56 protein-coding genes (1 of these 56 running past the window's edge) are annotated in these 56,060 nt (G+C 59.1%); 28 read left to right on the forward strand and 28 right to left on the reverse strand.

From position 1 onward, the window contains the following. On the forward strand, window positions 1-148 hold a 148-nt coding region (locus tag Q4Q11_RS02940; RefSeq protein ID WP_498568624.1), incomplete at its 5' end, for a MucR family transcriptional regulator. Window positions 149-371: 223 nt separating this feature from the next. Here Q4Q11_RS02940 and Q4Q11_RS02945 read toward each other — a convergent pair. From Q4Q11_RS02945 to Q4Q11_RS02955, 3 genes are all read right to left on the reverse strand, one after another. Beyond that, a complete protein-coding gene (locus Q4Q11_RS02945) occupies window positions 372-695 on the reverse strand; it encodes a cytochrome C (RefSeq protein WP_112512927.1) in 324 nt (107 codons plus the stop codon). A gap of 331 nt (window positions 696-1,026) precedes the next feature. Further along, complete coding sequence (locus Q4Q11_RS02950; RefSeq protein ID WP_498568553.1) at window positions 1,027-2,922, reverse strand: heavy metal translocating P-type ATPase; 1,896 nt, start codon at window positions 2,920-2,922, stop codon at window positions 1,027-1,029. Beyond that, entirely contained in the window at window positions 2,906-3,268 is a 363-nt protein-coding gene (locus Q4Q11_RS02955) for a hypothetical protein (protein ID WP_498568554.1), read from the reverse strand. Before Q4Q11_RS02955 ends, Q4Q11_RS02950 begins: the two co-directional genes overlap by 17 nt. Window positions 3,269-3,325: 57 nt before the next feature. Here Q4Q11_RS02955 and Q4Q11_RS02960 point away from each other — a divergent pair, with 57 nt between their 5' ends. Both Q4Q11_RS02960 and Q4Q11_RS02965 read left to right on the forward strand, forming a co-directional pair. Next, complete coding sequence (locus tag Q4Q11_RS02960) at window positions 3,326-3,715, forward strand: DUF302 domain-containing protein (RefSeq protein WP_112512929.1); 390 nt, start codon at window positions 3,326-3,328, stop codon at window positions 3,713-3,715. A 103-nt stretch (window positions 3,716-3,818) separates the two neighbouring features. Continuing rightward, window positions 3,819-5,132 (forward strand): MgtC/SapB family protein, encoded by a 1,314-nt coding sequence (locus tag Q4Q11_RS02965; protein ID WP_498568555.1) that lies wholly within the window; start codon window positions 3,819-3,821, stop codon window positions 5,130-5,132. A 181-nt stretch (window positions 5,133-5,313) separates the two neighbouring features. Here Q4Q11_RS02965 and Q4Q11_RS02970 read toward each other — a convergent pair whose 3' ends face one another. Beyond that, window positions 5,314-6,039, reverse strand: coding sequence for a response regulator (locus Q4Q11_RS02970; RefSeq protein ID WP_112512999.1), 726 nt, complete (start codon window positions 6,037-6,039; stop codon window positions 5,314-5,316). 77 nt (window positions 6,040-6,116) lie between these two features. Further along, window positions 6,117-6,413, reverse strand: coding sequence for a hypothetical protein (locus Q4Q11_RS02975; protein ID WP_498568627.1), 297 nt, complete (start codon window positions 6,411-6,413; stop codon window positions 6,117-6,119). Between Q4Q11_RS02975 and Q4Q11_RS02980 the strand changes: the two genes are divergently transcribed. Together Q4Q11_RS02980 and Q4Q11_RS02985 are read left to right on the forward strand one after the other, a co-directional pair. Then, the gene (locus tag Q4Q11_RS02980) at window positions 6,303-6,923 is read left to right on the forward strand and encodes a helix-turn-helix domain-containing protein (RefSeq protein ID WP_498568625.1); all 621 of its coding nucleotides are present in this window, start codon (window positions 6,303-6,305) and stop codon (window positions 6,921-6,923) included. The two genes, Q4Q11_RS02975 and Q4Q11_RS02980, sit on opposite strands and share 111 nt — an antisense overlap. Before the next feature lie 19 nt (window positions 6,924-6,942). Continuing rightward, complete coding sequence (locus Q4Q11_RS02985; RefSeq protein ID WP_498568556.1) at window positions 6,943-8,865, forward strand: hybrid sensor histidine kinase/response regulator; 1,923 nt, start codon at window positions 6,943-6,945, stop codon at window positions 8,863-8,865. A 129-nt stretch (window positions 8,866-8,994) separates the two neighbouring features. Here Q4Q11_RS02985 and Q4Q11_RS02990 read toward each other — a convergent pair whose 3' ends face one another. After that, window positions 8,995-10,581, reverse strand: coding sequence for an ATP-binding cassette domain-containing protein (locus Q4Q11_RS02990; RefSeq protein ID WP_498568557.1), 1,587 nt, complete (start codon window positions 10,579-10,581; stop codon window positions 8,995-8,997). Then, window positions 10,581-12,185 (reverse strand): ATP-binding cassette domain-containing protein, encoded by a 1,605-nt coding sequence (locus Q4Q11_RS02995; RefSeq protein ID WP_498568558.1) that lies wholly within the window; start codon window positions 12,183-12,185, stop codon window positions 10,581-10,583. The genes Q4Q11_RS02990 and Q4Q11_RS02995 overlap by 1 nt, the downstream gene beginning before the upstream one ends. Before the next feature lie 101 nt (window positions 12,186-12,286). On the opposite strand from Q4Q11_RS02995, the gene Q4Q11_RS03000 reads away from it, so the two are divergent. Genes Q4Q11_RS03000 through cydX form a run of 3 tightly spaced genes read left to right on the forward strand, consistent with a single transcriptional unit; the run spans window position 12,287 to window position 15,201 of the window. Beyond that, window positions 12,287-13,870, forward strand: a complete 1,584-nt coding sequence (locus Q4Q11_RS03000) for a cytochrome ubiquinol oxidase subunit I (RefSeq protein WP_498568559.1) — start codon at window positions 12,287-12,289, stop codon at window positions 13,868-13,870. A gap of 24 nt (window positions 13,871-13,894) precedes the next feature. Then, window positions 13,895-15,049, forward strand: a complete 1,155-nt coding sequence (gene cydB / locus Q4Q11_RS03005; protein WP_498568560.1) for a cytochrome d ubiquinol oxidase subunit II — start codon at window positions 13,895-13,897, stop codon at window positions 15,047-15,049. A gap of 20 nt (window positions 15,050-15,069) precedes the next feature. Next, window positions 15,070-15,201, forward strand: coding sequence for a cytochrome bd-I oxidase subunit CydX (cydX, locus tag Q4Q11_RS03010; RefSeq protein WP_498568561.1), 132 nt, complete (start codon window positions 15,070-15,072; stop codon window positions 15,199-15,201). A gap of 75 nt (window positions 15,202-15,276) precedes the next feature. On the opposite strand, the gene serA is transcribed toward cydX, so the two are convergent. Both serA and tkt read right to left on the reverse strand, forming a co-directional pair. Further along, window positions 15,277-16,518 carry a phosphoglycerate dehydrogenase gene (gene serA, locus Q4Q11_RS03015; RefSeq protein WP_498568562.1) on the reverse strand — a complete coding sequence of 414 codons (1,242 nt, stop codon included), beginning with the start codon at window positions 16,516-16,518 and terminating at the stop codon, window positions 15,277-15,279. 179 nt (window positions 16,519-16,697) lie between these two features. Beyond that, complete coding sequence (gene tkt / locus Q4Q11_RS03020) at window positions 16,698-18,704, reverse strand: transketolase (RefSeq protein ID WP_498568563.1); 2,007 nt, start codon at window positions 18,702-18,704, stop codon at window positions 16,698-16,700. 661 nt (window positions 18,705-19,365) lie between these two features. Here tkt and Q4Q11_RS03025 point away from each other — a divergent pair. Next, the gene (locus tag Q4Q11_RS03025) at window positions 19,366-19,848 is read left to right on the forward strand and encodes a pyridoxamine 5'-phosphate oxidase family protein (RefSeq protein WP_498568564.1); all 483 of its coding nucleotides are present in this window, start codon (window positions 19,366-19,368) and stop codon (window positions 19,846-19,848) included. 128 nt (window positions 19,849-19,976) lie between these two features. On the opposite strand, the gene Q4Q11_RS03030 is transcribed toward Q4Q11_RS03025, so the two are convergent. Continuing rightward, entirely contained in the window at window positions 19,977-20,546 is a 570-nt protein-coding gene (locus tag Q4Q11_RS03030) for a type 1 glutamine amidotransferase domain-containing protein (RefSeq protein ID WP_113217001.1), read from the reverse strand. A 270-nt stretch (window positions 20,547-20,816) separates the two neighbouring features. Here Q4Q11_RS03030 and Q4Q11_RS03035 point away from each other — a divergent pair, with 270 nt between their 5' ends. Then, window positions 20,817-21,965, forward strand: a complete 1,149-nt coding sequence (locus Q4Q11_RS03035) for a polysaccharide pyruvyl transferase family protein (protein WP_498568565.1) — start codon at window positions 20,817-20,819, stop codon at window positions 21,963-21,965. A 106-nt stretch (window positions 21,966-22,071) separates the two neighbouring features. Then, the gene (locus Q4Q11_RS03040) at window positions 22,072-23,376 is read left to right on the forward strand and encodes a Coenzyme F420 hydrogenase/dehydrogenase, beta subunit C-terminal domain (protein ID WP_498568566.1); all 1,305 of its coding nucleotides are present in this window, start codon (window positions 22,072-22,074) and stop codon (window positions 23,374-23,376) included. Here the strand turns inward: Q4Q11_RS03040 and Q4Q11_RS03045 are convergent. The 4 genes from Q4Q11_RS03045 to Q4Q11_RS03060 form a co-directional block, all read right to left on the reverse strand. Next, window positions 23,307-24,281 carry a glycoside hydrolase 5 family protein gene (locus Q4Q11_RS03045; RefSeq protein WP_498568567.1) on the reverse strand — a complete coding sequence of 325 codons (975 nt, stop codon included), beginning with the start codon at window positions 24,279-24,281 and terminating at the stop codon, window positions 23,307-23,309. The genes Q4Q11_RS03040 and Q4Q11_RS03045 overlap by 70 nt on opposite strands. A gap of 20 nt (window positions 24,282-24,301) precedes the next feature. Continuing rightward, the gene (locus Q4Q11_RS03050) at window positions 24,302-24,901 is read right to left on the reverse strand and encodes a histidine phosphatase family protein (protein ID WP_498568568.1); all 600 of its coding nucleotides are present in this window, start codon (window positions 24,899-24,901) and stop codon (window positions 24,302-24,304) included. Continuing rightward, complete coding sequence (locus Q4Q11_RS03055; protein WP_498568569.1) at window positions 24,898-26,001, reverse strand: inositol-3-phosphate synthase; 1,104 nt, start codon at window positions 25,999-26,001, stop codon at window positions 24,898-24,900. Before Q4Q11_RS03055 ends, Q4Q11_RS03050 begins: the two co-directional genes overlap by 4 nt. 85 nt (window positions 26,002-26,086) lie before the next feature. Continuing rightward, entirely contained in the window at window positions 26,087-26,446 is a 360-nt protein-coding gene (locus tag Q4Q11_RS03060) for a hypothetical protein (protein WP_498568570.1), read from the reverse strand. Window positions 26,447-26,491: 45 nt separating this feature from the next. On the opposite strand from Q4Q11_RS03060, the gene Q4Q11_RS03065 reads away from it, so the two are divergent. Next, window positions 26,492-27,898, forward strand: a complete 1,407-nt coding sequence (locus Q4Q11_RS03065; protein WP_498568571.1) for a hypothetical protein — start codon at window positions 26,492-26,494, stop codon at window positions 27,896-27,898. Window positions 27,899-27,978: 80 nt separating this feature from the next. Here Q4Q11_RS03065 and Q4Q11_RS03070 read toward each other — a convergent pair whose 3' ends face one another. From Q4Q11_RS03070 to Q4Q11_RS03085, 4 genes are read right to left on the reverse strand one after another with little or no spacing between them, the layout of a single operon-like run. Continuing rightward, window positions 27,979-28,293, reverse strand: coding sequence for a PRC-barrel domain containing protein (locus Q4Q11_RS03070; RefSeq protein WP_498568572.1), 315 nt, complete (start codon window positions 28,291-28,293; stop codon window positions 27,979-27,981). Further along, on the reverse strand, window positions 28,290-28,655 hold the full coding sequence (locus Q4Q11_RS03075; RefSeq protein WP_498568573.1) for a hypothetical protein: 366 nt from the start codon (window positions 28,653-28,655) through the stop codon (window positions 28,290-28,292). The genes Q4Q11_RS03070 and Q4Q11_RS03075 overlap by 4 nt, the downstream gene beginning before the upstream one ends. A gap of 1 nt (window position 28,656) precedes the next feature. Further along, window positions 28,657-29,874 (reverse strand): Nramp family divalent metal transporter, encoded by a 1,218-nt coding sequence (locus Q4Q11_RS03080; RefSeq protein ID WP_498568574.1) that lies wholly within the window; start codon window positions 29,872-29,874, stop codon window positions 28,657-28,659. Next, on the reverse strand, window positions 29,871-30,359 hold the full coding sequence (locus tag Q4Q11_RS03085; protein ID WP_498568575.1) for a hypothetical protein: 489 nt from the start codon (window positions 30,357-30,359) through the stop codon (window positions 29,871-29,873). Before Q4Q11_RS03085 ends, Q4Q11_RS03080 begins: the two co-directional genes overlap by 4 nt. Before the next feature lie 361 nt (window positions 30,360-30,720). Here Q4Q11_RS03085 and Q4Q11_RS03090 point away from each other — a divergent pair, with 361 nt between their 5' ends. From Q4Q11_RS03090 to Q4Q11_RS03120, 7 genes are read left to right on the forward strand one after another with little or no spacing between them, the layout of a single operon-like run. Beyond that, window positions 30,721-31,326 carry a c-type cytochrome gene (locus Q4Q11_RS03090; RefSeq protein WP_498568576.1) on the forward strand — a complete coding sequence of 202 codons (606 nt, stop codon included), beginning with the start codon at window positions 30,721-30,723 and terminating at the stop codon, window positions 31,324-31,326. After that, window positions 31,323-32,321, forward strand: coding sequence for a cytochrome c oxidase subunit II (coxB, locus tag Q4Q11_RS03095; protein WP_498568577.1), 999 nt, complete (start codon window positions 31,323-31,325; stop codon window positions 32,319-32,321). Before Q4Q11_RS03090 ends, coxB begins: the two co-directional genes overlap by 4 nt. Further along, window positions 32,318-34,231 (forward strand): cytochrome c oxidase subunit I, encoded by a 1,914-nt coding sequence (gene ctaD, locus Q4Q11_RS03100; protein ID WP_498568578.1) that lies wholly within the window; start codon window positions 32,318-32,320, stop codon window positions 34,229-34,231. Before coxB ends, ctaD begins: the two co-directional genes overlap by 4 nt. Then, window positions 34,228-34,830, forward strand: a complete 603-nt coding sequence (locus Q4Q11_RS03105) for a cytochrome c oxidase subunit 3 (RefSeq protein WP_498568579.1) — start codon at window positions 34,228-34,230, stop codon at window positions 34,828-34,830. The genes ctaD and Q4Q11_RS03105 overlap by 4 nt, the downstream gene beginning before the upstream one ends. Then, window positions 34,827-35,138 (forward strand): hypothetical protein, encoded by a 312-nt coding sequence (locus Q4Q11_RS03110; protein WP_498568580.1) that lies wholly within the window; start codon window positions 34,827-34,829, stop codon window positions 35,136-35,138. The genes Q4Q11_RS03105 and Q4Q11_RS03110 overlap by 4 nt, the downstream gene beginning before the upstream one ends. Continuing rightward, complete coding sequence (locus Q4Q11_RS03115) at window positions 35,126-36,022, forward strand: cytochrome c oxidase assembly protein (protein ID WP_498568581.1); 897 nt, start codon at window positions 35,126-35,128, stop codon at window positions 36,020-36,022. The genes Q4Q11_RS03110 and Q4Q11_RS03115 overlap by 13 nt, the downstream gene beginning before the upstream one ends. Beyond that, complete coding sequence (locus Q4Q11_RS03120; RefSeq protein WP_498568582.1) at window positions 35,997-36,416, forward strand: c-type cytochrome; 420 nt, start codon at window positions 35,997-35,999, stop codon at window positions 36,414-36,416. The genes Q4Q11_RS03115 and Q4Q11_RS03120 overlap by 26 nt, the downstream gene beginning before the upstream one ends. A 6-nt stretch (window positions 36,417-36,422) precedes the next feature. Here the strand turns inward: Q4Q11_RS03120 and Q4Q11_RS03125 are convergent, their stop codons facing one another. The 3 genes from Q4Q11_RS03125 to Q4Q11_RS03135 form a co-directional block, all read right to left on the reverse strand. Further along, window positions 36,423-37,328: a c-type cytochrome gene (locus tag Q4Q11_RS03125; protein WP_498568583.1), complete on the reverse strand. Its 906-nt coding sequence runs from the start codon at window positions 37,326-37,328 to the stop codon at window positions 36,423-36,425. 96 nt (window positions 37,329-37,424) lie between these two features. Beyond that, the gene (locus tag Q4Q11_RS03130; RefSeq protein WP_498568584.1) at window positions 37,425-38,450 is read right to left on the reverse strand and encodes a Gfo/Idh/MocA family protein; all 1,026 of its coding nucleotides are present in this window, start codon (window positions 38,448-38,450) and stop codon (window positions 37,425-37,427) included. Then, the gene (locus Q4Q11_RS03135; protein WP_498568585.1) at window positions 38,447-39,436 is read right to left on the reverse strand and encodes an MDR/zinc-dependent alcohol dehydrogenase-like family protein; all 990 of its coding nucleotides are present in this window, start codon (window positions 39,434-39,436) and stop codon (window positions 38,447-38,449) included. The genes Q4Q11_RS03130 and Q4Q11_RS03135 overlap by 4 nt, the downstream gene beginning before the upstream one ends. A 275-nt stretch (window positions 39,437-39,711) precedes the next feature. On the opposite strand from Q4Q11_RS03135, the gene Q4Q11_RS03140 reads away from it, so the two are divergent. The 8 genes from Q4Q11_RS03140 to Q4Q11_RS03175 are packed head-to-tail and all read left to right on the forward strand — an operon-like array spanning window position 39,712 to window position 48,136. Further along, a complete protein-coding gene (locus Q4Q11_RS03140; protein WP_498568586.1) occupies window positions 39,712-40,821 on the forward strand; it encodes an NAD-dependent epimerase/dehydratase family protein in 1,110 nt (369 codons plus the stop codon). Next, entirely contained in the window at window positions 40,818-41,888 is a 1,071-nt protein-coding gene (locus tag Q4Q11_RS03145) for an NAD-dependent epimerase/dehydratase family protein (RefSeq protein ID WP_498568587.1), read from the forward strand. The genes Q4Q11_RS03140 and Q4Q11_RS03145 overlap by 4 nt, the downstream gene beginning before the upstream one ends. Then, window positions 41,885-43,036 carry a glycosyltransferase family 4 protein gene (locus Q4Q11_RS03150; RefSeq protein ID WP_498568588.1) on the forward strand — a complete coding sequence of 384 codons (1,152 nt, stop codon included), beginning with the start codon at window positions 41,885-41,887 and terminating at the stop codon, window positions 43,034-43,036. The genes Q4Q11_RS03145 and Q4Q11_RS03150 overlap by 4 nt, the downstream gene beginning before the upstream one ends. Before the next feature lie 10 nt (window positions 43,037-43,046). Further along, window positions 43,047-44,165, forward strand: a complete 1,119-nt coding sequence (locus Q4Q11_RS03155; RefSeq protein ID WP_498568589.1) for a CgeB family protein — start codon at window positions 43,047-43,049, stop codon at window positions 44,163-44,165. Continuing rightward, window positions 44,162-45,250 (forward strand): CgeB family protein, encoded by a 1,089-nt coding sequence (locus Q4Q11_RS03160; protein ID WP_498568590.1) that lies wholly within the window; start codon window positions 44,162-44,164, stop codon window positions 45,248-45,250. The genes Q4Q11_RS03155 and Q4Q11_RS03160 overlap by 4 nt, the downstream gene beginning before the upstream one ends. Continuing rightward, complete coding sequence (locus Q4Q11_RS03165) at window positions 45,247-46,353, forward strand: CgeB family protein (protein WP_498568591.1); 1,107 nt, start codon at window positions 45,247-45,249, stop codon at window positions 46,351-46,353. The genes Q4Q11_RS03160 and Q4Q11_RS03165 overlap by 4 nt, the downstream gene beginning before the upstream one ends. Window positions 46,354-46,361: 8 nt before the next feature. Beyond that, complete coding sequence (locus tag Q4Q11_RS03170) at window positions 46,362-47,411, forward strand: UDP-glucuronic acid decarboxylase family protein (protein WP_498568626.1); 1,050 nt, start codon at window positions 46,362-46,364, stop codon at window positions 47,409-47,411. Window positions 47,412-47,413: 2 nt separating this feature from the next. Next, complete coding sequence (locus tag Q4Q11_RS03175; protein ID WP_498568592.1) at window positions 47,414-48,136, forward strand: TIGR04290 family methyltransferase; 723 nt, start codon at window positions 47,414-47,416, stop codon at window positions 48,134-48,136. A gap of 714 nt (window positions 48,137-48,850) precedes the next feature. Here Q4Q11_RS03175 and cyoD read toward each other — a convergent pair. From cyoD to cyoA, 4 genes are read right to left on the reverse strand one after another with little or no spacing between them, the layout of a single operon-like run. Next, window positions 48,851-49,264, reverse strand: coding sequence for a cytochrome o ubiquinol oxidase subunit IV (cyoD, locus tag Q4Q11_RS03180; protein ID WP_498568593.1), 414 nt, complete (start codon window positions 49,262-49,264; stop codon window positions 48,851-48,853). Then, the gene (locus tag Q4Q11_RS03185; RefSeq protein ID WP_498568594.1) at window positions 49,261-49,956 is read right to left on the reverse strand and encodes a cytochrome c oxidase subunit 3; all 696 of its coding nucleotides are present in this window, start codon (window positions 49,954-49,956) and stop codon (window positions 49,261-49,263) included. Before Q4Q11_RS03185 ends, cyoD begins: the two co-directional genes overlap by 4 nt. After that, complete coding sequence (locus Q4Q11_RS03190; protein WP_498568595.1) at window positions 49,953-51,965, reverse strand: cbb3-type cytochrome c oxidase subunit I; 2,013 nt, start codon at window positions 51,963-51,965, stop codon at window positions 49,953-49,955. The genes Q4Q11_RS03185 and Q4Q11_RS03190 overlap by 4 nt, the downstream gene beginning before the upstream one ends. Window positions 51,966-51,967: 2 nt before the next feature. Beyond that, window positions 51,968-52,894 carry a ubiquinol oxidase subunit II gene (gene cyoA / locus Q4Q11_RS03195; RefSeq protein ID WP_498568596.1) on the reverse strand — a complete coding sequence of 309 codons (927 nt, stop codon included), beginning with the start codon at window positions 52,892-52,894 and terminating at the stop codon, window positions 51,968-51,970. A 474-nt stretch (window positions 52,895-53,368) separates the two neighbouring features. Between cyoA and Q4Q11_RS03200 the strand changes: the two genes are divergently transcribed. Then, a complete protein-coding gene (locus Q4Q11_RS03200) occupies window positions 53,369-53,785 on the forward strand; it encodes an HD domain-containing protein (protein WP_498568597.1) in 417 nt (138 codons plus the stop codon). 199 nt (window positions 53,786-53,984) lie between these two features. Here the strand turns inward: Q4Q11_RS03200 and Q4Q11_RS03205 are convergent, their stop codons facing one another. The 3 genes from Q4Q11_RS03205 to Q4Q11_RS03215 form a co-directional block, all read right to left on the reverse strand. Beyond that, window positions 53,985-54,596 carry a response regulator gene (locus tag Q4Q11_RS03205; RefSeq protein ID WP_498568598.1) on the reverse strand — a complete coding sequence of 204 codons (612 nt, stop codon included), beginning with the start codon at window positions 54,594-54,596 and terminating at the stop codon, window positions 53,985-53,987. Between the two features lie 410 nt (window positions 54,597-55,006). Next, window positions 55,007-55,330 (reverse strand): DUF1236 domain-containing protein, encoded by a 324-nt coding sequence (locus tag Q4Q11_RS03210; RefSeq protein WP_498568599.1) that lies wholly within the window; start codon window positions 55,328-55,330, stop codon window positions 55,007-55,009. Window positions 55,331-55,643: 313 nt separating this feature from the next. Then, on the reverse strand, window positions 55,644-56,060 hold the final stretch of the coding sequence (locus Q4Q11_RS03215; protein ID WP_498568600.1) for a DUF1236 domain-containing protein. Its footprint extends 429 nt past the window's final position; the window shows 417 of its 846 coding nt (coding positions 430-846); its start codon lies off the right edge, out of view; its stop codon occupies window positions 55,644-55,646.

The raw sequence follows: 56,060 nt of genomic DNA on the forward strand, positions 1-56,060 counted from the left end.
CGGCATGACGCCCGAGGAGTACCGGCAGAAATGGGGGCTGGCTTCCAATTATCCGATGGTTGCGCAGAATTATGCCAGCCAGCGGTCTGAACTGGCGAGGATTTCCGGCCTCGGTGCCAATGGCAACAGGAAGGAAAGCGTCCGCTAGCGCAGCAGTTTCTCCTCGGAATTGCCCATAGAAACAAGAGGATAGTGCGGATTCGCGCTTCGAAGAAAAGCGGATACTCTGGACGACGGCCCGTTACCGCATTCAGGGCAGGCGACGACAATTCAAGCTGAAGATCTGGATTGTCGTTCTCGGCAGCCATGGCTTGCAAATCAACCGAGAGCAAGTGTTCGGTGACTGCTCTGCCCAAGTAACTGGCGGCCGGCTAATGATGCTGAGCCTTGATATAGGCCGTGAGATCGGCGATTTCCGAGCGCGTCAGCGAGAGGTTCGGCATTCGTGAGTGCTGGGGATCTGCCAGGAACTCCGCTAACCGCGCTGCATTGAAGTGCTTGGATTCGCCGATCTGCGCAAATGTCGGCACCGAATCCGAGCCGGACGTCTGTCCGGGAGCAACGACGTGGCATTGGCTGCACCAACGGTGAGCGATATTGCCTCCTTGCGCGATATCGGCTGCAGCGCCTTCATCGAAGGGTAACAGAACGATGGCAGCAATGACCGCACCTTGCAGACTGTCCATTCGGATCATTGATCGTTTCCTTCTCAGCGTTCGGTTGCTTGCTTATCCTTATTTTCAGCGGGAAGCTTCATCGTCTCGATGAGGACGCTTTGCCAATTTCGTCGCAAGTCGTGGTGATATCTCCGGCATTCACTCGCTCTCCTCGAAACCATATCTCGTGTCTTTCGGCTATCTCCGAATACAATTGCGAGTGCCGACAGTGATTGATCGAGTAACGCAAGTCTCGATTACAGGGGAACGATGTTGTCATCCTTGATTTTGATCAATTCGTCGGGCTTTGATTGCGCAGCCAGCGCCGAGCGATTGCTGGCGCGTCGTGAATGCCGTGACGGACAAGGGCTCACGCGGCTGACGGCTCTATCAAGCCGTCAGAAGAATTCGGCTCGCGAACGGTGGACGTATGAGGCACGATGCGCAGTGCCCGCAGAGCGTTCAAAATGACGGCGACGTCGATCGCCTCCTGGAAGAAGGCGCCCTGCACCGGTGTCAGATGACCGAAGGCGGCTGCCAGCATGCCAAGAACGGAAAGACCGATACCCGCCGCAACGCTTTCGAGCGCGATCCGCCGGGAGCGTTGGGCGATCTCGATTCCCGCTCCCAATTGATCGATGCTGTCAACGAGCAAGACGACATCGGCGGCCTCGGCGGCGGCCGCCGCTCCCCTTGCCCCCATTGCCACACCGACATCAGCAGCAGCAAGCGCCGGCGCATCATTCACGCCGTCTCCCACCATCATCACCGCACCGTTCTTCCTTTCGGTCAGGACCGTCAGAACCTTTTGATCGGGTGTCAGTCCGGCGTAAAGTCCGTCGAAGTCGAGACCTTCCGTGACACGTTCCGCAACCTCGCTTCGGTCGCCGGTCGCCAGAAGAATGCGTTCGACGCCCTCCTTCCGCAATTTGCCGAGCATGGCTTTGGCCCCTTGGCGCAAAGGATCTGCCATGATCAGACGAGCTGCCAGATGGCCATCCACAGCGACAGCCACAAGGACCGAACCGGCGGCGAGGTGCGTAGGGTCGCCCGCCTCTCGTCCTGTGCGCCGGACCACAAAATCTTCGCTGCCTACGATGACCTTCTGATCACCGACACTTCCGACGACGCCTTCGCCCGGGATCTCGATTACCCCGGACGGTGCCGGCAATGTCAGCCCGCGCTCCCTGGCGGCCGTAACGATAGCTTGTGCGACGGGATGCTTGGATGCCTGGTCGAGTGCTGCGGCAAGACGAAGGACATCGTCGTTGGGCATGCCGATACAGCTGTCGATTTCGACGATCCGCGGGCAACCGTCCGTCAGAGTTCCTGTTTTGTCGAGAATGAGCGTCCGGATGCGCGCCATGATTTCGAGAGGCTTTGCCCCCTTGATCAGTACGCCAAAATGCGCGGCTCGCGACAAACCGGCCACCAGCGCTATCGGTACTGCAAGAATCAGCGGACAGGGCGTGGCGACGACCAAAACTCCGACGGCCCGGATCGGATCCTGCGTCAGCCACCAAGCTGTAGCGGCGATTGCCACGGTGACGACGAGAAATCCCAACGACCAGCGGTCTGCGAGCCTTGACATCGGTGCCTTGGACCGTTGTGCCTGATCTACAAGACGGACGATCCCCGCATATGTGCTCTCTTTGGCAAGCCTTGTCGCGATCAGGTCGAAGGCCTCTCCGGCGTTGGTGGAGCCGCTCATGGCCTCGGAGCCCATTGTCAGCCGGATCGGCAGGGATTCTCCGGTCAAGGCGGCGGTGTCGAGAAAGGCAAGCGCAGACGCTATCGTCCCATCTACCGGGACGATATCGCCCTGTCGAACCATCAGCCTGTCGCCTGGCTCGATTTGGTCCAGCGGCACGTCCTCGAGTTCGCCGTTCCGGTGTCGTGTCGCAGTTCGTGGAACGCGTGAAAGGAGGTCGTGCATCTCGCGCCGCGCCCTGCCTTCGGCGAAGCCCTCGAGGAAGGTGCCGCCGGAGTACATTACGGCCACGACCGCAGCCGCGAGCGGCTCGCCGAAGATCACTGCGGCGGACATGGATAGCGCAGCAACGATGTCGAGCCCGACTTCCCCGCGCCATAGAGCGCGAAGGATTTCCAGCAGAAGTGCCGCGAGGACGGGAAGAACGCCGATTGTCCATGCTGTCCTGCCGGCATCGATCCAGCCCGAAAGATGAAAGGCAAGCCCCGACAGCAGGCCCATGAGCGCCACGAGCAGAAGAGTTGTCTTTATTCGATCTCTAGTCGCAAATTCCATGCAGCTGATCCTTGTGGAGCAGGCGCGCTATCCCAGAATGCCGTGGATTAAGTAGGGTCGCTTCAACATGCTTCGCCTTGACCTGCGTCAAAGGGATGGATTGCGTGAGCGTGTTTTCGTAAGTCATCCGCTGAATTGCCGGAGTTTGATCTGGCGGTTCCACCGATAGAAGCTGCAGAGCAAGTGCGCGGATATTTTGGGTTGTTGCTGCGACGCGCGCTGAGAGGTGCGCAATCAGCATCCCTGGCGGGTGCGTCCTGCTTTTCTCGCTGTTGATCCTGTCGGACCCATATGGCAGCCATGCCCATGAATTGTCGTGATATCCCCTGCCGTTGATCTGAATCATCGATACAATTGGTTATCCCTTTATGATCGATGACGTGGCAAAGAAGGGAGATTAAAGATGAGTTACACGCTTGACCGTATTCTCAAGGAAGTCCGTTTCGAGGATGCCATCGCCCGTACCAAGGCTGCGCTTTCCAAGCACGGTTTCGGCGTTTTGACCGAGATCGATGTCAAGGCGACGATGAAAACCAAGATCGATGCCGATATCGATGACTACGTGATTCTTGGAGCCTGCAACCCCCGCATGGCGTTTGAAGCATTGAAACTCGAGCCCAGGATCGGAGCCATGCTGCCTTGCAATGTAATCCTGCGATCAATCGATAGCGGCGATGTCATGGTGAGTGCGGTCGATCCTGGAGCTACCATGCAGGCAATCGACAACGAATCGCTGCGGACACTGGCGCAAACTGTCCGTTTGATGCTCTCCAAGGTGGTCGCGGATGTCTAGAGCAGGATGCCGGAAAGTGTCAGGGGATTTCGGGCGATATCCGTCTCCAACTTTTTGATAGTGTGAGCGTTCAAGACGCAACGGCTTCGAATGAGGGATCGGGATGGAGAGCATTGAACCTTTCGAACGTCTCGGTTTGGCGCTTGCCATCGGGGCTGTCGTCGGCGTGGAGCGTCACTGGCGGGAACGTGACGAGGGTGCCGGCAAGCGTACTGCAGGAATACGCACTTTCATGATCGCAGGCATGCTGGGTGGGCTTTCGGGCCTGATCGAGCAAGCGCTTGCCGCCCCACTTGCACGGTACGGCCTGGTGGTCATCGCCATGTTTGCGATCTTCAGCGCGATCTTTGCTCTCTACCAGTACCGGGAATCGAATTCTGAGGGCAATTACAGCGTCACCACGGTCGTCACTGCCATGTCGACCTTTGCGCTGGGAGCTTTGGCCGTGCTCGGCAACGTACAGTTGGCAGCCGCCGGTGCTGTGGCGCTCGTGGCGGTCCTTGCCAGTCGCGAGATATTGCATAGGTTCGTCCGGGCACTGAGCTGGAACGAGCTGCGATCGGCCATCGTTTTCCTTGCAATGGCCGTCATCGTCTTGCCGATACTGCCAAGCGCACCGCTTGGGCCGTTCGGCGGTATTTCTCCGTCCGGCACATGGCTGTTGGTTGTCCTTCTTGCGGGGGTCTCCTTCCTGGGATACATGGCCGTCAGGGCGTTCGGACGGGTTCGCGGCGAACTCGTCGCCGGAGCCGTCAACGGACTGGTATCGTCAACCGCAATTGCCGTCGAAAATGCCCGTCTTAGCGTTACCGGACAGTCCGCCGCGCTGCTGGCTGCCGGAGCTTCGGCGGCAAATGCAACCTCCTATCTCAAGGTACTGCTCTATACCGCCATCCTTGCCCCGCCAATCGCGGGGCGCCTCGGGGTTTCACTGGTCGTGGCCTGTCTTGTAATGGCCGGTTTTTCACTGCTTTTCACGCAGAACGACACGGCCAAACATACCGGAAGCCGCACGCAAAATCCGTTCGAATTGTTATCCGTGCTGAAAACTGCGCTCCTTCTTGTTGCGGTGGGTTTTCTGGCGCGCGCGGCTGCAAGCTGGTTCGGAGATTCAGGTCTGCTCGTTGTCTCGACGCTTTCCGGGCTCGCGGATATTGACGCCATCACCGTGACGATTGCCGGCATGCGCGACACCATCGGCGTCGAATTCGCGGCAACGGCTCTCGGGGCTGCCGTTATTGCCAACACGGTCGCCAAGATGGCATATGCCTCAGTTCTGGGCAGTCGCGCCTATAGCATGCGCCTCATCCTGGCCAGCATGGCCACGCTCGTCGCCGGCATCTTCGTGTTCGAGACCATGCCTATGATGATATCGCTTGTGATGGAATATTTGCCCGACGGCGTTCAAGGACTTTAAGCTCTGGGCCGTCCATCTCACCATCTCGCTCCCAGATATCTTAAAAGTGCCGAAGAGGCTGATCCGTCCCGGGTTGCACGCGGACACCGTTCCGAGCATGAACCAGGCCCATCCAAAGAGACGGAGCGGTTCGGACAATCCATAAGGAGCTGAATCGCTTCAGTAATGCGGGAATGTCTTCTTAATCCAGCCTTGCGGTGAAGACATAGCCTACTCCTCGCACTGCCTTGATAAACTGTGGTTTCTTGGCATCCTTTTCGATCTTGCGACGCAGCCTTACGATTTGGGCATCGATCGCGCGGTCGAAAGCTTCCAGGTTGCGTCCTTTGGTAAGGTCCATCAGCACCTCGCGAGTAAGCACACGTCCTGCGTTTCGCACGAAAGCCGCCAACATGTCGAACTCGCCGGTCGTCAGCTCGACATCTCGTCCTTCCGGATCGAGAACCTGGCGCCGGCTGATATTCAGCTTCCATCCTTCGAACCCGGTTATCTCCTCGGCGCCGGATTCGGAAATCCGGACAGGAGCCTGACGGCGGCGAAGGATTGATTTGAGACGGGCGTGGACCTCGCGAAGATGAAAAGGCTTGGCGATGTAGTCGTCGGCGCCGACTTCCAACCCGACGATGCGATCGACGACATCGTCACGGCCTGTGAGCATGATGATCGGCACGTCCGATTGGATGCGAATTTCACGGACGAGATCAAGCCCGTCCATGCCGCCCGGAAGAACAAGGTCGAGCAGAATGGCGTCGAAACTTTGCTGGCGCAGGCGCAAGCGCATTTCGTTACCATCTGACGCCGAAGAAATTGTGTAGCCCTCGTCCTCGAAATAGCGAGTCAACATTTGGCGAATACGAGGATCGTCATCAACAACGAGAAGGTGCGCTTCATTCTGGCGTGCCGCCATCATCGATCCGATCAATGTCCCAAGCCACCGATGTTACAGACTGTTACCAAACAACACGGTCTTTAACACGGGCAGCATCATGGTGTCACCTGCGACAGATCATCTATACCCATCGACGATAAAGAGGACAGGTTATGCTGCAGACGAAGAATGTTCATCATCTCAAGGAGGTTACGAATGCAGCGCTTTTCGATGGCGAGCCGGACTGCCTGCAGGCGCTCTTCAAAAGGCAGCCCGTCGAACACCTGGCCGCCGGCCAGTCCTTGTTCTTTGAAGGTGATATCGCAAAGCATCTCTTCGAAGTGGTCGAGGGGAGCCTGCGCATATTCAAGATCATTTCCGACGGGCGCCGCGTCATCACCGGATTCCTGCATGCCGGTGATATCGTCGGAGTCTCCTTGAAAAACCACTATCTTTACAGTGCCGAAGCGATTGTCGATGTCCGCGTTCGTCGCCTTGTGCGCAAAACGTTTGAGGCTGAAATTGCCAGATGTCCCGATTTGCGGCCCGAAGTGTTTTCCCATCTCTGCGACGAGATGGCCGCGGCCCAAGACCAAATGGTTCTGCTGTCGTGCAAGAATGCCGAGGAGCGCGTATGCACGTTCTTGCGCAAGCAGATCAAGCGCGGTTCAGGCCTCCAGGGAAATGGTGTTCTTGTCGACCTGCCGATGACAAGGCTGGATATCGCGGATTACCTCGGCCTTACGATCGAAACCGTTTCCAGAACGATGACCAAGCTGACACAGCGGGGAATCCTCTGTTCGGTCGGCCGCCACGCGGTGCAGGTCATGAAATATGGAGTGCTGGCCCAACTTTCAGGGGACGATGAATATTATAGCGACGAACGTGCGCAAATCTCTTACGCTGGAGCCAATCACCACTAGATGCAGATGAAGAAAGTCAATGAGCAGCAAGATCGTCAGCAACGCTTTGGGCACGGACAAGGTGGACGAAATCACCCGCCTGCTCGATGGGGTCAATTTGATCGTTCATGGACTTGACGGGATCATCAGCCATTGGACGGGAGGCTGCCAAGCCCTCTATGGGTGGTCGCAGGAGGAAGCCATTGGACAAGTCATTCACGAACTGCTGTCGACCCGTTTTCCGAGGCCGCTCGAGGAAATCCGCGGCATCGTCCGGCGTGACGGCGCATGGGAAGGCGAGGTCGTGCATCGCACGAAGGATGGTCGCTCCCTTTTTGTTGCGACACGTTGGGCGCTCGTCACACCGGATGCCAACGGCAAGGCACTGATCATTCAGAACAACAATGATGTGAGCGAAATGAAGAGAGCTCGGGACGATCTTGCGGAGAGGGAAGCGCATCTGCGCTCGATTCTCGATACCGTGCCGGAATCCATGATCGTCATCGATGACGCCGGGACGATTTCGTCCTTCAGCGCCGCAGCGGAAAAATTGTTCGGTTATACGGCTGCGGAAGTGTGCGGCAAAAACGTGAAGATGTTGATGCCGCAGCCCGATCGCGATGCGCATGACGGCTATATCTCGCGTTACCTGACGACCGGCGAGCGCCGCATCATCGGCTATGGGCGGGTCGTCACCGGGCAACGCAAGGATGGTTCACAGTTTCCCATGGAGCTCGCCGTCGGTGAGGCGCTCACCAGGGGCGGGCGCATCTTTACCGGTTTCATCCGCGACCTGACGAGCCGGCACAAGATCGAGGAAGAACTGCGGCAGGCGCAAAAGATGGAAGCCATCGGCCAGCTGACCGGCGGCCTGGCGCACGACTTCAACAACCTGCTCACGGTCATCAGCGGCAATCTCGAAATGATCGAGAACAAGCTACATGACGCAAAGCTCCGTCCGCTGCTGCGCGAGGCGCAGGACGCCGCGGAAGACGGCGCCAAGCTGACGGGACAGTTGCTCGCCTTCGGGCGCCGTCAGCCCCTCAATCCGAAACTCGTCGATGTCGGCCAGCTCGTTTCCGGCTTTTCCGATCTCCTGCGGCGGACCCTGGGCGAGGCAATCGAGTTTCGCACGATCGTCTCCGGATCGGCAAACAACGCGCTGGTCGATACGTCGCAATTGCAGAATGCGCTATTGAACCTCGTTCTCAATGCGCGCGATGCCATGGAGCGTGGCGGTAAGCTTTCGATCGAGATTTCGCGTGTTCATCTCGATGTCGATTATGCGCAGATGTATCCGCAGGTCCGCACGGGCGAATTCGTCCTGATTGCGGTGACGGACACCGGTCACGGCATGTCGGTTGACACGAAGCAGCGTGCCTTCGAACCCTTCTTTACCACCAAAGGCCTTGGTGCCGGCACCGGCCTTGGCCTCTCCATGGTCTATGGCTTTGCCAGGCAATCCGGAGGCCATGTCCAGCTCTACAGCGAGATAGGGCAGGGGACGAGCGTGCGCATTTTTCTTCCCGCCGTACACCGGGAAAATGCCGAGGCGAGCGATCGCCACCAGGGTGACCCGGTTCAGCAGACCATTCCCCGCGGTTCGGAGAAAATTCTCGTCGTCGAAGATGATCCGCGCGTGCGTCGAGTCGCGGTTTCCAGGCTGCTTGATGCCGGCTATCAGGTCGTCGAGGCAGTCAATGGCCAAGACGCACTCGACCGGCTGGACGAGAACCCGGATGTCGCATTGCTGTTTACCGATATCGTCATGCCAGGTGGCATGACCGGTGACGAACTTGCCAATACCGTCCGTGCGATGAGACCGGGAATCAAGATCCTCTTTACCTCCGGCTACGCGGAGCCGACGATTGCCGGCCGGGAACTCGCGCAGTCCGGAACCTGGCTGAAGAAGCCCTATACGGCTCGCGAGCTGGCGCAGCGGCTTCGGGATCTTCTCGACTAAAGCAATTCCAGGAAAAGTGTATAGCAGTTTTCCATTCGAAATTGCGCAAAAACAAAAGGATAGAGCCTTTCCGCGATCCAAAGAAAAGCGGGAGGGCTTTAGGCGCGTCGCGATCCTTCTTCGCCGTGTTCACAATTCCAGGATAGAGCTGTCCGGCAGCCGGATCGGGCGATGGGTCGAAATCACCAGAATGCGGTCGCTTAATCGATCAGCAAGGCGGGCAAGAATCCGCTGACCCTGTGGCGTGTCGAGATGCTCGGTCGGCTCATCGAGCAAAACGACCGGAGTGCGAACAAGGAAGGCGCGCGCCAGATTGAGCCGCTGCGCCTCGCCGAGCGATAGCATGTCCTGTCTTATCCATGCATCGAGGCCGCCGGCACTTCGGATGCGCTCATCGAGCTCGACTGCGCCAAGCGCCTGCCACGTCATTTGATCGCTGGCTTCGGGAGCAAAAAGGTTGCCTCTGACGGTGTCATCGAGAACGGCCGCATCATGGAGGACGAGGCTTGTCGATGCCTGCCGCTGCTGGGCTGTGAGACTTGCCCCGCTTGCCTCGAACAGGTCTTCGCCGATCCAGCCCGCAATCTGTTTCAGCAGGCTCGATTTGCCGCTGCCGCTCGTACCGACCACCAGCAATGGAGACCCAGATCTCAAACGCAGCGCAATCGGCTGAGTGCCGATCGGAGCAGCCGACGGAGAGATTCGTTGCAGATGCCGATGCCGGATTTCGAGCGGCGTTTCGTGCCTTGAGCAGCCTGACGGGATTTCTGCCGCTCTTTTCCATCGACTGATTTCCGCCCAGGCGGCGTCGCGGCGCAGATCGGCGATCAGAATCCGCGAAGCGCCATTCACGGTTTCGCCCAATGCCAGCCATGCAAAGCCAAGCGCTATGGGGAGCAGCATCGCCTCGCCGCGAACGCCCGCAAGCCAAGCGGCGGTCGCGACGCTGATGCCCGCAATCGGGCCGGCGACGGAAGCAAGGGCGTCAAATCCCGATTGGAGGCGGCGCAGGGTAAGCATGACGCGATCGGCCTCGCAAAACGCGTCCAAAGCCGATCGACACTCGTCATCCCAAAGGCGTTCGGCCTTCAAGGCGACGGTGGACGCCATGGCGGCTCCCAGTCGCTCGGCGCCGTCTCGTCTCATTTCTCTCGTCTTTGCCAAGGCGACCTTTCCGACCCTTGCAAGTTTGCGCCCAACCGCGGCGCCGGCCGATAGCAGCGCCGTAATAGGCAACAGCGACAAGGGTGCGATGATGGCGGAACAGACGAGGAGTGCCGCAAGACCCGCAATCATCGTGACGAGCGGAAGACGGACGCGCAGACGCGCATAATCGACATCGTCGACGTCGTCCAGATAATCGGCAAGGCGGGCTTCGTCGCCAAGCTGCCAGCCGGCGCTGCGCACGGCGGGCGCCGCCGCCATGGAGGCAAACAGATCCACCCGGCGATCTATCTGATCGGCAAGGGCCGCCTTGTGACCGATGAGGCGCTCGCCATAGCGTGCAGCCGTGCGCCCAATCGCGAATAGGCGGATGAACGCCGAGGGGACATGGAAGTTGAAGGTGGCAGCCGCAGCCGTAAGGCCTGCGGTCGCAACCGCGCCCAGGAACCACGCCGAGACGCCACCGAGGAGGATACCGCAGGAAAGCGCGCAACAGCTCAGCAGTGTGGCCCGTCGCCAGTGCTTGCCATTTGCAGAAAGGGGTTCGCTCATCAGGCCGTCACCTCGATAGTCTCGCGCTTTGAAAGGTCGATCGCCAGTCTCGAGGCTCCCGCCAGTTCCCTGTCGTGCGTGGCCACGACGACGAGTCGCGAGCGTGCGATGCCGACAAGTGTCTGCCGAACGCGCGCAGAGGTCATTGCGTCGAGCTTGGCCGTCGGTTCGTCCGCGAGAATCGTCTTTCCCGACAGAATGGCCCGGGCGACGGAGACGCGCAGTCTCTGGCCGCCTGAAAGATTGCCGCCGCCGCGGTCAAGCGGTGCATCGAGACCACCGGGCAGAAGCGCATCGTCAAGGAGGCCAACCGCGTTTGCCGCATCGAACAATCCCGTCGGAGATACCGGCGGCAGCTTCCAGCAGATCGCCTCGCGAAGCGTGCCCCCGCCCACGAAACTGTCGGTCGAAACCCATGCGATATCATCGGAAATTGGTGGTGCGGCGCTTTCCTCCCGTTCCAATCGGGCAAGCCTGCGCAACAGGGTCGTCTTGCCGCAGCCGCTGGGTCCGGTGATGGCAACAAGGCCATGTTCGGGAAATGGCGGGATCGGCCGGTTAAGGGCCGCAACGGCGACCGTCTCCGCAGCATCGGCATTGAGCAGCCGGTCAAGTGCATTTGCCGCGGCCAAGCCTTCCGCCTTGGCGTGGTATTGTTCGGAGAAGCGCCTGAAAGGCGCGAAATATTCCGGCGCGATCATCAGAATGAACAGGCTTTGCCAAAGGGCGAGGTCGGAAAAACCCGGGATCATCATCAATTTGAGATGCCCAAGACCCAGAAAGACCGCAAGCAATGCAATCGATAGCGAAGCGAAGAAGTCGATGATGCCGGCATTGATGAAGGCGATGCCGAGAACGCCCATGGTCTCGTGCGCATAGGTCTCCAGGCGTACGGCGAGCTTTTTCTCCTCCACGGCAAGGGCGTGATTGGCGAGAATGGTCGGCAAAGTGCGGATGCGATCGGCAAATTGCCCGGCAAGACGGCCGAAGGCCTGTTCCTGAACGGCCGCGCGGCTGCGGATTGCGCCGCCCACCAGTGCAAAGAACAGGATCATGACCGGTGTCAGACAGACGATGAGGACGGCCGCCTGCCAGGAGACGAGCAAGAGCACGGCTGCGGCCATCATCGGGCCGGCCCCCATCATCATGGAGGCGATGCGATGGCTGATGACAAGCGATGCCACCGATTCGGGATGGCGTTGCATGGCGACGGCCAGCGTCCCGACCGGCAGCCGGTTCAGCTGTCGCGGCGACATATTGTTCAGCCTTCGTCTTGCAATATCGCGTAGTCCGGTCGCGACGGCGGTTTCGGCGCTCGCTTGCATCCGGTCGCCGAAAAGTCCGATGAGGGCGGAGCCTGCGAGAAGGCCGATCGCCAGGATCGGCAGCCACGGATTCACCCCTTGGTTCATCACCAGCCGGCCGGCGACCACGGCGGCGCCTGCCGAAAAGCCCAGCCGCAAAACCATGCGCACGACCTGAGCCAAGAATGCGGTCCGCAAGTCGGCTTTCGCGCCGTCCCGCGCCATCGCCAGCGCGTTGATCTTGCCGGCGCTGACGCGCATGGGTTCCGGCTTTGCCGTCGATGCCTTGTCCTTGTTCATGCTGTCCTTTTGGCATCGATCGGCCGCCTTGCGATTGATCTAGATCAACTCGCCGAACGATCTCTCGCGCTAACAGATATCGTCAAAGAAAGGATTTTCCCATGTTCGACCCGCTTCTCGTCGATCTATCCCGGCTCCAGTTCGCGCTGACGGCGCTCTATCACTTCCTCTTCGTGCCGCTGACGCTCGGCCTCTCCATCATGATCGCGATGATGGAGACCGTTTATGTCATGACGCGCCGAGGCATCTGGCGCGACATGACGAAATTCTGGGGCATGCTCTTCGGCATTAACTTCGCGCTCGGCGTCGCAACGGGTATCACCATGGAGTTCCAGTTCGGCATGAACTGGGCCTATTATTCCCACTATGTCGGCGACGTTTTCGGTGCGCCGCTTGCGATCGAGGGCTTGATGGCCTTCTTTCTGGAGGCGACCTTCGTCGGTCTGTTCTTCTTCGGCTGGGATCGCCTTTCGCCTCGCGCCCATATGGCCGTGACCTGGCTGATGGCGCTCGGCACGAATTTCTCGGCGCTCTGGATCCTGATTGCCAACGGATGGATGCAGAACCCGGTGGGTTCGGCCTTCAATCCCGATACGATGCGCATGGAAGTGACCGACTTCATGGCCGTCCTGTTCAACCCTGTCGCCCAGGCGAAGTTCGTCCATACCGTCTCGGCGGGCTACGTCTGCGGCGCGGTTTTCGTCCTTGGCGTTTCGGCATGGTACATGCTGCGCAACCGGCATGTCGCGCTCGCAAAGCGCTCCTTCGTGATTGCCGCAGCCTTCGGCGTCGCCTCGTCCCTTTCGGTGATCGTGCTGGGTGACGAAAGCGGCTACGCCTTGACCGATAACCAGAAGATGAAGCTTGCGGCCATCGAAGCCATGTGGGAGACGGAGCCCGCGCCGGCATCCTTCACGGCCTTTGGAATTCCAAGCCTTGCGGACCACAAGACCCATTATGCCGTCCATATCCCCTGGGTCATGGGCCTGATCGGCACCCGCTCGATCGACAAGGAAATTCCCGGCATCGACCAGCTGGTCGCGAAGGCCGAGGACCGTGTACGCAACGGCTTGGGCGCCTATGACGCGCTGGAAAAGCTGAAGGTCAATCCGGGCGACGCGGCAGCACGGACGACATTCCAGGCTAAGTCGCAGGATCTCGGCTACGCGCTTCTTTTGAAGCAATATGTCGAAGATCCGCGCACCGCCACCGATCAGCAGATCAAGGATGCCGCCTGGTCTTCGGTGCCGCAAGTTCCCTGGCTCTTCTTCTCCTTCCGTATCATGGTGGCCTGCGGCTTTGCTCTTCTCGTCCTCTTTGTCACCTCTCTCTGGTACACGATGCGGGAGAGGGGCGCTCCACGCTGGCTGTTCAGCCTGGCGGTGCTTGCCATGCCGTTGCCGTGGATCGCGATCGAGCTTGGATGGTTCGTTGCCGAATTCGGGCGCCAGCCGTGGATCATCGATGGCGTGCTGCCGACCTTCCTCGCAACCTCGGAGCTCGGCGTCTACAACCTCATCCTCAGTATTGCTGGCTTCACCCTGGTCTACGGCGTGCTCGCCGTCATCGAAGTGCGGCTGATGCTGGCGGCCATCAGCAAGGGTCCTGATATCGCCGACATGATCACAGACAAGCCTTCGGCTCCGCGCGTGGGCGCGAAGCCCGCAATGCAGCCGGGCGAATAGCCATTCCCGAAAAGGACCAAGTCAATGATCGAATTTCTTTTCAGTTATGAAACGCTCCGCGTTACCTGGTGGATCCTGCTCGGCGTACTGCTCATCGGGTTCGCCGCCATGGACGGTTTCGACATGGGCGTGGGGACGCTATTGCCCTTCGTTGCGAAGACCGACCTCGAGCGCCGGGTTGCCATCAACACCGTCGGCCCGGTCTGGGAGGGCAATCAGGTCTGGTTCATCCTCGGCGGCGGCGCCATTTTTGCAGCCTGGCCAGCGCTCTACGCATTGAGCTTTTCAGGTTTTTATCTGGCGATGTTCCTGGTGCTGCTTGCCCTGATCCTGCGGCCGGTCGCCTTCAAATACCGCTCGAAGAGACCGGAAAAGGCCTGGCGCGCCCGCTGGGACTGCGCACTGTTCATCGGTGGCGCCGTTCCCTCGCTGATCTTCGGCGTTGCCGTCGGCAACGCCCTGCAAGGCGTGCCGTTCCATTTGACCTCGGATCTGCGACCGATCTACGAAGGCACTCTTTTCGGACTGCTCAACCCACTGGCACTTTATTGCGGTCTGGTTTCCCTGTCGATGCTCGTCATGCATGGCGCAGCCTGGCTTGCCTTCAAGGCCGAAGGCATCGTTGCCGAGCGTGCAAAGGCGATCGGATCCAAGATCGCAATGGTCGCCGGCCTGCTTTTTGCCGGGGGCGGCGTGCTGGTCTGGCTCGGGCTGCTTGGGGGTTATCATGTCACCTCGGCGATCAAATGGGATGGGCCGTCAAATCCGCTTTTGAAAAGCGTTGCGCGTGACGGCGGCGCCTGGCTTGCCAATTTCGAGGCTCACCCGGCTCTGTGGCTGGTGCCCACCATCGGTATCATCGGCCCCTTCTTCGTGGCCTTGGGCTTCCGCACACGCCGCGAGGGCCTGACCTTCATCGCGTCGAAACTCTCGGTCGCCATGATCATCGCGACGGTCGGTCTGGCAATGTTCCCGGTCATACTGCCGTCGAGCACCAATCCCGGCCACTCCTTGACCGTCTTCGATGCGTCGTCCAGCCGCGCGACGCTGCGCAACATGCTTCTGGCGACCGCCATCTTCATGCCGCTCGTCCTTCTCTACACCGCCTGGGTCTATCGGGTTCTATGGGGCAAGGTGAGTGAAAAGGGCATCGAGAAGGCAGGGCATTCAGCCTACTGACCGGAATAGGAGATCGAATTATGTGGTATTTTGCCTGGGTCCTCGGATTAGGTCTGGCTGCCGCCGTGGGTATCCTCAATGCGCTCTGGTACGAGCTCCGCGTCCTGCGCGAGGAGGCGGCCGGCGACACCATACAATTGCCCACGCCATGATGACGAGGAGGCCGAACCGAGGCAGGTTCGGCCTCCTCTTCCGTTGCCGGAGGGGCATGGAACGCGGCACCCGCGTCAGTAAAGCAATCGTGTGCGTATGGTTCCCGGAATCTGGCGAAGTGCGTCAAGTATGTCGTCCGCCGTCTGGTCGACAACGCCCTCGGCTTCGATGACCACGTAACCCGTATCGCCATGCGTCTGCAGGAACTCGCCGACGATATTCAGCCCGCGCGACGAGAAAATCGTATTCAGGCTGTTCAGGATACCCGGGCGGTTTTCATGGACATGGATGAAGCGCGTGCCATTTGGCCGCGGCGGCAGTTGAACCTGCGGAAAGTTGACTGCGCCGAGCGTCGAGCCGACGTCGGAATATTCGACAAGCTTCCTGGAAACTTCCCTTCCGATGCGCTCCTGCGCCTCTTCGGTCGATCCGCCGATATGCGGGGTGAGGATGACATTGTCCAAACCCTGCAGCGGCGTTTCGAAGCGTTCCCTGTTCGATGCCGGCTCCTTCGGAAACACGTCGACGGCCGCGCCTGCGAGGTGTCCTTCTTTCAAAACCTTTGCAAGCGCTTCAAGATCGACGACGGTGCCGCGGGAATTATTGATGAAAAAGGCGCCCTTTTTCATTCTGCGCAGCTCGGCCTCGGTGATCATGTTTTGCGTCGAGCTGGTTTCAGGAACGTGCAGCGTCACGAAGTCGGAGATTTCGAGAAGCTCGCCGAGCGTTGCCATCGATTCTGAATTACCGTGGCGAAGCTTGTCCGAAGGATCGAAATAGCGGACGTTCATACCCATGCTTTCGGCAAGAACGCTGAGCTGCGAACCGATATTGCCGTAGCCGACGATACCCAGCGTTTTCCCGCGCATCTCTCGGCTGCCTTCGGCCGATTTGTCCCATCCGCCCAGATGAGCGGAAGCCGAACGCGGAAAAATCCGCCTTGTCAGCATGATGATTTCACCAATCACGAGCTCTGCGACCGAGCGCGTATTCGAATAGGGAGCGTTAAAGACGGGAATCCCGCGTCTGCGGGCCGCATCCAGATCGACCTGATTTGTTCCGACTGAAAAACAGCCGACGGCCATCAGCTTCTTGGCGGCGCTGAAAATCTCCTCCGTCAGCTGCGTGCGTGAACGAATTCCGACAATATGCGCTTCGGCTATATGACTTTTGAGATCCTTGTCGTCCAGCGCCTTCGGCAGATGGGTGAGATTGACGTAGCCGGATGACGAAAAATAATCCACGGCGCTCTGGCTGATGCCCTCCAGCAGGAGTACGGAAATGCGATCGCGCGGAAGAGAAAGAAGTTTGGTCATTGAATTGCTTTCGATGCTCGAATTCCATCTGGCCTAAGTCGCTCGTCCATCATAAGCGCTCACAGCTATGCCGACATGACTTAGCGACTATCCAATGGACGGTGCAAGAGCAAATTCAACCCGGTGAGAGGCAAAGGAGCAGGCTCGGAAAACCGTTTCGCACTTTTCCTGAAATTGCTCTATGCCAGCGCCCTTCTGCCAGCCTCCACCACCGCCTCGGTAGTGATCCCGAATTTTTTGTAGACGTCGCCGATCTTGCCGGAGGCGCCGAATGTGTGCATGCCGACGAACTGGCCGTCAAAGCCGAGATAGCGGTCCCAGCTGTCCCGGACGGCGGCTTCGACCGCGACCCGGGCCGTTCCATCGCCGAGAACCTTTCGCTTGTAGGAGTCATCCTGGGCTTCGAAGATCAGGCGGCATGGCATAGACACCACCGCCGTGCGGATGCCCTCAGCCTGCAGCGTTTGGCGAGCGTTAACGGCGAGCTGGAGTTCCGATCCAGTCGCCATGATGGTCAGCTGACGGGTCCCGCCCTCGGCTTCAAGCAGGATGTAAGCGCCCTTGGCGGAGAGATTTTCATTGCCGGCTGTCTTGCGCAGCAATGGCATCGGCTGGCGCGACAGGGCGATCAAAGCTGCCTGGCGCGGCGTCTCCAGGATCACCTGCCAGCATTCCGCCGTCTCGATCGGGTCGCCCGGCCGATAGACCGCGAGCCGGGGGATGGCGCGCAGTGCCGTCAAGTGTTCGACCGGCTGATGCGTCGGGCCATCTTCGCCGAGGCCGATCGAGTCATGCGTCATGACGAAGATCGAGCGCACCTCCATCATTGCCGCAAGCCGGATTGCCGGCCGGGCATAATCCGAGAAAGTCAGGAATGTGCCGCCATAGGGGATCAATCCGCCATGCAGCGCGATGCCATTCATGGCGGCGGCCATGCCGTGTTCGCGGACACCATAATGGATATAGGAACCATCATAGCTTCCCGGCGTGATCTCCACCTGGCCCTTGGCCTTCGTGTTATTGGACGGGGTGAGGTCGGCCGAGCCGCCCAGCAGCTCGGGGACGACGCTTGCCAGATGATCGAGAACGATGCCACTTGCCTGGCGGGTGGCGAGATCCTTGTCGCTGGCAAGCAGCATCTGCTTTGCCTTCTCGATCGCCCTTTGCCATCCGTCCGGCAATTCGCCATTCATGCGGCGCCGGAAGTCGCCGTTTTCCGCCGCCTTGACGCGATCAGCCCAGGCCATGCGTGCTTCGTGGCCCTTCGCGCCGATCCGGCGCCAGGCATCAAGAAGATCGGCCGGGATTTCAAAGGGTGGCGACGGCCAATCGAGCAGTTTGCGCGCGCCCGCGATTTCTTCCGCGCCGGGTGCGTCGCTATGCGCCTTCTGAGTGCCCGCCCGGGTCGGAAAGCCAAAGCCGATAACGGTCCTGCAGGCGATCAATGATGGCTGGTCGGCGACATTCTGCGCTTCGACGATGGCGTTGTGAATGGCGTCGGTGTCATGGCCGTCGATCTCCAGAACATGCCATTTCGCCGCCCGGAACCGTGCCGGATGATCGTCCGATTCGGCGAGGCTGGTGGCGCCGTCGATCGAGATCGAATTGTTGTCCCAGAAGGCGATCAGCTTGCCGAGCTTCAGATGGCCCGCAAGCGAGATCGCTTCATGGCTGATACCTTCCATCATGCAGCCGTCACCGAGGAAGACATAGGTGAAGTGGCTGGATAGCGCATCGCCGAATTTTGCATTCATGATCCGCTCGGCAAGCGCAAATCCGACGGAATTGGCAATGCCTTGCCCCAGCGGCCCGGTGGTCGTTTCGATGCCGGTCGCGTGATGATATTCCGGATGCCCCGCCGTCTTACCGTCGATCTGGCGGAAGGCTTTGATCTGATCGATCGTCATGTCCTCATAGCCTGTGAGATAGAGCAGGCTGTAGAGCAGCATCGAACCGTGCCCGTTGGAGATCAGGAAGCGGTCGCGGTCGAACCAATAAGGATCCGATGCGTCGAATTTGAGGAAGTCGCGGTAAAGGACGGTGGCGATGTCAGCCATGCCCATCGGCATGCCGGGATGACCGCTATTGGCCCGCTGCACAGCATCCATCGAAAGGAATCTTATGCAGTTTGCCAGCTTGCGCAGATGTTCGTCACGCGGCGCGGGGACTGTCTTTACATCGGCCATGGTCTTCTCCTCGAGAGATGCATCCAGAAATGCGGCATGCGGAATTGACATTTGCGAGCAAAATATCGGCTGCGATCAGGTTCTTGCCGCCGAAACCGATGTCGCAATCATCCAGTCGAACCGGAACGGTCGCATCGTCTCCCGGGGTTTGCTCGAATCCATCGCACCAGACCCAGGCTCCTGCAGCGCGCGCAGATTTCACTGCCTGTTTCGTCCGTCAACCTGGCGCAGAACAGCCATCAGCCGCTGTCACCCGTTTCGGCCCTCACAAAACACACGGGCAGCTCTTAAGTTTCAAAGGTTCTCTTCATTTTGCATGCCGGAGGCTGCGACGTCGGGCACGGCTGCGGGAGCGAGGACGCGAACATGCCGGTCAGAACCATGCTTCATTCATAGCGGCACCGCCTTGCGGTGATCATGCCTGCAAACTGGGGCAGTTGAAGTGGTTCTTGCACGGCGGCGAACAAGGGATCTTCGGCAGCGAGGTTTTACCGCCGTCACATTCCCAAGGTTCATACCCGTAATGCGAGGCGTTCCAGGCAACGACGAATGCCGGCATCCTCTGCGTGCCCGCTGCAACATGCGAGTTGATCGTGTCCGGCGCTTAGGCGGAACATTGCGGACGCTGGCTGGTTTCCCTGGCTCAACCAAGGAGACGAAAATGGCAAACGATGAAGACGATATCGGCAAGGTGTGGGATCTGATCGACAAGATCGGGTTCTGCATGCTCGTCACGCAGTCCGGCAGCGATTTGCGGGCGCGGCCAATGTTTGCATATGTGGAGCGCATAGAGAATGCGATATATTTCCTGACCGACACCGCCGGTCACAAGGACGAGGAGGTCGCCTCCCATCCCAACGTCTGCCTTGCCTTTGCTGATTCCAAAGGCCAGAAGTACGTCTCCGTATCGGGCACCGCCGAAATCCGGAACGACCGTGAGAGGGTTCAGGAACTGTGGACGACGCCTGTGAAAGCGTGGTGGGACAGTCCCGACGATCCATCAATTCGTGTCTTGAAAGTGACGCCGTCATTCGCGGAATACTGGGACAGTCCCGGCACGGTGATCAGCTACATCAAGATGACCGCGGCGGCCGTCAGCGGTTCGCGTCCCCACATGGGCGACAATGCCAAGGTTGAGATGTAGGCGATTGATTCCTCCGCCTCGCAAGTGCCCTTTCGTCTCGCTGTTCGCAGGCCGCAGATGAAGGAAGGGAGTTGATCGCGGGCAGGGCCAATGCCGCGATCGGTCAGGCCCGCGCTTCGATAATGTGATCAGAGACTGCGAGTTTGGCCCGAATGCCTGCCTTCGCCGAATTCCTCGACGATCTTCGCGCAAAAGGCAGGCAGATCGTCGGGCTTGCGGCTGGTGACCAATCCCTGATCGGTGACGACCTCCCTGTCGACCCAGCTGCCGCCCGCATTCTCGATATCCCGTCGGATCGACGGATAGGACGTTACCGTGCGGCCCTTCAAAACATCGGCTTCGACGAGGAGCCATGGGCCGTGGCAGATGACGCCGACCGGCTTTTGTTCTTCGAAGAACGATCGTACGAACGAAACGACATCGGCGTTCGCCCGTAGCTTGTCCGCACCGACGCAGCCGCCGGGAACGACAAGCCCGTCAAAATCGCTTGCGGAGAGACCCTTCACCGCCTTGTCGACATTGTAGTCGCTTCCCGGATCGAGATCATGGTTGTTCGTCGTCGCCCTGTCGGAATTGATGCCGACGGTGGTCACCTTAGCGCCAGCTGCCTCCAGCGCCTCCTTGGGTTTTTTGAATTCAGGATCCTCGGTGCCGCGTGGAGCAATAAGAATAGCGATCTTTTTCGCTGAGAGGGTCATCATCTTCTTCCTGCTTTGTTGAGGGGTTGTAAGGTCATATGCCGAACCGTTCCAAGACGTGGAAGTTCCAGCATCGTCGCTTAATCAGCCTCGCTTCGGCGTATCGGAGTGAAATGGTGCCCCGCGATGGTTGTTCGTGATGAAGTTCGTCTGGAACAATTGGAGGGCCGTTCGGTTTGATGCCTGCGGAATGTCGGCAGCAAGCCTCGCGTCGAAATCCAGCCGTCAAGCTCCGCTTATGAGAACTCCCGCCCTGGATTCGTAAGTCTTATGTTCAATCTGGTCCGTTCTCGCCACCGCCCGCCGCACCGTCCCGACGAAGCCCCGACCTCCAGCAATGCCGGCCGCGGCAGAGTGGGCGTTCTGACATTTCATCGCTGCATCAATTACGGATCATATTGGCAGGCCCGATGTCTGATCGATGGGCTGCAGGCGAGTGGGCTGAACGCCGTCTTGCTCGAGCATCGATCGGAGCGTATCGACCGTGCGGAGTGGCGATGCGCGCTCCAACCACTCCTACCGCTATCGACAAGTCGCGACGATTTCCTCCTCTATAAGAGCAAGATACGCAAGTTCTTCGAGGCGTCTGCGAGACTGCCTCGTTCTGCTCCATTCTCGCTGGACAATCCCGGCGGCATGGAAGAATTTCCGCTCGTGATCGTCGGAAGCGACGAGGTCTGGAACCTCACGCATCCCTGGTATGGCGGCTACGGAGCGTTTTATGGCGAAGGGCTGCGGGCCGATCGCCTCGTCTCCTATGCAGCGACGTTTGGAAACTTCAACTCCCCAAACCGATTGATGGGGCAATGGGCCGAAAAGCTGCGAAAATTTTCACGGATTTCGGTTCGTGACTTCAACTCGAAGCGGCTGATCGACGATGCACTTGGGTTGGACGTCGAATTGGTGCTCGACCCATGTCTGCAATTTCCCGAGGCGATCTTGAGCGTTGGAAAGCATGAAGGTGCGTCAGGCTACTTGGGCGTCTACGGACACAGTTTCCCAGGCTGGTTTCAGCGGGCGGTCCGCCGCTGGGCCGACGCACGGTCGCTCACCCTGATGAGCATTGGCTATCGTAACGACTGGGCGGATGAACAATGGATCGACGTCAGTCCCGAGGATTTTGCGCGGCTCATCGCGGCTGCAGAGGCGGTGGCGACCAACTTCTTTCATGGCTGTGTCTTTTCGCTGGTCAACGGCAAGCCGTTTGCCTGCGTTCTTTCAGATTATCGATCCAACAAGCTGCTCGATCTTACCGCAGCGGTAGGTGCTCGGCAGAACGTCATATTCGAGGAAACCCCACCTTCACATCTCGATCGAGCCCTCGGCGAGCCGCCGGGATCATCGGCCTCCCGGCGCATCGCCATTCTGCGTCGCAACTCCAGCACCTATCTGCAAGATGTCGTCCAACAGGCAACATGATGGGCATGAAACCCGAGCGTTACCGAACCGGAACGAGATCCTCCGCTCGGGTCTTTGCATCGGCTGCGGCGCCTGTGCGGTGTCGCTGACGGCGGCCAAAGCAAGCATGAGTTTCGACGCTTACGGCCAATTGAAACCGACCGGTCCGCGGGAATGGCTGCATGATCGCGACCGCAATTTCTCGCGAACGTGTCCCTTTTCTCCCATGGCCCGCAATGAGGACGAACTGGCCGAGCATCTTTTCCCCGCGGCACGAATCCGCGATCATCTGCTTGGCCGCTACGAGGCCGCCTTCGTCGGCCACGCGGAAGAAGAGGATTTTCGGGCCAACGGAAGTTCCGGCGGCTTGGTCACCTGGGTTGCGGCGGCACTTCTACGGCGAGGACTTGTCGACGGTGTGGCTCATGTCACGGCCGTCGACGCTGCGGCAGACGGGGATCGCCGCCTGTTCCGATATACGATTTCCCGCAGCCTGGAGGCGATCAACGCCGGTGCAAAATCGCGATATTATCCAGTCGAAATGTCCGAGGTTATCGAGACGATCAAAGCTGTCCCCGGCCGCTACGCAATCGTTGCAATCCCCTGCTTTATCAAGGCTGTAAGGCTTTCCTGCGCCGCCGATCCTATATTGAAGGAGCGTATTGTTTTCACGCTCGGGCTCTTTTGCGGGCATATGAAAAGCGCGCGCATGGCCGAAAGCTTTGCCTTGCAAATGGGACAGGACATCCGCGACGTAGCGCGGTTCGACTATAGGACGAAACGTCCCGATCGGCCGGCGAACTGGTATCGCGCCGAATTGACGCTGCGCAACGGCGAGACGCGCGGCCGGGACTGGTGGGATATGGCGGACGGCGATTGGGGCGCCGGGTTCTTTCAGAACTCCGCCTGCAATTTCTGTGACGACGTTGTTGCCGAGACAGCCGACATCGCCTTCGGCGATGCCTGGAAAGAACCCTACTCCGCCGACGGACGTGGGACCAACGTGGTGATCGTTCGATCGCCCGCGCTTCTTGATCTTGTGCGCGATGGAATGGGGTCAGGGCAGATCGAATTGTCCGATGTCGATGCAGCCTTTGTGATCGCTACCCAAGCGGCAGGCTTTCGTCATCGCCGGGAAGGGCTGGCATTCCGGCTCTCATGGCCTCGATGGGGCAAGCGCCCTCAAAAACGTGTCGTAGCAGCAAGAGGCGGCTTAAGCGGCCGACGCATGGTGATCTACGCAATGCGTTACGGGATCAGCTTTTGGAGTCATCGCGTCTTTTGGCTTGCACGCCGGCTGAACTGGCCTTGGCTCTATCTCGCCTGGGCTCGCACAATGCTGGCCTGCTATCATGGATTTGCCTATTCCCGTGGACCCTTGGGGCGGATATTGGACCGGTTCGCTTCATCGGCGGCCGAGGGCAGCGATTGAAGGGGTCGGTGAGCCTGTCGCGGTGCGTAGCGGTCCACCATTTCGCCGCAAAACGCGGCGAATTCCTCGGGTATCAGAGGCGCGCTGGTATGGTGCGGAGCTATGCCCCGATGCTCGGGGGTGAAGCAGAAAGTTACAGTCACCTCGAAATCGCTAAGGCTATGCATCTGCCGGTCAAACCAGTCGAGGGCATTGGGGCGGAACCGGTCTGCCCATGACAGGCCCGTTCGCACCGACCTCACGCCGAGCCGCCTCATCCAGGAGACGGCGTCGTCGAGTCTCGGATCCTCGAAGTGGAACCATTGGACAAGTCCGAAATCGGGCGTATGTCTCGCGAACTCTTCCAGCGCCGGCTTTGGCGTGCCGTCCTCGCGTAAAATGCCCATGTAGAAATGTCGATAATACGAGGAGCCTTCAGCCTCGCGATGGCGGGTCGTCGCCTCCCAGGATCGGGGAAGATCATAAAGGCTGTACCATTGGCATCTTGCTGCCTTTCCCTGCAGCAGCTCGACGGTCCGCCTTAGTCCCCAAAGTTGAACCTCTTCTGCACCGAAGCTGGATGCGCCCACCTCGCTGACCCAAATCGGCAGCTCGGTGACCGCCCTTATCTCATCGATCTTTTCCGGCCACTCGTGGATTTGCCACAGGTTCCAGTCGAGCGGAAAGCCGTGGACGGCGACAGCATCGACATAATCGAGCACGCCATAATTCTTCATGAGAGTCATGAAACCGGAATCGATCGGAGAAATGCCGCCAAGGACTTTGATGATGTCCGGATTCGACGCTTCTATCGCGTCGGCGGCGAGCTTGGCCATATGGGCAAAGCGAGACCAATCTGGATCGATCTCTGGGTCCCAGTGAGATTTGTTGTTCGGTTCGTTCCAGATCATCGCTGCTTCGATCATTCGTTTCTCCAGCTGGGAACTCAGGGGTTCATCTCGTTGAGCGTAAGGATTTTCGCACCCCAATCGCCGATCGCCACGGTGGTCACGGAAGCAGGCGCAATGTCGAATCTTGGCCAGGCGTCGATAGACAAACCGAGCAGATGGCAGACGATTGCCTTGATGACGTCGCCATGCGAAACCAGTGCCAGCCTCTTGTCACTGTCCCTATTCGCGAGTGTTTCCATCAAACCCCAGGCGCGATGTTGGACGTCCAGTATGCTTTCGCCGCCCGGTACGCGGCTGAGGCTGCGCAGGCTATTCCAGCGGTGCCAATTCGGATCGCCGTTCAAGACATCGAACGTTTTTCCCGTCCAGCCGCCAAAGTCGACCTCATCCAACGCGTCTACCGTCTGCGGCGGATCGAGGCCGCAAGCTGCAGCGATTGCCGCAGCCGTCTCCTGCGTGCGCTCGCGAGGACTGGCGTAGATCGCCCCGATATTCTCTCGTTTCAGGCGCGCTCCCAGCCGATTGGCCTGTGCCCTTCCGGCCTTGCCGAGAAGCACACCGTTCTTCCGACCGGCGAGAAAGCCCCCGACATTGTCATGGGCGGCATGACGTACCAGAAAGAAGGTTACCGTCATTCCGCGGCTCCAGCCGGCGTGTCCTCTCGGTCTTCAATAAAGGCCTGCGTGCGCCGCCGCGCTTCATGGTCGGTGAATTGCTGAGGGGGCGACTTCATGAAATAGCTCGACGGACCGACAAGGGGGCCGCCGATACCGCGGTCGAGTGCCAGTTTTGCGCAGCGAATCGCATCGATGACGACGCCCGCTGAATTGGGTGAATCCCATACTTCCAACTTGAGCTCCGCATTCAGCGGCACACCACCGAATGTCGTTCCCTCCAGTCTTATGTAGGCCCATTTCCTATCCGTCAGCCACGCCACATGATCGCTCGGGCCGACATGGATGTCCTGCGAGGGAATCGGAATGTCGAGCTGACTGGTAACCGACTGTGTCTTCGAGATTTTTTTTGATTCCAATCGCTCCCGTTCGAGCATGTTGAGGAAGTCGGTATTGCCTCCAAAGTTCAACTGATACGTTCGATCGACCTTGACGCCGCGCTCCCGAAAAAGGTTGACAAGCATTCGATGAACGATAGTCGCGCCGACCTGACTTTTGATATCATCGCCGATGATCGGCAGGCCGCGTTCGGCGAATTTCCTTTGCCACTCGCTTTTCGAAGCCATGAATACGGGAATGCAATTGATGAAGGCACATCCGGCCTCGAGCGCCTGTTCCGCATACCATTTGGTAGCCTCTTCCGAGCCGACCGGAAGATAGGATACCAGCACATCCGTGCGCGCCTGGCGCAGGACATCCACGACATCGGCGACCGGTTCGCTCGATTGCGGGATTTCGTCCTGCAGATATCGCCCTATGCCATCAAGCGTCTTGCCGCGGCGTACCTTGACGCCGGTTGCCGCGACATCGGCAAAACGCATCGTATTGTTCGGCTGCGCGTAGATGGCTTCGGCAACGTCGCATCCCACCTTCGATGCTGCGACGTCGAAAGCGGCACATATTTCGACGTCGCGCACATGATAGCCGCCGACGTCAACATGCATGAGACCAGGAACCGGCTCGTTGGCTGCGACGTTTCGATAATAGGTCAGCCCCTGAACAAGGGACGACGCGCAATTGCCGACACCTACAAGGCCGACGCGGATCGGTTGCTTATGCATATCCATCTCCAGCATCTACAAAGCATTGCCCAAACAAACCGGAGCAGCATGGGTTCCCGAAAAAATTACTGCCGGCACCGCAGGATCATTGCTCCTCCTGGGCTGTTTGGCACGCATGTTGGCAACAAGGAGATCGACGATGCTGGTTTTTGGCGACATCGCGCGCTCGGAAGATGCCGCTGGTGTTCGAAGGCGGATCGCCAAAGCCATGTCTGCCTGCGCGGCGCTGCCGCCGGGGCGAAAGCGGCACGAGCTGCTGGTTCGCTGCTTCATCACAACGGCTGAACTCGCCCAGGGTTTGGCTGATCAGAAATTCGACGAAAGAGCCGTCGATGACATCTGCGAAGCCCACGACGCCGGTGCCAGGCTCCTGCTCCTGCAAGCCCAGGGGATATTGCATTCGTGGAAAGAAAACTTCCTTGGCAATATGGTTTTTCCGGAACAATGGCCTCTCCTGCTTGCGCAGCTCGACAGTCGGGAGCCTGTGCGCATGAAACGAGCGGAAGGCTATGCCTTTTACGCCCTTTATCCGGAGGGCTATCTTGAAGCCGCCTTGAAGTCGGGACTGTCGCCGGAAACAGTGGTGATTGGCATTCGCAGCATTGGCATGAGCTTGGCGGCGCTGGTTGCGGCAGCTCTTGGTTCCGGTCCAGCTTATTCTGTCCGCCCGGCCGGGCACCCATTCCATCGTCACCTTCATATCGGCCAGCAGCTGGGCGGCCGCATTCTGGCCAGACAGGACGTCGATTTCGCCATAGTGGACGAAGGTCCCGGATTGTCGGGCAGCTCCTTCGGTTGCGTTGCCGACTGGTTATTGGCCAATGGCGTCTCTCCCTCGCAACTTCATTTCTTTCCGAGTCACGCAGGCGACCCCGGGCCATATGCCAGCGATGCGCATAGCCGGCACTGGAAAGAACGACCGATACATGTTGCTGCCGCGCAGGAACTCATGATTACCCTCACCAAGGGGCCGCGCAGCCTGCGCACATGGGCAAGCGAACTCGTGGGCGCCTGCAATCCCTCATGGCAGGATCTTTCCGGCGGCCGTTGGCGCTCGCTTCTGTATGAAGATCCGGAAAGCTGGCCGCCAAGTTACAGGCAGCAGGAAAAGCTGAAATTTCTGCTGGCCGAAAACGACAGGCGCTGGCTCGTCAAATTTTCCGGCCTCTGCGAGGCGGGGGCCGATAAGGTCCGCCGCGGTATGTTGCTGGGCGAGGCCGGGTTTTCGCCTGCACTCAGCGGTGCTTGCTATGGCTTCGTCGTTGAGGAATGGGTGAATGGAAGGACCGCCGAGACCTCCAAGCCGGCCCGGGAATACCTGATCGATCACATCGGCCGTTATCTCGGCTTTCGCGCCCGCCATCTTCCGGCTCAGCATGGGGGAGCATCGCTTGGCAATCTCTGCCTGATGGCTGTCAGCAATGTCGAGGAGGCGGTCGGCGTGGAGGCGGCAAGAAAACTCGAGCAATTGCTGATGCGCCGGCATCATTTGGCCCGGTACCTGCGGCGCGTCGACACGGACAATCGCCTCCACGCCTGGGAATGGTTGGTGCGCGATGACGGACGTCTTTTGAAAACTGACGCGCTCGATCACAATGGCGGCCACGATCCTGTGGGATGCCAGGATATCGCCTGGGATGTTGCCGGCGCCTGTGTCGAATTCGACCTGTCATCCGCCGAGCGAGATCAGCTTGCCTGGATCGTCGTTAGCGAGGCGAACTGGACGCTGCGGGAAGATGTGCTCACTATGTTTGAAGCATGCTATCTCGGCTTTCAAATCGGCCTGTGGTCAATGGCGGCTGCCGCCGACGCCGATGATGTGGAGCAGCAGCGGATAAAGAAGGCTGTCGGTCGCTATGAGGGCCGTTTGCAGCAGCTGTTGCGAAGCCGAGCCTGATCTTTCTGCGGCGCCTTCGATGACGTCTTGCTGACCCCATTGCGCACGGACCGGTGCGAACATCAGCGACATGTGCGTGCTCACGGCGAACTCGCGTTGAGCTCGGCGAGCGCGCATTTCAGTCTTAGACGATTGGGATCCGCGACGTCGAGTTTGTCCCAGGGAACGATGTAACCGGCCGGTCGTCCCTTAAAACCAAAGGGGCGCAGAACGACGTTCCCGATCGTCGTTGCCGATAGCCTTTCAAGCAGGCCAAGAGCGCCGAGATGATACTCGACGACGATGAAATCATCGTCCGCAGCTTCCGCTTTGATTTCCTCCAGGCGTCCGACCGGCTGATCATTTACGTCATGAACTTGCATTCCAAGCAGAAGCTCCAGGTGAATCTCCGTCACGACCGTCCTCCCGGTATGTGATTGAAGATATGTTGTCTCAGCCATTCCTGCGTCTGCTCGAGTGGTGTTTCGCTGTCGTCGACGTCAACTTCGATATCGACCCCCACATCGATGACTTTCGACCACGGAATCCGATAGGGATGCCGATCGCGGCTCGCTGACGCCATGTGGACAAAAGCGGGCAGCCGGCGAGACAGGCGCAAGCTTAACCTTCGCAGCAGCGTCACATAACCCATTTCGATAAAGCCGATCTTGAGGCGACCATCCGTTTCGGTCGTAAGCACAAGTCCATCGACTTTTCCGATACGAGCCTGCCTGCGATCGACGACCTGTTTATCGAGAACATCGCGTACAAGATACATATCAGCCTCCCAGGATTTCCAAGGGTGTGGTTACAATCGAAAGGACGAAAGCCATCGCGACGATGAATATGACGGCAGTATTGCTGATCCACCCGTTTTTGTGTTCTCCCACATAAGTCGGGTCGTTCATCAAAATGAGGAACGGAACGACGCCGAACGGCAGGCTGAGAGCGGTGAGTGCCATCGAGAAAATTGTGATCTGAAGCGGATCTATGCCGACGGCAATCGGCGTGAAGGCAACCAGAAGACATGCGGTATAGACCAGGCAGAAGGCGGGATTGTCTTTCGGCTTCATGTTTTCCGACCAATTCCATCCGAAGCCCTGTGCAACCAGGTAGGCCTGCGCCAGGCTCACTTCGAGCGCCGCGCCGAGACAGGTGATCCCGAGCGAGATTGCAAAGAGATAAAATCCCCATTTACCAAAGGCGGGGGTGAGGATCATGGCAACCTGTTCATATCCTTCAATGTCTTCGATCCCTTTGGAAGGATAGACCATCGTGGCCAGAACCAAGATGGCAGCAGTGATGATTGCGCCGAAACTCATGCCAAGGGTGGCGATAGCGCGATTGGCGCCGAAGTAGCTCTTGTCCCATTCGTCCTCGATGGCGCCTGAGGAATAAAAGTAAAGCAGATAGGGAGAAATGACCGCACCCAATATGCCGACGATGATGAAACTGTAATGCAGCGGATCTCTGCTCGGCAGCACCGGCACGAGACCTTTGGCGATTTCCCCCCACGGCGGATCCATGACGAACACCGCGACGACGAAGGAAAGCGCCACAAGACCCAAACACGATATGCCATTCTCGATAAGACCAAACGTGCCGCGCCAGAGCAGCAGCCAGGCGGCAAATGTCACCGGCAATGACCACCAGGGATATTTCACTCCCGTCAGGAACTGGAGCGCAAGCGATATGCCTCCGATCTCGGCCGCAAGAACCAGAAGATTGACGATGAAGGCTATGGATATCGTCAAAAGAAAAATGTTGGAGCCGAAGCGATCTCGAATTCCATCAACGATCGTATAATGGCTTGCGATTGCGAAGCGCCCGGACATTTCAACAAGGAAAATCACACAGATCGTGCCCAGCACAACCGCCCAGAGCGGAGTATATCCGTAGGCTGCCCCCGCCTGACCGGAGGTTGCAATATTCCCGGTCTCAAGAAAGCCGCCGATGCTTGTAATGATGCCAAGAGATATCTGCAGCAATTTCTTCATTGTGCCGCTCCGGATTTGGCTCTCCATTCGCCGTTGAGGCGCCGCAGATCCTGCAGATTTCGTGAAGACCCGTCCGTCCGGCCATCGACAATTTCGTCATGTGCGGCGGCGATAGTCGCACTCAGCCGTCCGGCCAAAGCGGCCAAATTCTGAGGAGATGCGGGCAGCTCCTTCGAAAGGTTGGCGATCTCCTTTCCGCACCTTTCCAAAGTCAGAGCGGCAAAGCTGTCCGGCACCAGCATTTTTGCTCGCGCGTCCAAAACCATCTCGGCTGTTGCGCTCCAGGAAAGTATTCCGCGAATTTGGCGTTCGGTCTGTTCCGGCCCATCGGAGCATGAGGTGACGCCCATCGACAGCAGGGCAATAATGAAAAATTTCACGACAAGGTCCTCGTGCAGTGCCGCCCGCGCCCCGGCTTTCAATATAATCGAATAAAAGCGGGTGAGTTCCCTCGCGGCGACGGCGGAAGTTTTCCGCCTTGCCATGGTCGGTGGGCGGTCTCACGCGACGCGGGCGCCAGATTTGACTGCCGACCCCCAGCAATGCGCAATCCGGCGGCACGAACTTGCGCGCCACGGATCTGAACGGCATGGAACAGAATAGCTCGCCGTTGGTTCTTTGTGCGAACGAGGATCTTCATCATGGCTGCACATCCAGACAACCAATTAACGGATGCGTCCGTCAGATCCGCGACGAGCCTGGCAAAGCCGGCGAGCGACATGTCGCGATTCCTTGCGCGCGACACTGTATTGGACGATCGCGCCTGCAAATGGAGGAAATTATCCTCGAAATGGCGCGCAGGCATTGCGAGTGCCGATTAACGCCGCGCAAGGTGGAACATCGAACATGTCTTGGGAGGTCGACAGAGAATTCCTTGATCGCACGTTCTGGATCGCCATTTTCTTGGTAGGTCTCGGTGCGGCCGCCGTTGTCGGCCTTGCACGCGAAGGGCGGCAATATCGAACGGCTCCTCCAGTCGAGGCCGCCTTGGATGGGCTGCGCCTGATGCCGAACGGCATCAGCGGCGCTCCTCCCGAAATCTATTTTGCTCTTGGCAAACCCTACGAGACCACCGCTTACGATCTCAGCCAGGGCAAACGGCTTTATTCGTGGTTCGGTTGCGGAGCATGCCATGGCGACGGCCGCGGCGGGACCGGCCCCTCTTTCCTGGATGGCTGGTGGCTCTATGGCCCGGAGATGGTGTCGATCGCGGCCTCCATCCGAGACGGCCGCCCGCATGGCATGCCGGCTTTTCGCGACAAGATGACGATAGACGAGATCTGGCAGCTCGCAGGCTATGTCCAGACGATCGGAGCATATAAGGCCAAGACCACCGCGCCGAGCCGCAATGACGACAAGCAGACGCGCCCGGCGGAAAACCGCGCGCCGGCGGCAATCCTGTTCGACGAAGGTCCTGCCGGACCGAACGCAGTGCCGGAGCAGCCCCATTGAAAGCGGGTGCTGCCGTTTTCCTGTTCCTGTCGGTCCTCCTGATTGCAGGATGCAACGGCGCCCAGTCGGCGCTGAATGCCGAGGGGGCATCGGCCGTTCAGCTCAAGCACCTCATCATCGGGATCGTGGTTGTCTGCGGTGTCGTGTGGGCGCTCGTCATGATCGTTGTGGTCCTGGCACTGCTGCGCGCCAGGACGCAGCGGGAAAGTCCAAGCTCCGAGAGCGAGCGGCGGATGGGCAAGCTGGTGACGGCGGCGGTTGCAGCGACCGTTGTCATCATCGCCGGTTTGACGATTGCGAGCTTCTATGCGACGCGCGGCCTCGGCGTGTCCGAGGATGCCGGTCTCACGATCAAGGTTCGCGGCCAGCAATGGTGGTGGCAATTCTTCTACGATGAGGCGGACCCGGCCAAAGCGTTCCAGACAGCCAATGAGATGCATATCCCGGTTGGCGTCGATATTCGCGTTCAGCTCGAAAGCACAGATGTCATTCATTCTTTCTGGGTGCCGAGCCTCGCCGGCAAGCGCGACCTCATTCCCGGCCGAAAGAACACTATAACCATACGGGCAGATCGCCCGGGCGTTTATCGCGGTCAATGCGCGGAATTCTGCGGGCTTCAGCACAGTCACATGGCGCTGTTCGTCATAGCCGAGGACATGGCTGCCTATCAACGCTGGGCTGCCGCACAGAGGGCCAACAGCGTGTCGCCAGCCGACGCGGAAGCAATTGCCGGCAAGGCACTTTTCATGCGCAAGCCCTGCGCCGCATGTCACGCGATACGCGGGACGGACGCATCGGGATCGACCGGGCCGGATCTGACCCATGTCGGCAGTCGCCAGACGATTGCGGCGGGGCTGCTCGACAATACCCGCGGTTCACTTGCCGCCTGGATTGCCGATCCGCAGACACTCAAACCCGGGAACAATATGCCGATGGTTCCACTCTCCAGTGACGAGCTGCGGCAGCTTTCCGCCTACATGGAAAGCTTGCAATGACCAAGGACGACAAACCCACACAACCGACGGATCTGATGTTCGATGACGGCGAGCTCGAACGGCGGCTCGCGCAGACCTGGATGACACCGGCTGGTGTCTGGGGTGCCTTGACGACAGTCGATCACAAGATCATCGGCCGCCGCTACATCGCCACCGCATTCGTCTTTCTCGCCATGGGCGGGCTGCTCGCACTCGCAATGCGGCTGCAATTGGCGCAGCCGGAGGCGCGTTTTATCGGTCCGGACCGCTACAATCAGATTTTCACCATGCATGGCTCAAACATGATGTTCCTGTTTGCCGTGCCGGTCATGGAAGCCATGGCTGTTTATCTCGTGCCGCTCATGGTCGGCACCCGCAATATCGCCTTTCCGCGCTTGAATGCCTTTTCCTATTGGATCTATCTGGCCGGCGGTCTGCTATTATGGATCTCGTTTGCGCTCGATACCGCGCCCGACGTCGGATGGTTTGCCTATGTGCCCTTGTCCGGACCGCAATATGGCGCGGGCAAACGCGCCGATCTCTGGGCGCAGATGATCACTTTCACGGAAGTCGCAGCCTTGGCCGTTGCGGTGGAAATCGTCGTCACCGTCTTCAAACAGCGTGCGCCCGGCATGTCGCTCGACCGCATTCCGCTGTTCGTCTGGTCGATGCTCGTCACGGCCTTCCTCGTCATCATGGCCATGCCGGCGATCATGCTTGCCAGCTCATCGCTGATCCTCGATCGTCTCGTCGGAACGCATTTCTACAATCCCGCGGAGGGCGGCGATGTGCTGCTGTGGCAGCACCTGTTCTGGTTCTTCGGTCATCCCGAGGTTTATATCATCTTCCTGCCGGCCGTCGGCATGGTATCGACGATTGTCGCGACCTTCTCCCGCCGTCCCGCATTCGGCTATCTTCCGCTTGTCATGGCTCTGATCGCGACGGGAATCCTGGCTTTCGGCCTCTGGGTCCATCACATGTTCGTCGTCGGTCTGCCGCGACTTGGCGAGAGCTTCTTTACCGCTTCAAGCATGGCGATCGCCATTCCGGCCGGCATCCAGATATTTTGCTGGCTGGCGACGTTATGGGGCGGACAGCCCGTGTTCAAGACACCGCTGCTGTTCGTCATCGGTTTCATCATAACCTTCGTCATCGGCGGTCTGACTGGGGTGATGGTCGCGTCGGTGCCGTTCGATACTCAGGTACACGACACCTATTTCGTCGTCGCGCATTTCCATTACGTTCTGGTCGGCGGCGCCGTCTTTCCATTGCTCGGCGCCATCTATTACTGGTTTCCCAAGATAACCGGACGGATGATGAGCGAGACGCTCGGCCGCTGGGCATTCGGATTGATCTTTTCCGGCTTCAATCTGACATTCTTCCCCATGCATATCCTAGGGCTCGAAGGCATGCCGCGACGCATCTACACCTATCAGCCGGAAATGCCCTGGGCTGGAATGAACATGTTCGTGAGCCTTAGTGCCCTCATCCTTTCGCTGGGGTTCCTCGTCTTTTTCATCGATGTCATCCGCAGCGCGCGGTTCGGGCAGATCGCAGGCGAGAACCCGTGGGGCGCCTCGACGCTCGAATGGGCGACGCCGTCACCGCCGCCATCCTTCAATTTCCGCCGTATTCCGGTGGTCGGCGCACGCGATCCTCTATGGTCGCAGCCGGATGAACTCGCGGTTGCTGGCGGGTTGCGCACCGATCGGCGCGAATTGATCGTCAGCAGCGTCGTCGAGGCGCAACCCGAAGCAAGCGAGTCCTCGCCCCGAAATTCGATCTGGCCGCTCCTGGCGGCTCTTGCCACCACGGTGATGCTGATCTGGTCAATCTTTTCGCCATGGGCCGTCATATGGGGATCGATTCCGATCGGGATCACGTTGACCGGCTGGTTCTGGCCGAAGCACACGCCGGAGGATGAATCATGAAGGAGCGCGTCGTCCTCGACGTTTCAAGGTTGCCGCCCCATGGCATGGGAAGGGCAAGCCCGACCTGGTGGGGAACCTGCGCCTTCATGCTCATCGAAGGTTCCGGCTTCGCATTGGCGATCGCGGTCTACTTCTACTTGATGAGCCTCGCCCCGCACTGGCCGATCGACGCCCCGGCGCCCGGCCTCGTCCCCGGAACGGCCCTGACCGCGATATTGCTGTCAAGCGTCGTGCCGAACATTCTCCTCTCCCGCTGGGCACGGCAAAGAGATCTGCGCAAGGTGCGGATCGGGCTTGTTCTGATGTCGGCGCTTGGGGCGGTGCCGTTAGTCTTGCGCGCTTTCGAATTTGCCGTCCTCAACATACGCTGGGACGACAATGCCTATGGCTCGATCATATGGACCATGTTGGGGCTTCATACGACCCACATCGTCACCGACCTCATCGACACGCTGGTACTGACCTGCCTGATGTTTACCAGGCATGCCGATAATCCGCGCCGCTTCGGCGATGTCGAAGATAATGCAATGTACTGGAACTTTGTCGTGGTGGCTTGGATTCCCTTATACGCATGCATTTACTGGGTGCCACGCCTATGATGACCGCAGCGGTAAGATATGGGGGATTGATCCTTGCCCCGCTTGTGTGGGCCGGCAATACCCAGCTTGGCCAGGTTCTCCCTTATGTCGATTGCAGCCGCCATACCTATTGGTCGCTACTGACCTCTTTCCTTGCAATTCTGCTTGCGCTGGCGAGTGCGGCGGTCTCGCAGGTCGGCTCGACGCCGGAGGAGGCGCGAACGGGGCTGTTCCTTCGCCACCTCAGTGTCCTCGTCGGGCTCGTCTTCGCCTTCGCGCTTTTCCTGCAGGGGGGAGCCGCGTGGCTCTTGAATGCATGCGAACATTAGCCGTCTTCGTGATCCTGCTGACGACGGTGCGGCAGGCTGCCGCGCACGGCGCGCAAGCACATCTCTTTCATTCGGTCTGGACGACCGACCCGTGGATCGTAACACCGCTAGCGGTTGCGGCTTTTCTTTACGGTCGAGGTTGGTGGAGACTGTGGCGGCGCGCTCGAATGAGCCGGCCCGTCGTGGCGAAGCGCGCCCTTTGCTATGGGGCCGGCTGGCTGACGCTTGCCGGTGCGCTGCTGTCTCCATTGCACTGGCTCGGAGAGCAGCTTTTTACCTTCCACATGATCGAGCACGAAATCATCATGGCGATCTCAGCTCCGATGATCGTCATCGCGCGGCCAGCGGCCATGTTCCTCTGGGGACTGCCGGATCCGCTGAGGCGCTGGACGGGGAGGGCGATGAGACGAGGCTTCATGCGGATCGCCTGGCGCTGGCTGAGCGGTGGAACCAACACCACCCTGCTGCATGCCGTCGCCATATGGGCTTGGCATGCGCCGATCCTGTTCGATGCCGCCGTCGGCGATGTCGCGCTGCATCGTTTCCAGCATCTGAGCTTTTTTGCCACCGCTATCCTGTTCTGGTGGTCGATCTTCTGGCGCAGCAATCGCGGTGTCGCGGCATGGCATTTGTTCCTGACCATGCTGCACACCGGAGCGCTCGGTGCGCTGATGGCGCTTGCGCCGCGCGTCCTCTACGTCGCGCAGACACACGCTGCGGAAACATGGAGGCTTACGCCGCTGGAGGATCAGCAGCTCGCCGGGATGGTCATGTGGATTCCTTCCGGGACGATTTACGCAGGCGCGGCACTGGCAATGGCAGCCCTGTGGATCGCGAATGCCGGCAGGGGAGCGAACCATGTTCAGCCTGTTCGTCCTTTATAAATATCGCGGCATCTGGTTGGGTGCGGCAGCCATTGCAGTGCTTTGCACTCTGATCGGCACGAATGTGGCAAAGAATGCGCAGCAGCGCCTGCAGGTCGCGCGCGTGCTGACTAAAGGCGGGGATCCCTCCCGCGCACCGCCGATCTTTCGCCGGTACGGCTGCACCGGATGCCACCAAATCCCCGGAATAGCCGGCGCCGATGGTCAAGTGGGCGGGGCTTTGGAAGGCCTTCAAAACCGGGTCTATATCGCCGGCGTCGTCAACAATACGGGTGATAACCTCGTTCGGTGGATCGTGTCGCCGCAGGATTTTTCGCCCGACACGGCAATGCCGAAAACAGGGATTTCGCAGGCCGAGGCGCGCGATCTCGCCGCCTATCTCTACACTCATTAATCCCGTTCAAGGATGCGGCGTCGGTCGAGGAGGCAGGCTCTTGATATAGCGCGCGATGGCATCGCGATCGCTTTGCGGCAGCATGGCCATGTTGGTGACGACCTCGGCCATGGAGGAGCCGACGCGGCCATGGTTCGGCGTATTGCCGCTCTTCAGCATTTCCGCGATGTCGGCTTCGGACCAATTTCCGATCCGGCTTGGCGTGATATTTGGAACGAAGCCCGTGTCTTCAGGATCGATGCCGCCGGCAAACCGCGTTTCGGGCTTTATGGCACCGAAGATGTTGCGCGACGAGTGGCATTCGGCGCAATGGCCCAGGGTCTCGACCAGATAGCGGCCACGAGCCAGGACAGGATCGCTGCTATCGGCGCCTGATATCTGCCCTTCATGGAAGAAGAGCAATTTCCAAAAGCCCAGCAGGCGGCGCATGCGGAACAGGAAAAACAGATCATGCGCGGGCGCGCGGCCTGGAACCGGAGCCAACGTCCTAAGATAGGCCCTCAGATCCCTGATGTCCTCGAGCCGCATGCCTGTGTAGCTGGGATAGGGAAATACCGGATAGTAGTGCTGATGTCGCGGCGAAACGCCGCCGATCAAGGCATTGGCGAGATCGACGGTGCTCCATCTTCCGATGCCATCGACCGGATCGGATGAAATATTGGGTGCACGAAACGTGCCGAAGGGCGAGGCGAGCGCCAGGCCGCCGCCCAGTTTCAGGCGATCCTTCTGGCCGGGAGTCGCATGGCAGGACGCGCAGTCGCCGGCCGCGAAGATGAGCCGACCCCGCGCCGGATCGCCATTGTCCTGAAGGCGCGGATCATCCGCTGCGAAAGGTATGGCGGGTTCGCTCGCCACCCACGCCACTATGGCAGCCACAATGGCCACCAGGGACAGCCCAATCAGAATGCGCATGGTTCTATCGACCGCTCCGGTAAAGCTCAAGCGATGGCGCACCCATAGAACTGATGATGACGCCATCCGTTCCGTCTTGTGGGCGGCCGGCTCCGGTCAGCGATCATAGATGGCATCGATGAATGCTGCCGAGGCGATCAGTCTCTCGCATGCGGAATCATAAGCTTGGCCGGCGGCAAGGCGCTTTGCCCATTCTGCGGCGGCCCGGCCACCCCATTCATCCGGCGGCGCGGCAAGGATTTCCGTCCGGGTTCCACGATGATGCTCTGCGATGAAGTCGTAGAAGGATCCGCCGACATTGTGCAATGTTGCGCCGCCCTTGGTTCCATAGAAAGCAGCGCTGATAATGGCATCGCAACCTGCATGCAGGCGCCACGAACATGCGAGCCGCAAGACGGTGCCGGTCGATAGCGTAGCCGTGGCGACAGCAAAATCCTCGACACCATTGCCATCGCCCCGAATGGGTGTCCCTTCCCGCAAAAGTCTGGTCTCGATTTTCGTCACGTTCGGAAAATCGAGCGTCCAAAGTGCGAGATCCGCCAGATGAACGCCAAGGTCCATGACACATCCGCCACCCGACAGCGCCTTGTCGTAAAACCAGGCTTTGTCCGGCCCGTAGGCATTGTGAAACACCAGGTCTACCGCGAAAATATCCCCGAGTTCGCCATTTTGGACGAGATCGCGAATGCGGCGCATGCCGCTTGTCTGACGGTAGGAGAGATCTACGTCCAGCAGCTTGTTCGCCGCAAGGGCAGCTTCGATCACGCGCTCGACTTCCCTGCGCGTACGGCCAAGTGGCTTCTGGCAGAAGACGGCGATGCCACGGTCCAGAGCCTCCATCGACTGTTGAGCATGCAGTGCGCTGGGAGTGGCAATGACAATGCCATCAAGATCCTCTTTCAACAGCGATTCAAACGAGCCTGTAACTGCCGCCTCCGGCGCCAGCTCCCGCGCCGCTTCAGCCATGGCTGCCGATGGGTCGCAGATCGCAGCCGCTTCGACCAGGCCGGTCTCCATTATGGCTTTCATACGATGTCGCCCGATCCATCCCACACCGAGGAAACCGAGCCGAGGAGGGCGGACGATCGCTTCACGCGCAGTGTTGATGCCGAGCCCGCTCATGGATAGATAACCAAGGCTTTGACGAAGCCTTCGGGACGATCCCGCGTCATGTTCAGGGCTTCATCGAGACGCTCCAGAGGAAAGCGGTGGGTATAAAGTGGCAAAGGATCGAGACGGGCACTGCGGATGGCAGCAACCGCGTCGCGGATGCCTCCGACGTAGATGGCGGGATCGCGCTCATGGGCGTTGACAACGTCGAGGCCGCGCCAATTCCATAATTGCATGTTGATGTGCCTCGGCCCATCCTGGTGATAGCCGGCGACGACGAGCCGCCCACGCTCGCGGGTCAGTTCCGCCGCCAGGTCAAGCGGCCATTGTTTGCCGACAGCCTCAATGACCCGATCGCAAAAACGGCCCTTCGTGAGCCGTTTCACCTTCTCGATGATCTGCCAGTGATCGTCGAGGAGAATGGTCTCGCTCGCCCCCGAGCGTCTTGCAAGATCGAGCGAAAAGGGCCGTTGGGAAAGAGCGATCACATGTGCGCCCGCCGCTGCGCAGAGTTGCGTCAGCAAGGTGCCGAGAAAGCCGATGCCGACAATGGCGACCGTCTGTCCCGCAGTGATGTCGCTGCGCTTGAAGATATTCAACGCGCAGCCCAGCGGCTCTCCGGGAAGCGGCTGGCCGTCGAGCTCTCTGGGTAGGCGAACGACGGCGCTTTCGTCGACGACATCATGGGTGGCATAGGCATGCTGGCCGAGTGATGCGACGCGATCGCCGATCGCCACACCCTGGACATTCTCTCCAATGGCATCGACGATACCCCAGCCTTCGTGACCGAGGCCGCCAGGTTCGGTGGGAAATTGCATCCATTCGGGGCCAGCCCACGGTATCAAATTAGAAGCGCAAACGCCGCAGCCTTCAAGCCTGATCCGTAGCTGGCCTGGGCCGGGTTGCGGGAGTGGCATGTCTTCTATGTGCAGCCGTCCGGCCCCTGTGACGACGGCGGCCTTCATGATCTGTGTCTGCATGGGTGTCAAAAGGTTCATCAAATTCTCCCGCAGATGTCGGCGACTGTGGCCGCGTGCGTGCGGCGCCCTCGAAATCCGCCTAACTTTGTCGGGTCCGGCTTGTTCCGCATGATGTTGTTGAAGAAGAACCAGGCTGCCGTCTCATGCGCTGACAGCGCAGGAAGACTGCGCGGCGCAGTGACGTTGTTGATGTCATTGATGAAGACAAAGATGTCATAGCTTGAGGAACATTCCTCGCGGCCCGCGGTTGGGGGGCGGTCAAAACCCCTTCAAGTTACAGCTCAGGACGAACGATGTCACGCATTCTTGTTACCGGTGGTTGCGGCTTTATTGGCCGTCATGTCACTGAAGAACTTCTCGAAAACGGATATGAGGTCCGCATCCTCGATGCGTTGATCGATCAGGTACACGGCGGCACCGAACCGTCCCGCCCGTCGGGTGTGGCTGAAGTCATCTGTGGCGATGTACGCGACAAGCAGACCGTTCGGAAGGCGCTGCAGGATATCGACGGCGTTGTTCATCTCGCCGCTGAAGTCGGCGTCGGACAGTCCATGTACGAAATCGCCCGGTATGTCGGAAGCAACGATTTTGGCACCGCGGTACTTTTGGAATCGATGATAGGCATGCCGGTCAAGCGTATCGTCGTCGCCTCTTCCATGAGCGTGTATGGCGAGGGCATGTACCTTTCGCGATCGGGAAAGCGTTTCGGCTTCATTCGTCGCGACGGCACGCAGTTGAGGCAGGGACATTGGGATCCGCTGGACCCGAGTGGCGAGGCGCTTGTTCCTGCTCCGACGGACGAGGAGAAGCTGGTCGATCTCGCCTCAATCTATGCGCTCACCAAATTCGCACAGGAGCGTCAGGTCCTCATCTTTGGCGAGGCCTATGGCGTCGAGGCCGTGGCGCTCAGGCTCTTCAACGTTTTCGGCGCCGGTCAGGCGCTTTCCAATCCCTATACCGGCGTCCTTGCCAATTTCGCGTCCCGGCTTGCTAATGGCCGCCCGCCGATGATCTTCGAAGACGGCAGGCAGCGCCGCGATTTTGTGCATGTACGAGACGTCGCGCGCGCCTTCCGTCTTGCGCTGGAGCAGCCGCGAGCCCCGGGTCACGTCGTCAATATCGGCAGCGGTCAAGCCTACGAGATATCTCAGGTCGCCATGCTGCTCGCCGAGGCGATGGGCATGCCGCAAGTCGCGCCCGAGGTCACCGGCAAAGCCCGCTCCGGCGACATCCGGCATTGTTTCGCCGATATTTCCAAAGCTCGGGAACTGCTTGGTTTCGAACCGCGGCATCGTCTCGACAATTCGCTTGCTCCGTTTGCCGAATGGGTTCTCGCCACGGGCGCCGTTGACAGGAACGCGGAGATGACGACGCACCTTCAAGAGCGGGGACTTATGTCATGAGACGAAGAAGCGCACCCATCGTCGTCGTCGGAGGCAGCGGTTTCATCGGCAGTAATCTAGCCGACAGCTATCTAAGGGACGGCGAGGATGTCATCGTCCTCGACAATCTTAGCCGTCCCGGAGTTGAGGAAAACCTTCGGTGGCTGAAGGAGAACCACGGCGACCGCGTTCATCCGGTGCTCGCCGATATCCGCGACGCTGGCGCCATGGAAGAGGTTTTTTCGGACGCGAAAGCCGTCTTCCATCTTGCTGCGCAGACTGCTGTAACGACCAGCCTCGTTCATCCGGTCGACGATTTTGAAATCAATGCGCGCGGGACGGTCAATGTTCTGGAAGCCGTGCGCAGGACAGGACGCGATATCCCACTGGTCTTTGCCAGCACCAACAAGGTCTATGGCAATATCGAGGAGATCGCCATGCGAGAGCTCGACGACCGCTATGTCCCGGCCGACGAGATGCTGCGTGCGCATGGTTTCGACGAAAGGCGGAAACTGGATTTTTGCACGCCCTATGGCTGCTCCAAGGGCGTCGCCGATCAATATGTACTCGATTATGCCCGATCCTTTGGCATGCCGACGGCCGTACTTCGGATGAGCTGTATCTACGGGCCGCGACAATTCGGCACCGAAGACCAGGGGTGGATTGCTCATTTTCTCAACTGCGCGCTGCAAGGCGCCCGGATCTCGATCTATGGCGACGGAAAGCAGGTGCGCGACATTCTGCATGTCTCCGACGCTGTTGCCGCCTACCGCGCCGTCATGCGAGCGATCGACAATGTGAAAGGCAGGGCCTTCAATCTCGGCGGCGGCCCGCAAAATGCGGTCAGCATCGGCCTTGCCCTGCGCGAGATTCAGCATCTGACCGCCGGCCAGCTTGAAATAGTAAACCGCGACTGGCGCGCCGGTGATCAGGTCTATTTCGTCGCCGACACGCGAGCATTGCGGAGCGCGGTAGGATGGAGGCCCGAAAGGAACTGGCGCGACGGTATTTGCGACCTGCATGACTGGTTGATCGAAAACCGGTTCCCGGCTTCCCGGATACGCCGGTCGAGGAGGGCGACGGCATGAACGCCACGCTCGGAGTGAACCACAGCCGATTTTCGCCGCCGGCCTCTTTTCGAACTCACCTGGCGCAGCCCCATCGTATTCTCATGACAGTCGATGCCGTTGGTGGCGTCTGGCGCTACGCCATGGACCTCGGCAGGGCACTGAGGTCCTGTGGTGTCGAGACTGTTTTTGCCGGCTTCGGACCGCCACCATCTGCCGAACAATCTTGTGAAGCATGCGACGTCGGGACGTTGATTTGGCTGAATGCTCCTCTCGATTGGACGACAGACAGTGAAGAGCGCCTCGACGTCATTCCTGATCTGTTGGCTGGATTGGCGCAGGAGCATTCGATTGACTTGCTGCACCTTAATTTACCATCGCAGGCCGCGGGTCTGAATATCGACCTGCCTGTGGTCGTGGTCTCGCATTCATGTGTCGTCACCTGGTTTGAAACCGTGCGCGGCAGCAATGTTCCAGCGGCCTGGCTTTGGCAGCATCATCGCAACCGGCTCGGCTTCGATCGTGCCGATATGGTCCTGGCGCCAAGCCGCAGCCATGCGAACGCGCTGGGTCGTAGCTACGGGCGGATCGTCAATCTCGATGTCGTCCATAACGCCTGCAGCTTCGACCCCGCGCCTGTGCCAAAGCAGGAGTTCGTGCTGGCGGTCGGGCGCTGGTGGGACGAAGGCAAGAACGGCACGGTTCTGGACCAAGCCGCCGGCCTTTGCCGCGCACGAGTGCTGATGGCAGGACCGACCGCGGGACCTGCCGGCCAATCCGTCGCAATCTGCAACGCGGTCTGCCTCGGGGAGATGCCGCATCGAGACATGATGGCGCTCATGTCGAGCGCTGCGGTGGTGGCATCTCCTTCCATCTACGAGCCTTTCGGTCTTGCAGCTCTTGAAGGAGCGCGCGCTGGTGCCGCGCTGGTGCTGGCCGATATTCCCACCTACCGCGAGCTTTGGAATGGAGCGGCGCTTTTCGCCGATCCGCGCGATCCCCGATCGTTTGCCGATGCGCTCGACAGGCTCATTGGCGATGGCGCCATGCGAACGACACTTGGCGAACTGGCGCAACGGCGCTCACGCGAATTTTCCGCCGACGCGCAATGTCAGTCGCTTTTGACGGTTTATTCACGCGCCATGCATCGTTCCTGTCTCTTCGGATAAAGGGGAAATCATGAAATTTCTGTTCTATACCCATTCCCTCGTCTCCGACTGGAACCACGGTAACGCGCATTTCCTGCGCGGGATCATGCGTGAGCTTATCGAGCGCGGTCACGACGCCACGGCACTGGAACCGGCTGCGTCATGGAGCAGGGGCAATCTGTTGAGGGACCAGGGGCAGGATGCGATTGCGGCTTTCCATCGAAGCTTTCCGCAGCTGCATTCCACCGCCTACGATAATGGCTTCGACCATGAGGCTGCTGTCGATGCGGCCGATATCGTCATCGTGCATGAATGGACAGATCCCGCCCTGGTTGCTCGGCTGGGTGAAGTCAGGCGGAAAGGCGGCAGATTCATGCTCGTTTTCCATGATACGCATCATCGTGCTGTGTCGGCGCAAGGTGATATGGCGGCTCTCACTCTCGATGATTATGACATCATCCTGACCTTCGGAGAAACCTTAAGGGAGCGTTATCTCCGTGCGGGATGGGGACGCAATGTCTTCACCTGGCATGAGGCTGCGGATGATGCGCTCTTCAGGCCCATGCCCGAGGTCGAAAAGAAAGGTGATCTGATCTGGATCGGCAATTGGGGCGACGACGAGCGCAGTGCTGAGATCGCTTCGTTTTTAATTGATCCCGTCCATCGTCTTGGACCGGGTGTCGTGACCACCATCCACGGGGTACGCTATCCGGCGCAGGCACTCAAGGCTCTTCACGAAGCCGGAATGCATTATGGCGGATGGATCGCCAATGCGAAAGTGCCACGCGCTTTCGCCGAAAACCGAGCGACCATGCACATTCCAAGGCGCCCCTATGTCGAGGCGCTGCCGGGCATACCGACCATCCGGATGTTCGAGGCGCTCGCCTGTGGGATCCCGCTGATATCGGCGCCCTGGAGTGATGTCGAGGGATTGTTCCGCGTTGGTCAGGATTTCGTCTTTGCCAAAGACAGCGATGAAATGACGCGTTTGCTTCGCGACGTTCTTTCCGATCAAGCATTCGCCGCGGAGCTGGCAGCGAGCGGACTTGAGACTATTCGTCAACGCCATACCTGCGGGCATCGCGTTGACGAATTATTCGGCATTCTCGCCCAGCTCGGAACGATCGGTGCTCGGGAGGTCGCAGAATGAAGATCGCCTTCTACGGATCCAGCCTTCTCTCCGCCTATTGGAATGGAGCTGCGACATACTACCGGGGCCTGCTGCGTGCTCTTGCCGCGAAGGGGTATCAGATCTCCTTTTACGAGCCGGATGTGTACCAGCGGCAGCAAAATCGCGACATTGATCCGCCCGACTGGTGCAATGTGGTCGTCTATGAGGGCTCGATTGACGCGCTGAAAAACGTCGCCGCCGAAGCGGCATTCGCAGATATCGTCGTCAAGGCAAGCGGCGTCGGCTTTGAGGACGACCTGATCCTGCAGCAGGTGATGAAGGCAGCCCGTCCAGGGGCGCTGAAGATCTTCTGGGACGTCGATGCGCCAGCAACACTGGCCGAACTGAAGGGAGCGCCCGACCATCCGTTGCGAAAGGCGCTTGCCGATCTCGACCTGGTTCTAACCTATGGCGGGGGTAATCCGGTCGTCGAGGCCTATCGCTCCGTCGGCGCGGCCTATTGCATACCGATTTACAATGCTCTCGATCCAATGACCCATCATCCCGTTCCCAAAGATCACCGTTTCGAAGCGGATCTCGCCTTTCTCGGCAACCGCCTTCCGGATCGCGAAGCACGCGTCGATGCATTCTTCCTGCAGCCGGCGGCAGCTTCGGGTGATCTTAGATTCCTTCTGGGGGGCTCGGGATGGCAGGACAAGCCGAAGGCGCCAAATGTCGACTATGTCGGCCATGTCTCGACCCGGGATCACAATGCTTTCAACGCCACCCCGAAGGCCGTCCTCAATATCTCCCGCGAGAGCATGGCGCAAAACGGCTTTTCGCCTGCCACCCGCGTCTTCGAGGCCGCGGGTGCCGGCGCTTGCTTGATCACGGATCATTGGCAAGGCATAGACCTTTTCCTGAAACCTGACGAGGAGGTTCTGGTCGCCCGCGATGGGCGCGATATCCGGGAAATCCTGACAAGCCTTACTGCCGAGCAGGCAGCCGCGATCGGTCAACGCGCGCTTCAAAGGGTGCTGCGAGAACATACCTACCAGCATCGAGCCGCGGAAGTGGACCGCCTTTTGCGGTCGCACGCCGGCAGGAAGGAGGCGGCGGAATGAGCCGGCCTCTCGATATTGTCGTCCTCGGCCTCTCGCTGTCTTCTTCCTGGGGCAACGGCCATGCCACCACCTTCCGTGCCCTTCTCGGCGGCCTGCGAGCCGACGGCCACAAGGTCCTCTTCCTCGAAGGCGATGTCCCATGGTATGCGGCTGAGCGTGATCTGCCGGACCCGGACTTCTGCGAGCTCGCCTATTATCGCAGTGTTGATGAGCTCATCGCCCGCTTCCGGTCTCGCCTGATCTCGGCCGATGCCGTCATCATCGGCTCCTATGTGCCTGATGGCATTACGGTCATCGATGCCGTTGCCGCGCTGCATCCGCGCCTTTTATGCTTTTACGACATCGATACGCCCGTGACGCTCGCAAAGCTCGACCGCAAGGATGAGGAATATGTCGCGCGCCGCCAAATGCCGCTGTTCGATATCTACTTCTCTTTTTCCGGTGGCGAGGTGATCAAGCGCCTCGAAGCGGAGTATGGAGTATCTCAGGGCCAGGCTCTTTATTGCTCGGTCGATGCGGAGCGTTACGGAAATACCGGCGAAGATCCCGAATGGGATCTCGGTTATCTCGGCACCTACAGTCGCGACCGGCAGCCCATGCTAGAAAGATTGCTGGTCGAGCCGGCGCGCAGCCTGCCGACGATGCGTTTCGTCGTTGCGGGTCCGCAATATCCGGCTGACATCGAATGGCCGGCCAACGTTACCCGCATCGAGCATCTTGCGCCGGATGATCATCCCTCCTTCTACAGCCGGCAGAGGTTCACGCTGAATTTGACACGTGCCGCGATGGCCGCGGCCGGCTGGTCGCCAAGCGTTCGCCTTTTTGAGGCGGCCGCTTGCCACACTCCGATCATCAGCGATTTCTGGAGGGGGTTGGACGAACTCTTTCCGAAAGACGAGGCCATCATAATAGCGCAGCAGGCGGCCGATGTCGTTGAAGCATTGACTTGCCGGACGGCCGAGACGCGGCGGCGGATGGCGGATAGCGCCTACCGGATCGTGCACGATAGTCACACCGGCCGCGCCAGAGCAAAGCAATTGGTCTCGGCGCTCGTCGACCGCCGATGGCATGTGCGCCGGTCGGCCCATGGAATTTCAGCGTAAACGGTAAACTGAAAAGGAGAAATTGGATGCGACATGGAACCCCAAAAAAGATCCTCGTCGCTGGTGGTGCAGGGTTCGTCGGCTCGCATCTTTGCGATGCGTTGCTTGCCGGCGGCGACCAGGTAATCTGCGTCGATAGCTTTCTGACGAGTTCGCCAGACAATATCCTGCCGTTGCGGAGCCATCCGAATTTCACGATTATTCAACAGGATATTTGCGAGGAACTGGATATTCGCGAGCCGCTCGATCAGATCTATAATCTGGCTTGCCCGGCATCCCCGCCTTCCTATCAGGCAGACCCGATTCACACCATGATGACGAGCGTTGCCGGCACAGGCAATCTGCTGCAGCTGGCGGCGCGCCATGATGCATCGTTTCTGCAAGCATCCACAAGCGAGGTTTATGGCGATCCGCAAGAACACCCACAGCGGGAAGACTACTGGGGGCACGTCAACTGCATCGGCCCCCGCGCCTGCTACGATGAAGGCAAGCGGGCAGCCGAGACGCTCTGCTTCGACAGACTGCGCGCCGGCCAGGTGGATGCGCGTGTCGTGCGCATCTTCAACACTTACGGTCCGCGCATGCAACCCAACGACGGACGCATCGTTTCCAATCTCATAGTCCAGGCTTTGCGCAACGAGCCTTTGACGATCTATGGGGATGGAGAGCAGACACGATCCTTCTGCTACGTCTCCGATTTGGTCGACGGGCTCATGCGCCTGATGAATGTGCAGCCGAATGCCTGCCTGCCTGTTAATCTCGGCAATCCCGGCGAATTCACGATTGCCGAACTTGCGCAAATGGTCCTGGCAATGGTGCCGACACGCTCGACGATCGTTCACAAGCCGCTGCCCGCGGACGATCCGCAGCGCCGCCGCCCGGATATTTCCCGGGCAAAGCAGTTGTTGCATTGGGAACCGAAGGTCGCTTTAGCCGATGGGCTGGCGCATACGATCGAATGGTTCAGCCAAACGCTCGGTGAAAAGCCCGCTATTCAAAGCGCTAATCGTCGGCGCCTCCCGATCAAAGATCCAGCAGAATTGCCGCTCGGAGCGTGACGATGGCTTTGGACAAAAAAGAAGAGCAAGATTTGCGCCGGCAGATTGCCGAGCTTGGTCCGTGGTTTCACAATCTCAAGATAGAGGGTATCGAAACCGCACCCGACCACTTTCTCGGCGATTATCCGAATTTCAAGTGGCGACATTTCAAAGAGGTCGTGCCGGCGGATCTCAGCGGCTGGAGCGTTCTGGATATCGGCTGCAATGCGGGTTTCTATTCAATGGAAATGAAGCGGCGCAATGCCGACCGCGTGGTCGCCATCGATACGGATCCGCACTATCTTCGCCAGGCGGAGTTCGTAGCGGACCGCGCAGGCATTGATATCGAACTGCGTCAGATGTCGGTCTACGACGTGGCGGACCTCAAGGAAAAGTTCGACCTCGTGATCTTCATGGGCGTGCTTTATCATCTCCGTCACCCCCTTCTTGCTTTGGACCTGCTCCGCGAACATGTTGTCGGCGACCTCATGCTCTTTCAGTGCATGCAGCGAGGCGCAGAGACGGTTTCCGAATTGGAAGGTGACTATGACTTTTCAGAACGCGGAATTTTTGACCGACCCGACTATCCGAAGCTCTTTTTCATCGAGAACCGTTATGCCGGCGATCCGACAAACTGGTTCATACCCAACAAGGCGGCCACCGAAGCGCTGCTTCGAAGTGCGGGCTTCACGGTTCTTCGAAATCCGGAGCCTGAGGTCTATCTGCTCGGATGCAGCGAGCGCTGAAACGCTTCGCCGATGCAATGGCGGCTTGACGACTGCTATAGAGGTCGGCGGCCACTGCTATTGCGACTGGTCGAGAGCGTGCGGTGACGGTTGTCCGGGCCGCAGTGGCGCCCGCTCGCGAAAGGCGATCACGCCGGCAATCACAATGCATGCCGCCAGGGCAATAGCGACGATATAGCTGATCAATACGCGGTGTTTTCCTCGCTGCGAAAGTGGCATGGCTGTCTATCGCTCCATTTCTTTCCGCCAAAAAGATACAACAGCCCGAACATCACAGAATTCCGAATGTTCCTGACCGCTGACGGGTCTGCAATGTGGCGGTCGATGAGAATAAGCCGGCAGACGCGAGGATTTCCGCTGCATCAGCATGGTTGCCGGCACGAGTTTGCCGCTGCGGTTGCCGCGCATCGGGGTGGCCAGATCTCATTTGGCTGACATTCCGGATATTCATATCGGCTCTCCATATGGGATATTGCGATCTGCATTTGCCGCTCGACGCGATGCAAGCATCGCGACTTGAGCGGTGTCGCTATCCGATCAGCTTGGCCCGGCGCGATTTCAAGGGAATAGTGGTTGGATTGCGCCAATGGCCAGGAATGCCTGCATGACGATTGCTACTGCGAGCAATATCGCAAATATGCGCGGGTTGTTTCCCATAGCATTCACCGATCAGCTTTCGTCGTGTGAATCTTGCCATAAGCGTCGCTACCGCATCTATGGCTGCATATGCATCATCTCATCCATCGGCATCATGTTCGCGCTCAGATGATTCATGATCCAGATCGATCCGAGGACGATCAGGAATACCACCAGGATGCCGAAGACCAGCGCAAGAACGTTGTTGGTGTTGTCAGGACCCGTGGTGATGTGCAGGAAAAACACCAGATGAACCCCCATCTGTGCGATGGCAAGAACGATAAGGGCCACGGGAATAGCCGGCGCATAGACGATATTGGAGCCGGCAAGAGCAAAGGCCGCGACGGTGAGTAGAACGGAAAAGCCAAGTCCAAGATTGGCGTTGCGCACCCAATGCCCGCTATCCTCCGGCGGTTCGTCACCGGGGGAATGGTCTCCCCTGTGCTCCAGAGGTTCGGTCTCGAGACGAGGGTCGGGTTCCAGATCGCTCATGTGCCGCTTCCCATCAGATAGACGATTGTGAAGATACCGATCCAGACGATGTCGAGGGCATGCCAGAAAAGATTGAAACAGATCAGCCGATGAATGATCTCGCGGCGAAATCCCTTGACCTGAAGCTGCGCCATCATCGTGGCGAGCCACAGTCCGCCGGCAGTCACATGCGCGCCGTGCAGTCCGACCAGGCCAAAGAAGGCCGTCAGCATGGCGCTGCGTTGCGGCGTGATGCCGCGAGCAGCGAGGTCTATGAACTCCTGCAGTTCGAGAAGTACGAAGACCAGGCCAAGCAGCCCCGTGACTAGGAGGAATATCTGGGTCCAGAGAAGGTTGCGCGCATTGGTGGCGGCGAAGGAAAGCATGCAGGTGTAACTGGACAACAGCAATGCTGCCGTCTCCAAGCTGACGCGCGGGATATCGACGACCTCGCCCATACTGGGACCGCCGGCCGTTGCACCTCTCTGCACGGCAAAGGCGGCGAAGAAGCATGAGAACATGACGATATCGCTGAGGAGATAAATCCAGAAGCCGTAGCCGACGAGTATTCTTTTTTGGGCGGGGCCTGTCACTCCCTGGCCCGTCCCTTCGAGCGGCTCCCTAGGCCCGTGGCCGCGATGGCCGAGCCGATGGGGATCTTCTCGAATGCGGCGAATGGTTTCGACGCTTGCGGGCAGTCCCGTATCGGTCATGGCATGCTCCTGTCGGAAGAAAGGCGTCCAAGAAGAGCTTCGCGCGCGGCGCGCCGGCCGCGTTCCACCCGCGCAACCTCCTCGGCCGGCACTTCGAATTCATGTACGTCGCGCCAGGCAAAGATCACGAAGCCTGCAAAAGCGGCAGCCAAGGCCAAAATGGCAAGCCACCAAATGTACCAGATCATCGCAAAGCCGAAGACGCTGGAGAAGAAGGCCGTATAGATGCCGACCGGGCTGTTCACCGGCATCTCGATTGTTTCGTATCGCGGCTCGGGCGACAATTGTTGCGATTCGACCGCCCGCAATTTGATGCCCCAGTAGGCTTCCTCGCCTTCGACATTCGGCAAGACCGCGAAATTGAAGAAGGGTGGCGGCGACGGCGTCGCCCATTCGAGCGATCGGCCGTCCCACGGATCGCCGGTCGTATCGCGCAGCAGGTCACGATTACGGATACTCACCACGAGCTGTATGATCTGGGAGATCACGCCGAGAACGAGGATTCCGACACCGGCCACCGAGACATAAAGCCATGGCCTCCATTCGGGGACGTTGATGTGCTGCAGGCGTCGGGTCATGCCGTCGAGACCAAGGACGTAAAGAGGGGTGAATGTCACCCAGAAGCCGAGGAAGGCGAGCCAGAAAGCGAGCTTGCCCCAGCCCTGGTGCAGCCTGAAGCCGAAGGCCTTCGGAAACCAGAATTCCAGGCCTGCGAAGATGCCGAAAACGACACCGCCGATGATGACATTGTGAAAATGCGCAACCAGGAACATCGAGTTGTGCGTCACGAAATCCGCCGGCGGAATTGCGAGCAGAACGCCGGTCAGACCGCCGATGATGAACGTGAAGAGGAACCCCATGGACCAGAGCATCGGGACCTCGAAACGCACCCGCCCGCCATACATGGTGAAAATCCAATTATAAACCTTCACGCCGGTTCCGACGGCGATGATGCTCGAGGATATGCCGAAGAAGGTGTTGACTGCTGCACCCGCACCCATGGTGAAGAAGTGGTGAAGCCACACAACCATGGAGACGATACAAATGAACAAGGTTGCTGCGACCATGGATCTGTAGCCGAAGAGCGGCTTTCCCGAGAAGGTCGAGAAAATTTCGGAAAAGATGCCGAAGGCCGGCAGCACCAGTATATAGACCTCCGGATGTCCCCAGGCCCAGATCAGGTTGACGAACATCATCGGATTGCCGCCCGCCGTATTCGTGAAATAGTGCCAGCCGACATAGCGATCGAGCGTCAGCATGGCGAGTGTCGCGGTCAGGATCGGAAAGGCGGCGACGATCAGCAAACAGGAGGCGAGCGCCGTCCAGCAGAAGACAGGCATTCGCAGATAGCTCATGCCGGGACACCGCATCTTCAGCACCGTCGTAACGATATTGATTCCGGTAATCAGCGTGCCTATTCCCGAAATCTGCACGGCCCAGAGATAATAATCGACACCGACGCCCGGCGTATAAGCGGTTTCGCTGAGCGGCGGATAGGGAAGCCAACCGGTTCGCGCAAATTCGCCGATGAAGAGCGACACGTTGACGAGCAGCGCGCCGCTCGCCGTCAACCAGAAACCGACGGAATTGAATGTCGGGAAGGCGACATCGCGCACGCCGAGCTGCAATGGCACCAGGAAATTCATGAAGCCGAGCACAAGAGGCATAGCACCAAACAGGATCATGATCGTACCGTGAGCGGTAAATATCTGGTTGTAATGCTCAGGCGGCAGATAGCCGGGCGCATCGATGGCGACGGCCTGCTGGGTCCGCATCATGATCGCATCAGCAAAGCCGCGGACCAGCATGAGAACTCCGAGCAGGCAATACATGATGCCGATCCGCTTATGGTCGACGCTGGTGATCCATTCGTGCCAGAGATACGGCCACCAGCCTTTGATCGTGGTCAGCGCCAATACGCCGAGCACAACAAGGATCACGATGGCGGATGTGATCAACGGAATCGGCTGGGAGAGCGGGATTGCCGACAGATCGAGTTTCCCGAACATGGTCAGTCCTTTCCTCCGGCGGAGACTTCACGTCCGGCGTGCTCGGGCGATTCGGGCGCTGGTCCCGGACCAGGCGGAATCTCCTGCGTGGCAATGGCCTGAAACAGGTCGGGATCCGCCGTTCGGTAGGTGGACGGTGGCATGCGTTCGCTCTGCCGCAGCAGATTTGCATAGGCGGTGCGGTCAAGGGCCGGGCCGGAGCTCTTGACGCTGTCCACCCACGCACCGAATTCGGTGTCCGGCAGGCTCTTTACCTCAAATTGCATATCGGAAAAGCCATCGCCGGAGAACTGTGCCGAGATACCCCAGAGTTTGTCCGGCGTATCCGCCTGCAGATGCAATTGCGAGACCATGCCCGGCATGGCGTAGATCATCGAGCCAAGCCGGGGTACGAAAAAGGCATTGAAGACGCTTGCGGACGTGATCGAGAAGTGTACCGGCGTGCCCCTCGGCATGACCAACTGATTGACGGTTGCAATTTTCTGCTGTGGATAGATGAACAGCCATTTCCAGTCGAGTGATACGACCTGAACCTCCATCGGTGGCTTATCAGACGCCAACGGCCTGAACGGATCGAGACGGTGGGATCCGATCCATATCAAACCGCCAATGAACATGATCGTCAGGATCGGGATCGACCAGACCACCGCCTCGATCCGGCCCGAATAGGACCAGTAGGGCAGATAGTCGGCGTGGAGATTGGAGGCGCGATAACGCCAGGCGGTCCAGAAAGCCAGGAGGATCGTCGGAATGACGATGGCCAACATGATCACCGTCGCATTGATGAGGATGGTGGCGTTGCCCGTGCCGACGGGGCCTGCAGGGTTCAATACGTTCAGCGAGCACGAAGGAAGATAGACGCCAGCAAGGAAGATAAGAGCGAAGCGGGCATGAAAACGCGTGCTTCTCGGACTCGTCAAAGCAAACATGCGGAGCGTCCCTTCTTTGATGGCGCCCCAACCGCCAAATTGGAAAGAAGTTCCCGCAAATTGCAGCCGCCGTCCGACTTGCTCCTTGAAAGCAAGCCTGGGCATCCGATCGCCTTGCCAGGACGTTTCGACGCCCCGCTCCAAAGCTCAAGCATCGGAACTGGAACAACGCTCGGAAAATGGAGTTACGGGATGCGAATGGGTATTGCCAAGGAAGAGGATCGCGAAGAGGCTCGAATATGCGATGGGAAGAGAAGGAATGGTATCATGACAACAGACAATTATGGAGCCGCTCGACTTATGCTCGCCTGCCGTACGCCTCCGACACTTTGACAATGGGCAATCCGCGTGAAATGCCGCAAGATCCGGTCAGCAGTCGCAATAATGAGACGATCATGACGGCGGTGAAAGAGGCAGTCCCGTCCGGCCATGGCTCAAGCGCGAGAACAAGGCTGCCCCAGGACGTTTATCGCCATGCAACATCTCGACCACGCCATTCAAATTGCGCTCGAGGCGCATGAGGCTCAGGCCGACAAGACTGGACGGCCCTATTTCGAGCATTGCCAGCGCGTTGCGCTGCTCGTCTCCGGTGACGAAGCGCGGACAGTCGCCTATCTTCATGATGTTGTCGAGAAGGGAAGGAGCTGGACGCTCGACCGCCTCCGGGAAGAGGGTTTTCCTCCGGCGATCGTATCGGCTGTGGATGCCCTGACACGGCGAGCGGGCGAAACGGACGATGCATTCGTGAAGCGAGCGGCATCAAATCCGCTGGCGCTGCCCGTAAAGAAAGCGGATCTCGAGGATAATCTCTGGCAAGCAGAGCAGACCGGCATGAATTCGGCTAAATATCAAAGCGGCCTGGCTCTCCTGCTTGATCTGACGAAGGGCTGAAAAGCGTTTTCCTTGTGATAGATAGGTCACCGCAGCAAGCCGACTTGCCGGGCATAGGCTCATTGAGTGTACGGCCGCTAGGCGGTCGGGTGGGTTGCCGGCCTGTATCGCGCCTTGTTCTTTTCCGTTTCCCATTTCGCGAGACAATCGCTCGCAGGCCCAAAGTCCAAGCCGATGAGCGTCCGGCTGCCAAAGACGGTCAAGCGGGATGGTGAGCCTGCCTGTGTACGAGCCGGGATGCAATCATTCCCCAATCGGCAGGTTTGGTAAAGGTCGAGACAGAACGATAAAACGCCGGTATGACGCGCTCTTCATATCCGGTGATAAAGGCAAATGGTACGTCGCGCATCTTCAAAAAGGCAGCCACCGGATAAACCATCTGGCCATTCAGATTGATATCCAGCAATGCCGCATCGAGTTGTTCGTCAGGCCGTTCGAGAAGATCCATTGCCTCGGCGACAGTGCCGACAGGCCCATGGACTTCCGCGCCGAGCGCATGGAGCCTTTGCGATGCCTCAGCTGCAATTAAATACTCGTCTTCAACGATGAGGATTCGATGGCCCCTGATTGGCGAAACGTCCTCTGCGTCGGTTGAAAAACGCGCCCTTGCCGCGGCACGGCAAAGGGTTTCGAGAGGTTCGGGCAGGATCATGCCCAGGCCATACATGCGCAGCACATAGCGGGCGAATTCAGCCCGCTGCTCCGGCGCCGAAATGAACCAGGGCGCGTCGCTCACACGGTTAAAGACATTGGCGACGATTTTCACATCCTCGGGCAGATAGACGTCATCCGGCGCCAAACGCGACGACATGGGAACCTCCTTAACTTCAAGGCGGAGCGCCAAACGCTGCTGCAAGTCTTTTTCTCATGGCGCCGGCGCCTGATCAAGCTTCGCATCGGCTTCATCGGTTTGGTGCGGTAGATGACAATATAAGTTTGGCCCGTTTAAGGCCAAGCGACGGCAATATCGCATCGGGCGTCAGCCGCTGAAAATGGGTACGGACCACATGCGCCGTGCAAAGCTTCGGCGATATCTTGATCAGATTGGGTTCAGGGTCGAATGGCCACGGCCCGGCTGCCGGCTTCGCGCGCTATCCTCCGAAATCAAAGGAATTCGCTCGCTATCGGCTGGCGATTGCGCGGAGCCGGTGACCTCGGGCCACACAGGCGTAGACCAGGAAAGGCTAGGGCGTAACCTCTATGACCGACTTTCGTCTGCCCCTATTTGACGATTTCGACAACTTTGTGGGTGTGCGGATTGACGATAATGCGCTGCTTGTTGATGACGGTATAGGCATAATCGCTGTTGCTGGGGACGGGATATACTTCCACCGAACTTGGCAACTCGCTGCCAACCGCCACGTCGCCGTCATAGCTGGCCGAGGGAACCTCGTGTCCTGTCACATAGGTTCTGACCTCTCCAGGGATGACGACCGTCGAGCTGTCGGTGTCGGAGCTTCCGGGGGTGGTAACAACGCTGCTTTGGGCAAAGACCGTCCCCGATACGAGGACAGCGGTGCCGACCGCGATAACAAACTTTTTCATCATGACCTCCTACTATTCAATGGAACTTCTAACTGTCGTGAGCTGGGAAGGTTCCCGGTAAGGTGCGCGCCGCGACCTGGCTATGATCAGGCTCAGAATCGGAAGCTTCGCTTTGGCTGCGATTTGACTGTCGCCATCGCCACTTGAACGATGTGACGGGTAACGCGTTGCCAAGACTGCCAGGCCGAAGTGAACACGGTCCAACCACCCAGCATCATGCCAAAATGCTTCCACCTCGCGAATTTCGAAACAGCAGATCCGCGCCCCGCCGCAGGCGTCGCGCAAAGGGCGCGGCGCCTGGCTTGTGTGGTGACTATGCGTCGATGATGTAGACGATCTCAAAGGTCGAGGGATCCACGATGACAATCCGTCCGTCCGCAAGAACGAAGAAGCGATAGCTTCGATATTGCGGGACGATCTTGACAATGCGTGGCGGCAGCGGCTCGAGTTCGATCTTTCGAGGGATTCGCGTACCCACCGATACGGTAAAATCGGTCTCGCGAACAGGCGCGACGTGCACCTCCTTGACGGCTTCGCGAATCTGTGTCTGTTGTTCGACGGATACTTGGACCTGTGTATTGCCTGCAGGTTTTGTTGCCGTCGATCCGCTTTCAGTCGTGTCTCCGGTTGTGCCGGATTGTCCGTTCTGATTTGGCTTATCGGTTGATCCTGTATTGTTTCCTGTTGTCGTAGAGGCTCCGCTTTTTGTGCCAGCGCCGCTCTGGTTGGC

This window comes from Rhizobium sp. UFLA01-1127 (assembly GCF_059803845.1).

Coding starts and splice junctions, on each gene's coding strand:
- Q4Q11_RS03135 (WP_498568585.1), bottom strand. CDS start 39,436: ATGAACCTTTTGACACCCATGCAGACACAGATCATGAAGGCCGCCGTC.
- Q4Q11_RS03035 (WP_498568565.1), top strand. CDS start 20,817: ATGTTCAATCTGGTCCGTTCTCGCCACCGCCCGCCGCACCGTCCCGAC.
- Q4Q11_RS02970 (WP_112512999.1), bottom strand. CDS start 6,039: ATGGCGGCACGCCAGAATGAAGCGCACCTTCTCGTTGTTGATGACGAT.
- serA (WP_498568562.1), bottom strand. CDS start 16,518: ATGACCAAACTTCTTTCTCTTCCGCGCGATCGCATTTCCGTACTCCTG.
- Q4Q11_RS03085 (WP_498568575.1), bottom strand. CDS start 30,359: ATGGCAAGGCGGAAAACTTCCGCCGTCGCCGCGAGGGAACTCACCCGC.
- Q4Q11_RS03105 (WP_498568579.1), top strand. CDS start 34,228: ATGAAGGAGCGCGTCGTCCTCGACGTTTCAAGGTTGCCGCCCCATGGC.
- Q4Q11_RS03090 (WP_498568576.1), top strand. CDS start 30,721: ATGTCTTGGGAGGTCGACAGAGAATTCCTTGATCGCACGTTCTGGATC.
- Q4Q11_RS02955 (WP_498568554.1), bottom strand. CDS start 3,268: ATGATTCAGATCAACGGCAGGGGATATCACGACAATTCATGGGCATGG.
- Q4Q11_RS03045 (WP_498568567.1), bottom strand. CDS start 24,281: ATGATCGAAGCAGCGATGATCTGGAACGAACCGAACAACAAATCTCAC.
- ctaD (WP_498568578.1), top strand. CDS start 32,318: ATGACCAAGGACGACAAACCCACACAACCGACGGATCTGATGTTCGAT.
- Q4Q11_RS02945 (WP_112512927.1), bottom strand. CDS start 695: ATGATCCGAATGGACAGTCTGCAAGGTGCGGTCATTGCTGCCATCGTT.
- Q4Q11_RS03115 (WP_498568581.1), top strand. CDS start 35,126: ATGCGAACATTAGCCGTCTTCGTGATCCTGCTGACGACGGTGCGGCAG.
- Q4Q11_RS03165 (WP_498568591.1), top strand. CDS start 45,247: ATGAGCCGGCCTCTCGATATTGTCGTCCTCGGCCTCTCGCTGTCTTCT.
- Q4Q11_RS03200 (WP_498568597.1), top strand. CDS start 53,369: ATGCAACATCTCGACCACGCCATTCAAATTGCGCTCGAGGCGCATGAG.
- Q4Q11_RS03055 (WP_498568569.1), bottom strand. CDS start 26,001: ATGCATAAGCAACCGATCCGCGTCGGCCTTGTAGGTGTCGGCAATTGC.
- Q4Q11_RS03160 (WP_498568590.1), top strand. CDS start 44,162: ATGAAGATCGCCTTCTACGGATCCAGCCTTCTCTCCGCCTATTGGAAT.
- Q4Q11_RS02990 (WP_498568557.1), bottom strand. CDS start 10,581: ATGAGCGAACCCCTTTCTGCAAATGGCAAGCACTGGCGACGGGCCACA.
- tkt (WP_498568563.1), bottom strand. CDS start 18,704: ATGGCCGATGTAAAGACAGTCCCCGCGCCGCGTGACGAACATCTGCGC.
- Q4Q11_RS03025 (WP_498568564.1), top strand. CDS start 19,366: ATGGCAAACGATGAAGACGATATCGGCAAGGTGTGGGATCTGATCGAC.
- Q4Q11_RS03065 (WP_498568571.1), top strand. CDS start 26,492: ATGAAACGAGCGGAAGGCTATGCCTTTTACGCCCTTTATCCGGAGGGC.
- Q4Q11_RS03040 (WP_498568566.1), top strand. CDS start 22,072: ATGAGTTTCGACGCTTACGGCCAATTGAAACCGACCGGTCCGCGGGAA.
- Q4Q11_RS03120 (WP_498568582.1), top strand. CDS start 35,997: ATGTTCAGCCTGTTCGTCCTTTATAAATATCGCGGCATCTGGTTGGGT.
- Q4Q11_RS02960 (WP_112512929.1), top strand. CDS start 3,326: ATGAGTTACACGCTTGACCGTATTCTCAAGGAAGTCCGTTTCGAGGAT.
- Q4Q11_RS03110 (WP_498568580.1), top strand. CDS start 34,827: ATGATGACCGCAGCGGTAAGATATGGGGGATTGATCCTTGCCCCGCTT.
- cydB (WP_498568560.1), top strand. CDS start 13,895: ATGATCGAATTTCTTTTCAGTTATGAAACGCTCCGCGTTACCTGGTGG.
- Q4Q11_RS02950 (WP_498568553.1), bottom strand. CDS start 2,922: ATGGAATTTGCGACTAGAGATCGAATAAAGACAACTCTTCTGCTCGTG.
- Q4Q11_RS03075 (WP_498568573.1), bottom strand. CDS start 28,655: ATGTATCTTGTACGCGATGTTCTCGATAAACAGGTCGTCGATCGCAGG.
- Q4Q11_RS03210 (WP_498568599.1), bottom strand. CDS start 55,330: ATGAAAAAGTTTGTTATCGCGGTCGGCACCGCTGTCCTCGTATCGGGG.
- Q4Q11_RS03185 (WP_498568594.1), bottom strand. CDS start 49,956: ATGACCGATACGGGACTGCCCGCAAGCGTCGAAACCATTCGCCGCATT.
- Q4Q11_RS02965 (WP_498568555.1), top strand. CDS start 3,819: ATGGAGAGCATTGAACCTTTCGAACGTCTCGGTTTGGCGCTTGCCATC.
- cyoD (WP_498568593.1), bottom strand. CDS start 49,264: ATGAGCGATCTGGAACCCGACCCTCGTCTCGAGACCGAACCTCTGGAG.
- Q4Q11_RS03030 (WP_113217001.1), bottom strand. CDS start 20,546: ATGACCCTCTCAGCGAAAAAGATCGCTATTCTTATTGCTCCACGCGGC.
- Q4Q11_RS03050 (WP_498568568.1), bottom strand. CDS start 24,901: ATGACGGTAACCTTCTTTCTGGTACGTCATGCCGCCCATGACAATGTC.
- Q4Q11_RS03140 (WP_498568586.1), top strand. CDS start 39,712: ATGTCACGCATTCTTGTTACCGGTGGTTGCGGCTTTATTGGCCGTCAT.
- Q4Q11_RS03000 (WP_498568559.1), top strand. CDS start 12,287: ATGTTCGACCCGCTTCTCGTCGATCTATCCCGGCTCCAGTTCGCGCTG.
- Q4Q11_RS02995 (WP_498568558.1), bottom strand. CDS start 12,185: ATGAACAAGGACAAGGCATCGACGGCAAAGCCGGAACCCATGCGCGTC.
- Q4Q11_RS03150 (WP_498568588.1), top strand. CDS start 41,885: ATGAACGCCACGCTCGGAGTGAACCACAGCCGATTTTCGCCGCCGGCC.
- Q4Q11_RS03125 (WP_498568583.1), bottom strand. CDS start 37,328: ATGCGCATTCTGATTGGGCTGTCCCTGGTGGCCATTGTGGCTGCCATA.
- Q4Q11_RS03155 (WP_498568589.1), top strand. CDS start 43,047: ATGAAATTTCTGTTCTATACCCATTCCCTCGTCTCCGACTGGAACCAC.
- Q4Q11_RS03080 (WP_498568574.1), bottom strand. CDS start 29,874: ATGAAGAAATTGCTGCAGATATCTCTTGGCATCATTACAAGCATCGGC.
- Q4Q11_RS03175 (WP_498568592.1), top strand. CDS start 47,414: ATGGCTTTGGACAAAAAAGAAGAGCAAGATTTGCGCCGGCAGATTGCC.
- cydX (WP_498568561.1), top strand. CDS start 15,070: ATGTGGTATTTTGCCTGGGTCCTCGGATTAGGTCTGGCTGCCGCCGTG.
- Q4Q11_RS02975 (WP_498568627.1), bottom strand. CDS start 6,413: ATGCAGGAATCCGGTGATGACGCGGCGCCCGTCGGAAATGATCTTGAA.
- Q4Q11_RS02985 (WP_498568556.1), top strand. CDS start 6,943: ATGAGCAGCAAGATCGTCAGCAACGCTTTGGGCACGGACAAGGTGGAC.
- Q4Q11_RS03130 (WP_498568584.1), bottom strand. CDS start 38,450: ATGAGCGGGCTCGGCATCAACACTGCGCGTGAAGCGATCGTCCGCCCT.
- Q4Q11_RS03190 (WP_498568595.1), bottom strand. CDS start 51,965: ATGTTCGGGAAACTCGATCTGTCGGCAATCCCGCTCTCCCAGCCGATT.
- cyoA (WP_498568596.1), bottom strand. CDS start 52,894: ATGTTTGCTTTGACGAGTCCGAGAAGCACGCGTTTTCATGCCCGCTTC.
- Q4Q11_RS03145 (WP_498568587.1), top strand. CDS start 40,818: ATGAGACGAAGAAGCGCACCCATCGTCGTCGTCGGAGGCAGCGGTTTC.
- Q4Q11_RS03205 (WP_498568598.1), bottom strand. CDS start 54,596: ATGTCGTCGCGTTTGGCGCCGGATGACGTCTATCTGCCCGAGGATGTG.